Source organism: Mycobacterium szulgai, assembly GCF_002116635.1.
Classification (GTDB): Bacteria; Actinomycetota; Actinomycetes; order Mycobacteriales; family Mycobacteriaceae; genus Mycobacterium; species Mycobacterium szulgai.
Genome location: NZ_LQPW01000008.1, coordinates 1 through 50,315 on the forward strand (window position 1 = coordinate 1; position 50,315 = coordinate 50,315).

Genomic DNA, 50,315 nt, shown 5'->3' on the forward strand with positions numbered 1-50,315 from the left:
CAGGTGGACGGGGCGGGGCTGCGGGCCTGATCGGAACCGGCGGCGCCGGCGGCGCCGGCGGCGCGATAACGAGCAGCGGCACCGCGACCGCCGGGGCGGGCGGCGCCGGTGGGGCCGGCGGCTGGCTCTGGGGCAACGGCGGGACCGGCGGGTCCGGGGGCACCGCAATGGGCGTCGGCGGCTTGAACGCGGTGACCGGCGGAGCAGGAGGGGTCGGCGGAGCCGGCGGACTGTTCGGAGCCGGCGGCGCTGGCGGGCAAGGCGGTTATGGGGTGAGCAGCACCGTCTCGGTCGGTGGAGTAGGGGGCGCTGGCGGGACCGGCGGGGCGCTGGGTGGGTTGGTCGGCGCGGGCGGCGGCCACGGCGGCGCAGGTGGGACCGGCGCTACGGCTGGGGTCGGCGGAAGCGGTGGCAATGGCGGCCTGGTTGGTGGCTCCGGTGGTGCCGGTGGCACCGGTGGGGCCGGAGGATTCGACGGTGCTGACGGCGGCGCTGGTGGTAAGGCGGGACTGCTGTTCGGGGCTGGCGGGACCGGTGGCGACGGCGGTGTCGGACTCTTCGGCGACGGCGGGGTGGGCGGCAGGGGTGGAGACGCCGGGCTGTTCGCCTCCAACGGCGGTATAGGGGGAACAGGCGGTTACGGTGGCGCCGGCAACGGCGGTGCCGGTGGCGCCGGCGGTACGGGTGGCTTGCTGATCTCCAACGGTGGCGCGGGCGGTGCCGGGGGATTGGGTGGTTTCGGCGGCGGGGGCGTTGGCGGCACTGGAGGCAATGGGGCCCAGTGGCTGGGCAACGGCGGTGCCGGCGGCGCCGGTGGATCGAGCGTCGACGGCGTGGGCGGGGTCGGCGGTAGCGGTGGGAATGGCGTCGGGATCGGTAACGGCGGCAATGCAGCAAGGGGCGGGCTCGGCCCCCTCGGCACAGGTGCGACGGGGATCGGCGGCACCAGCGGAATGCTGTTGGGAGCGGACGGCTTCAACGCCCCGGTGAGCACCTCGCCCCTGCATACGCTGCAGCAGCAAGTAGTCAGCGCGATCAATGCGCCTGCTGAGGCGCTACTGAAGCGTCCCTTGATCGGCAACGGTCTGCCGGCTGATGCGGGTAGCGGGGGCGCCGGCACGGCCGGTGGGATTTTGTTGGGTGACGGCGGGGCCGGCGGCTCCGGTACGGGGGGAGCCAATGGTGGAGCCGGCGGGGCAGCAGGGCTCCTCGGCACCGGCGGCGCCGGTGGTGCCGGCGGCAGTACGATCAGCGGCCAGGCCGGAGCTGGCGGCGCTGGTGGGGCCGGCGGCTGGCTATTCGGCGACGGTGGAGTCGGCGGTTTCGGCGGCACTCTCGCGACGGGCGGCGTTGGCGTTGTCGGCGGTGCTGGCGGTTACGGCGGAGCCGGCGGGTTGTTCGGTGCCGGTGGTAACGGCGGCGCCGGCGGAGATGCTGCCGCCGGCGGAGCCGGAGGCAGTGGCGGACTGCTCGGCGGATTCGTCGGTGCTGGCGGAGGTAACGGCGGTACCGGCGGGGTCGCCGGTGGTACCGGTGGCTTCGGTGGTGCCGGCGGCTTGGTTGCGGGTGCCGGTGGTGCTGGCGGCGACGGCGGGTTTGCTCTTGTCACCCCAGGAGGAGCGGGCGGGCACGGCGGCAGCAGCGGGCTCTTGTTCGGCTCTGGCGGGATGGGGGGTACCGGCGGATTCGGCTTGGTTGGCGGGACCGGCGGCGACGGCGGCAACGCCGGCTGGCTGTTCTCCGGCGGCGGAGCCGGTGGGGCCGGCGGAACGGGTACTGATGGCGGCGCCGGCGGGTCGGGTGGTCACGCGTCCCTGCTTGGCAATGGTGGCGCCGGCGGGGTCGGCGGCGCCGGCAGTGACACCGGGGCGGGTGGCGCCGGCGGCAACGGCGGCAAGGCCGGCCAGCTACTGGGCAACGGTGGCGACGGCGGGGAAGGCGGGGAAGGCTCGACAACCGGAGGCGCGGGCGGCAACGGCGGCGGCGCCGTCGGGATCGGCAACGGCGGCAACGGGGGCAATGGCGGAGCTGACCCGACACCACCGATCAACCATGGCAGCCCCGGTGTCGGCGGTGCGGGCGGATTGCTTGGCAGCAACGGACTCAACGGTTGGCAGATGCCGATTGCCAGCGGGGCGTTCTAGGACCGTTCAGCTGCGGCGCGCGCGGCTTGCGCGGCGTGGGCCGCGTCGGCGGCTGCGGCAGCCATTCCCATCGCCGCCAGCTCCTCGGCCACTGAGCCCAAAACCGCAGCATCGCCGTCGGCCAGCGCGCGGGCATGCCTGAGGACCAGAGTGCCCATCGCACAATCGATTTCGGTGGCCAATTGGGTCACCGGGCCGACCGCGCGGACGTCGCCCAATCGCACCGCATCATGCCAAGCACGCAGCGCCACCGCCGACTGCCCGGCGCGCTCGGCCGTTCGGGCCGCCTCCCGGGCCGCGGTGAGCGCGCCCGTCTTGTCCCGGGCGGTCGCCCTGGTCCAGGCGCGCGCCAGCCCCAGCTCCGGTGCGAACAACGCCGACTTGGTTCCGTGCCGAGTCTCGGCTCGCCGCAATGCTCTTGCCGAACCGGGTATGTCACCCTGCTGCGCAATCGCGGTCGTCAACAACATCAGCGAAAGCGGTCCCCAGGAATAGCCGCTGCGTTCGAGTTCGGCGCTGGCCGGCTCTAAAAGCGCTGCAGCAGCGGCGAATTCACCCTTGATCAGCAGCACCTGCGCCAGCAAGACTTCACCGATGGACCGGCCGGGTTGCTGCAGCTCGGCGAAGTCGGTGAAGCGCTGGGCCAGTGCTTGGGCCGCTGCGACCTCGCCGGCCATCAGCAGCGCCGTGATCTGGCCAAGGCCGACGGTGAACCGCAACACCCCGGGGTGCTCGGCCGCCGAGGCCCGCTCGGCCAGCGGCTCCACATCGCCCAACCGGCCCATCCGCGCCGAGGACAGCACGGCGGCGCTGCCTGCCCAGGCTACGGCCATGTCGCTGACAGATGGCCGGGACAACACATCGGTGGCCAGCGTGATGGCCCGCTGCAGGTTTCCGGAGTTCATCGCGAACGTGGCGGTAAGGGCGTCCAGCGTGGTGCGCGCGGTCGGCTCGGTAACCCGATTGCGGGTGGTCTGCAGAAACGCGGTAGCCCGCTCTGGCTCGCTGAGCATCCAGAACTGATTGGCCGCCCGCGGCAGCGCCCAGGCCATCAGTTCGGTCTCCGTCAGCTCCGCGGCATCCACCGCGGCCAGCACCGCGCTCGCTTCGCGACCGCGGCCCTGCCAGCTCAGCGCCTGGGCCAAGATCAGCCGGGCTTCCAGCCCGCCTGAGCGATCCACTGCCGAGCGGCCCAGTCGCTCGGCAAGCTTGAGGTCTCCCAGCCGCAACGCCTGATGCGCGGCTTCGGCGACCTCGGCCACCGGCTGGGGCGCGTCGCTGTCCACCGCCAGCGATGCCAGCCGCAAGCGGTCGCTGAGGTGTTCGCACGGCCGCTGGGACAGCTGCGTAACCAACTCGGTGCGGCGGCGTCGCACGCCGTCGCGGCCCAGCGCCGCGAGCGCGCGTTCGGCGAACAGCGGGTGCGCGGTGTACACCATCGGCTCGTCGTCGCTGCGCACCCGGGTTTCGGCCGCGCCCAATTCTTCGGCCTGCTGCACTGCCCCATCGCCGGCGAGCACGGTGAGATCGGCCAGCGACAGTGGCTCCTCAACGGCCAGATAGTCCATTACCGAGCGCGCCGCCGTCGGCAACTCGGCGAGGAATTCGTCGATATCGGCGGGTTCGGATTCCTTGTTCGCCCCGCCCGGCGGGGCGACGTCGATCCGGTCCAGCAGACCGTCGGTCCACAGCGCGGCGATCGCCTCCGGTGCCGCATCAGCGCGGGCGGTGACGATCATCCGCGTCGTGCCCGCCCGCGCCAGTTGGTACACCAGCGTGGCCGACAGGATGTCCAGGTCGTGCGCCTCGTCGATGACGAGCAACAGATCGCTCTCCTGGGCAGCGCGGACCAGCGACGAACGGGCTGCTCGCAATAGCGCGGCCGGTTTGCCGAGATCGGTGATGTCCACCAGATGACCGAAAGCGCCGAAGGGCACGACGCGTTCGGTCGGCGTGCCGATCACCCAGCGGGTGACGGTCGACGGGTGCCGCGCGCAGTACTGCTCGGCGGCCAATCGGGCCAAGGTGGATTTGCCGACTCCGTCGGGTCCCAACACCGCGGCGCCAGGGTGCGCGGTGTCGCTCAAGGCAACGTCGAGCTGTTGTAAAGCGGCCGCGTGCTGAGGGACGTTCCATCGAATCGGCACTGCCGAATTTTATGGCTCTCTATGTACTTGGCGGGGGATGGCCCCAAATTTGCCCGGCGCCCACGCTATTTGGTCTACCTTTCGGTATATGTCCCCGAAAAGCGATGTGCCTGGTGAGTGGACGGTAGCCGTGTACTGTGCGGCCGGACCTACCCAGCCAGAGCTGCTGGAGCTTGCCGCCACACTGGGCGAGGGGATTGCCGGGCGGGGCTGGACCTTGGTCTGGGGCGGTGGACACGTCTCGGCCATGGGGGCCGTTGCGTCCGCGGCGCGGGCCCGCGGCGGCTTCACCATCGGTGTGATTCCCAAGATGCTGGTGTATCGGGAACTGGCTGACCACGACGCCGACGAGCTGATCGTCACCGACACCATGTGGGAGCGCAAGCTGATCATGGAAGATCACGCCGACGCTTTCATCGCGTTGCCAGGCGGTGTCGGCACGATGGACGAGCTGCTGAACACCTGGACCGAGGGATACCTCGGGGTGCATGACAAGCCGATCGTCATGCTCGACCCGTGGGGCCATTACGACGGCCTGCGCGCCTGGATGTACGGCTTGGTCGACAGTGGATACATCTCCCAGCTTGCGCTGGACCGGCTGGTGGTGGTCGACGAGGTGGACGCGGCGCTGCAGGCGTGCGCGCCTGCGTGAACGGGTAGCTTCGCTTAAGTGTCGGACAACGACGGTAGCGCGCGCGCAACGATCAAGTTCACTGATATCGCATCCCGCATCCCGGGGCTGCTAGCCGACGCGCCGTCGATTGCGCGCGGACTACGCACCGGTCTGCTTGCCCGCCCGACCTCGAGGAGCTCGATCGGTACGGTGTTCCAGGACCGGGCCGCTCGCTACGGCAACCGAGTCTTTTTGCGGTTCGGCGAGCAGGAGCTGACCTACCGCGAGGCGAATGCCGTCGCCAACCGGTATGCCGCGGTGCTTGCCGCCCGGGGTGTCGGCCCTGGCGATGTCGTCGGCGTCATGTTGCGCAACTCACCGAACGCGGTGCTGACCATGCTGGCAGTGGTCAAGTGCGGTGCGATTGCCGGCATGCTCAATTACCACCAGCGTGGCGACGTCCTGGCGCACAGCCTGGGTCTGCTCGACGCCAAGGTGCTGGTCGCCGAGTCCGACCTGGTCAGCGCGGTCACCGACGCCGGGGGATCGGCTGGTGAGGTGCTGACCATCGAGGACGTGGACCGATTCTCCAAAACGGCCCCGGCCACCAACCCCGCCTCCGCGTCGGCCGTGCGGGCCAAAGACACCGCGTTCTACATCTTCACCTCCGGCACCACCGGCTATCCCAAGGCGAGCGTGATGACGCACTATCGGTGGCTGAAGGCGCTGGGGGCGTTCGGCGGCCTCGGGCTGCGCCTGAGGAGTTCCGACACGCTGTACAGCTGCCTGCCGCTGTATCACAACAACGCGCTGACCGTCGCGGTGTCAGCGACGATCAATTCCGGGGCCACGCTGGCGCTGGGCAAGTCGTTCTCGGCGTCGCGGTTCTGGGACGAGGTGATCGCCAACCGCGCCACGGCGTTCATCTACATCGGTGAGGTGTGCCGATATCTGCTCAACCAGCCGCCCAAGCCCACCGACCGCGCCCACCACGTCCGGGTCATCGCGGGCAACGGGTTGCGCCCGGACATCTGGAACGAGTTCACGCAGCGGTTCGGCATCGAGCGGGTATGTGAGTTCTACGCGGCCAGTGAAGGCACCACTGCCTTCATCAACATCTTCAACATGCCCGGCAGCACCGGCATCTCGCCGATGCCGCTGGCTTACGTGGAGTACGACCCGGACACCGGCGACCCGGTGCGCGACGAGTCCGGCCGGGTCCGCCGGGTGCCCGACGGCCAGCCTGGCCTGTTGCTCAGCCCGGTCAACCGTCTCCAGCCGTTCGACGGCTACACCGATAAGGCGGCCAGTGAAAAGAAGCTGGTGCGCGACGCCTTCAAGAATGGCGACTGCTGGTTCAACACGGGCGACGTGATGAGCCCGCAGGGCATGTTCCACGCCGCCTTCGTCGACCGGCTCGGTGACACCTTCCGCTGGAAGGGTGAAAACGTGGCCACCACTGAGGTCGAAGCGGCGTTGGCATCCGATCACGCCATCGAGGAGGTCACCGTCTACGGCGTCGAGGTACCGAATACCGGGGGACGGGCCGGGATGGCCGCGGTCAAGCTGCGCGACGGCGCCGAATTCGACGGACAGTCCCTGGCGCGCGCGGTGTATACGCGGCTGCCCTCGTATGCACTTCCGCTCTTCGTGCGGGTGGTCGAGTCGATGGAGCACACCACGACGTTCAAGAGCCGCAAGGTGGACCTGCGCAACCAGGCATACGGCTCCGGTATCGAGGACCCGCTGTACGTACTGGCCGGCCGCAAGGAGGGCTACGTGCCCTTCTATCCCGAGTACGCCGAGGAAGTGGCGGCCGGCAAGCGCCCGCAGGGGTGATGCCGCGGCGGCGGCCAACACCGGCGACATCCGTCACACCAGCCCCGGAGAGAGTCGGCACGCCCCTTTTGAAGCGCGATATGTAGCCGGCGCTATCACGGTTGGGGTCGGGGTGAGGGCCTTTGCGGCGGTGCCACTATGGAGGGCGTGCGTTCGACACTCTGCGGTCGCCCGGTGGCGGGGGATCGCCCGCTGATCATGGCGATCGTCAACCGCACCCCGGATTCGTTCTTCGACAAGGGTGCGACGTTCACCGACGCGGCGGCTCGAGAAGCCGTCCACCAGGCAATTGCCGAGGGTGCTGACGTCATCGACGTCGGCGGCGTCAAGGCCGGGCCCGGTGAGAACGTCGACGCCGACACCGAGATCGCCCGGCTGGTGCCCTTCATCGAGTGGCTCCGCGGCACCTACCCTGACCAGCTGATCAGCGTCGACACCTGGCGCTCGGAGGTGGCCAGGCTGGCCTGCGCCGCGGGGGCTGACCTGATCAACGACACCTGGGGCGGCATCGATCCCGGGATCGCCGAGGTGGCGGCCGAATTCGGCGCCGGACTCGTATGCGCGCACACCGGTGGCGCGCTGCCCCGCACCCGGCCGTTCCGGGTGAGTTACGGTACGACTACCCGCGGCGTGGTGGACGACGTGATTCGCCAGGTCACCGCCGCTGCCGAGCGGGCGGTCGCGGCCGGCGTAGCCCGCGATCGGGTGCTGATCGACCCGGCCCACGATTTCGGCAAGAACACTTTCCACGGGCTGCTGCTGTTGCGGCACGTGGACGATCTTGTTAAGACCGGGTGGCCTGTGCTTATGGCGTTGAGCAATAAGGACGTAGTCGGGGAGACTCTTGGCGTGGACTTGACCCAACGGCTCGAGGGGACGCTGGCTGCCACCGCGCTGGCGGCGGCCGCCGGCGCGCGGATGTTCCGCGTGCACCAGGTCACGGCCACCCGTCGGGTGCTGGAGATGGTGGCGTCAATCCAGGGGACGCGAGCGCCGGCGCGCACGGTAAGGGGGCTGGCATGACGGCGTCGGAGCTGATCGTTGACGGTGCCCTGGTCGCGCTGCCCGGGGACACCTGGCTGGCCAAGCGCAGCTGGAACCGTCCGCGCTGGACGGTCAGCGAGCTGGTGGCGGCCAAGGCCGGGCGCACGATCTCGGTGGTGCTGCCCGCCCTCAACGAGGAAGAAACCATCGAATCGGTGATCGACAGCATCTCACCGCTGGTTGATGGGCTGGTCGACGAACTGGTCGTGCTCGACTCCGGCTCCACCGACGACACCGAGATCCGTGCCATCGCCGCCGGGGCCCGCGTGGTCAGCCGCGAACAGGCGTTGCCCGAACTTCCGGCGCGCCCGGGCAAGGGTGAGGCATTGTGGCGCTCCCTGGCGGCCACTTGCGGCGACATCGTGGTTTTCGTCGACTCCGACCTGGTCAACCCGCATCCGATGTTCGTCCCGTGGCTGGTCGGCCCGCTGCTTACCGGCGAGAACATCCACCTGGTCAAGAGCTTTTACCGGCGGCCGCTGTCGGTCAGCGATGCGAGCGGGCGTGCCGGGGCGACCGGGGGTGGGCGGGTCACCGAGCTGGTGGCGCGTCCCCTGCTGGCGGCGCTACGCCCCGAGCTGGGCTGCGTGCTGCAGCCGCTGGGCGGGGAGTACGCGGCCAGCCGCGAGTTGCTGTCCTCGCTGCCGTTCGCCCCGGGCTACGGCGTGGAGATCGGATTGCTGGTCGATACCTTCGACCGGCTGGGCCTGGACGCGATCGCACAGGTCAACCTCGGCGTGCGGGCGCACCGCAACCGGCCGCTGGAGGAGTTGGGCGCGATGAGCCGTCAGGTGATCGCGACCCTGCTGTCGCGGTGCGGAATCCCCGACTCCGGAGTGGGACTGACCCAGTTCTTCCCCGTCGGTGACGGCTACAGCCAGCACACCTTGCCGGTGTCGCTGGCTGACCGCCCGCCGATGAACGTGGTGCGACCCCGCTGATTGTCAGTGGCCCGGTTTTTTTAATAAGGCAAGATCGACGACGTGGCGTTGTTGTTGCTCTATCTAGTGGTATTGGTCCTGGTCGCGGTCGTGTTGTTCGGTGCGGCAAGCCTGCTGTTCGGCCGTGGCGAACAGCTGCCGCCCCTGCCGCGGGCGACGACGGCAACAGTGCTGCCGGCGTTCGGCGTCACCGGCGCCGACGTCGATGCGGTGAAGTTCACCCAGGTGCTGCGCGGCTATAAGACCAGCGAGGTGGACTGGGTGCTGGCCCGGCTCGCTCGTGAATTGGAGGTGCTGCGGGGTCAGTTGGCCGCGGTCCAGGCCGGCCAGAGCGACGCCGGGGACGTTGAGGACACCGAGGACGCTGAGGACCACCAGGACGCCACATGACCGATGACGCCCTGGTTCGGTGCGGGTGGGCGCAGGTTCGTCCCGGACCCGATTTCGAGCTGTACCGCGACTATCACGACCAGGAGTGGGGCCGTCCGGTGCGCAGCGGGCAGGCGCTTTTCGAACGGATGAGCCTCGAGGCGTTCCAAAGCGGGTTGTCGTGGCTGATCATATTGCGCAAGCGGGAGAACTTCCGGCGCGCATTCTCCGGGTTCGACATCGACGAGGTGGCCCGTTACACCGACGCCGATGTGCAACGCTTGCTGGCCGACGAGGGAATCGTTCGCAACCGGGCCAAGATCGAGGCGACGATCGCCAACGCCCGCGCCGCGGCCGAGCTGGGGTCGCCGCAAGAGCTGTCCGAGCTGCTATGGTCGTTCGCGCCGCCGGCCCGGCCGCGGTTCGCCGATCTATCTGAAATCCCTTCGGCCAGTGCGGAATCCAAGGCAATGGCGCGGGAACTGAAACGGCGGGGGTTTCGTTTCGTCGGGCCGACGACCGCGTACGCGCTGATGCAGGCGACCGGAATGGTCGACGATCACATCCGCGACTGTTGGGTGGCTCCGACAACTCACTGATACCCCGTTAAGACCCGAGAAAGCGGGTCTTGTGCACCTGATGACCCGGATAGGGAACAATAGAGGGGTGATTTGGCAGTTCAATGTCGGGTATGGCTGGAAATTCACCGGCGGGGCATGCTCGGCGCCGACCAGGTCCGTGACAGCGGGCCAGCTCGAATCTGGAGGGAGCACTCGATGGCGGCGATGAAGCCCCGGACCGGCGACGGTCCTCTGGAAGCAACCAAGGAGGGGCGCGGCATCGTGATGCGGGTACCACTTGAGGGCGGTGGCCGCCTCGTCGTCGAGCTGACGCCCGACGAAGCCGCCGCACTGGGTGACGAGCTCAAGGGCGTGACCAGCTAGGTCTGGGTTACGTGCACACCTTCCGGTAGATGTCCAGGGTCTGCTCGGCGACGTGTGCCCAGGAAAATTCTTCGATGCAGCGCTGGCGTCCGGCGTGGCCGTAGCGCTGGGCGCGGGCTGGGTCGGCAAGTAGGGCATTGACGGCATCGGCCAGTCTGGCTTGGTAACCGGCCGGGTCCGCGGGGTCGTAGTGGACCAGTGAGCCGGTGATCCCGTCGGCGACCACTTCGGGTATGCCGCCGACATCTGAGGCCACCACGGCGGTAGCGCAGGCCATTGCTTCCAGGTTCACGATGCCCAACGGCTCGTAGATCGATGGGCATACGAAAATTGTTGCCGCAGAGAGTATTTCACGTAGTTTGCCGATGGGCAGCATGTCTTTGATCCAGAACACGCCGGTGCGGTTGCGGGCCAGCCTGGTCACCGCGGACCGCACTTCATCGGCCATCTGGGGAGTGTCGGGTGCCCCGGCGCACAGCACCACCTGGGCCTCCGGGCTGAATCGGTGGGCGGCCGCAACGAGGTGCGCGACGCCTTTCTGGCGGGTGATCCGCCCGACGAACGCCACGATCGGCCGGTCCGGATCGACTCCGAGCTCGGCCAGCACCGAGCCGGTGCGTACCGGTCCGGCCGGGAACCACACCTCGGTGTCGATCCCGTTGCGGATCACGTGCACCACGCTGGGATCCAGCGTCGGGTAGACCCGCAGCATGTCGTCGCGCATGCCGGTGCTGACGGCGATGATCGCGTCGGCACCCAGCACCGCCGTCTTTTCCACCCACGTCGACACCTGGTAGCCGCCCCCAAGCTGCTCGGCCTTCCAGGGCCGCATCGGTTCGAGCGAATGGGCGGTCAGCACATGCGGGACGTCGTGGAGCAGTTTGGCCAGATGGCCGGCCAGGCCGGTGTACCAGGTGTGGGAGTGCACGACGGTGGCTGCGTTGGCGGCGTTGGCCATCAGCAGGTCAGACGACAGCGTCGTGAGTGCGGCATTGGCGTTATGCAGCCGTGGATCGGGCTGATGAGCGAAGGCACCGGGGCGGGGAGCGCCCATGCAATGGACGTCGACCGCGCACAAGCGCCGCAGTTGGGAGACCAGTTCGGTGACGTGGACCCCCGCTCCGCCATAGACCTCAGGTGGGTACTCCCGAGTCATCATCGCCACCCGCATAGTGAGCAAAGTAGTTCGGCGACGATGCGGGCCGCAGGGCGGGCTGTTGTGGGGGTCCCCCCGCTTGCGCCGGAGAGCCGGACAATCACGGCCCGATGGTCACGTTCAGTGGGCTTACGCCGGGCTCTATTGGGCTGCACTGGGCTTTACAGGGCCAAATACCTTGACGGACAGCCCGTCAGGAGAACTTGATCGAAGGGTTCCCCCTGGCAGCGGTTCGCCCTGGCCGATAGGTTTGAGGCCATGAGGGAATTGCCACACGTGCTGGGCGTTGTCTTGGCCGGTGGTGAGGGCAAACGGCTATATCCGTTGACAGCGGACCGGGCCAAACCCGCGGTTCCCTTCGGTGGCGCTTACCGGCTGATCGACTTCGTGCTCTCCAATCTGGTCAATGCCCGGTACTTGAGGATCTGCGTTCTCACCCAATACAAGTCGCATTCGCTGGACCGCCATATTTCGCAGAATTGGCGGTTGTCGGGTCTGGCCGGTGAATACATCACCCCGGTGCCGGCTCAGCAGCGCCTGGGGCCGCGCTGGTACACCGGCTCGGCTGACGCGATCTATCAATCTCTCAACCTGATCTACGACGAAGATCCGGACTACATAGTTGTTTTCGGTGCCGACCACGTGTATCGCATGGATCCTGAGCAGATGGTCCGGTTCCACATCGACAGCGGCGCCGGGGCCACGGTGGCCGGCATCCGGGTTCCGCGCACCGACGCCAGTGCGTTCGGCTGCATCGACGCCGACGAGTCGGGCCGGATCCGCAACTTCGTCGAGAAGCCGCTGGACCCGCCCGGCACCCCCGACGACCCCAACACCACGTTCGTCTCGATGGGCAATTACATCTTCACCACCAAGGTGCTCATCGATGCGATTCGCGCCGACGCCGACGACGATCATTCCGACCACGACATGGGCGGCGACATCATCCCGCGATTGGTCGAGGACGGGATGGCCGCGGTGTACGACTTCAACGACAACGAGGTGCCCGGCGCCACCGACCGCGACCGTGCCTATTGGCGCGACGTCGGGACACTCGACGCGTTCTACGACGCGCACATGGACCTGGTGTCCGTGCACCCGGTGTTCAACCTGTACAACAAGCGCTGGCCGATCCGTGGCGAGTCGGAGAACCTGGCGCCGGCGAAGTTTGTTAACGGCGGCTCCGCCCAGGAGTCGGTGGTGGGCGCCGGCAGCATCATTTCGGCGGCCTCGGTGCGCAATTCGGTGCTGTCGTCCAATGTCGTCGTCGACGACGGCGCGATCGTGGAGGGCAGCGTGATCATGCCGGGCGCTCGGGTCGGTCGCGGCGCGGTGGTACGCCACGCCATCCTGGACAAGAACGTGGTGGTCGGGCCCGGTGAGATGGTCGGGGTGGACCTCGAGCGCGACCGGGAACGCTTCGCCCTCAGCGCCGGCGGTGTGGTGGCGGTGGGCAAGGGCGTCTGGATTTAGTCGTCGCCCCGCGCGCCGATCTGCGGGATCAGCAGGTGGGCGTCGTAGCGGGGACCCCAGCGCAGCGTCACCAGCCCGCGCGGCGGATTGGGATAGGCGGCGGGGAACTGGCCGGTGAGCGGGTTGCGGGGACTCAACCACCGCCCGGCGACCACCAGCCGCAATTGCTCGCCGGCACGGAACAACGTAGCCGACGGACCCAGTGCGACATCTACGGCGACCACCTCGCCCGGAATCAGCGGATTGGTGCGCGCCAATGTGGGCACCGGATCCCAGGGCTGGGAGAGCTCGGCGTCCAGCTCGCGTAGCAAGACGCGCTGCCAGCCGGTGGCGACGCGGTCACGGCCATAGCCGTATGACCCTTCGAAGCCGACGAACTTCCCGTCGCGCCACTTCTCCACACCGACGAACAGGTTCGCGTCCCCGCACCCGTCCAGCTGAACCCACAGCCGGGCGGCCATGGGGCCGGTCAGCTCTATGTCCTCGGGCACCGTCCAACTGAATGCCGCTGCGCGAGAACGAGTTTCGAACGTGATACTGCCCGCCGTGCGTGGCGGCCCGGTTGCCAGCAGGCCGCCCCGGACGAGATACAAAGGCCGCCAAAAGGTTCCGTCCAGCGGCCACTGAGTCTCTTCACGCACTGCGGCGACGGTATCGCGATCCTCACGTACTTCCAGCCGGACCGTGCGGGCAGTGGCGTCGTTGCCGTCCAGCACGCTGCGGAAGAACGCCAGCTGCTCGGCCTGTGCGGCCTCGGAATAGAAGGTCTCCCACTTTCCACCGCGGTGCGTGTAGAGCCTGGCATGGCTGGATCGGGATCGGGTGAATGCCCGGATCGAGCCGCGGCTGTGCAGGTTGTTGTCCGAGAAGCTGCCGCACACCAGCATCGGCACCTTGATCGCCGACAAGTCGGGTACCACCGAACGCCAGAAGTCGTCGCGCAGCGGATGCTCGTCCTGCATCTGTTCCAGGTCGTAGGTCTGGCGGGTGGAACGCCGCAAAATGCGAGACCACATCCGGGTGAAGCCGGATTCCCGGATTCCGCCCGGAAAGGTTAAGTCGCGGTAGGCGTCGGTGAAGCCTTCCCACGGGCAGATCGCCCGAAGCGCAGGCGGTTGCAGGGCTGCGACGGCGTACTGGCTGATGGCTAAGTAGGAGACTCCGAGCATGACCACCCGCCCGTCGGTCCATCGTTGGCCGGCCAGCCACTGCACCAAGTCGTAGGTGTCCTCTGCTTCCTGTTGCGACAGCAGGTTTCCGGTGCCGTCGGAGTGTCCGCAGCCGCGTGAGTCGGCGTTGACCACGCTGAAGCCCTGGGCGGTCCACCACACCGGGTCGGGCGCCTCCCAACCGGTGAGCGCCGAGAAGGCCACCGGCTTGGGTTGGCGTAGTGCGCGGTATTGCGGCGAGAAAGTCCACCTATTGCGCCGCCGCTTCGGCAGATCGTCTTTGCCGTAGGGATGGATGCTGAGGACCACCGGTCCGGGCCCGGCACCTTGTTCTCGAAAGACGTTGATCCGCAACACCGTGCCATCGCGGGTGGGTACCTCGACGTCGCGTTCGATGATCAGGTCAGCCGGTGCATCGGTAACCGTGATAGGTGGTTTGGCGATGCCGCTGATTCGGGCTCTGGCATACCGTAAAGCGCCGGGACGTCGCCATGGCCGGTCCAGGGCGGGTGCGGGGTCTCGCGCCACCTCGTTACCTTAAAACGTACCGGCGACTACCACACGTAAGGCAGCAACCGATAACGCACGCGGCGGGTGTAGTCGCGATATCCGTCCAGCTCCTGGGTGAGTGCCTGCTCTTCGTCGAGGATGCGGAACACCAGGACCAGCAGGCCGGGCAGGAAAATCACCAGTCCCCAGTACGAGCCCAGCGCCAGCGGTATGCCCAGCATGAGAAACACATTGCCGAAGTACATCGGGTGCCGCACGAAGCCGTAGAGCCCGGTGGAGACCACCTGCTGGCCCGCCTCCACCGTGATGGTCGCTGCCGCGTAGCTGTTCTGGACGATCACCAGCATGGCCATGCCGAGTCCGAACACGACCAGCGCGTCGCCGAGGACCGCGACCGCAGTGGGCACCGACGACCAGCCGAACCGATGGTCCAGAGCGCTCACCACCATCATTGCGAAGATGCTCAGAAAGGCGCCGGTGATGATGAACCTCTGGACGGTTCGGGTTTCGGCTCGCGGTCCGGCATGCATGCGCCGGCGCAGCGCGTCGGGGTTGGTCCGGGCCAAGTAGATGCTCGGCACGATTGTTGCAACCGCGAAGACCGCGATGAAAACCCAAGCCTGCCAATAGTGAAACGTACCGGCCGGATAGAACAATACAAACCCGAATACGATAAGTCCGCTCAGTCCTGAAACGAGCGCTCTGACACCGGTTTTCATGATCGCAGGTCCCTTCGCCGAAAAGCGGTGGCAGCCAAGGTAATCAGTACGGTGTCGACGGCCAGCAGCCAGAGCACCGGTGCGACGGTGAAGTCGCTGCCGACTCGCGGGGTGTGCGCGAACGGCTCCAGGTCGAGCAGCCACTGCGGGGATCCCGACAGCGAGCCCAGCAGGTATACGGCGATGAACGCGACCAGCACGCCCCAGGCCACCGGCGTGAAGCGCGGCGCCACTGCGAACAGCCCGACGGTCACCGCCGACAGCAGCCAGACGGCGGGTATCTGCACGGCCGCGGTGCCGACAACGGTGGGCAGCTTCCCGGCTATGTCGCCGGCGGCCATGCCGTAGGCCAGCCCGGCCGCCAACCCGGAGATCAGGATCGCCGCCGCGGATCCGGCTAATGCGATCACCAAATGGCTTGCCAGCCAACGAGTCCGGGAGACCGCTCCGGCGAGTAGGGTTTCGGCTCGCTGTGTGGTCTCCTCCTGGTGCAGGCGCAGCGTCAGCGAGACCGCGAAGGCCGCTGCGACCATACCCAGCATGCTGAAGCCCACCGCGATGAAGGCCTGCTCCAGAACGCCGGTGCCACCGAGGCGGGCCACGATGTCGCGGGCCGCCGTGCCGCCGCCCAGTTCGTCACCGATGCCGTGCACCACACTGCCGATCAATAAACCGTAGAGGCCGAGGCCCACCGTCCACACCAGCAGCGTGCCACGGTCCAGCCGCCAGGCCAGCCCGAAGGCATTGCCCAGCGAGGCTGCGGCGGCGCCCCGTCCGGCGCGTTCGGCGATCAGTCCGGCGCCGACGTCGCGGCCGGCCAGCAGTCGGTACGCCACCGCGGTGAGGACAGCTGCGGTGACCAGATGCAGTGACAGTACCCAAAAATGGTCGCCCGCATAGGGTCTCACTTGCAGTGACCAGCCCAGCGGCGAGAACCAGGACAGCGCGCCGGTGCCGGCATCGCCGACCGCGCGCAGCGTGAATGCGGTGCCCAGCGCCGCGAACGCGAACCCGCGCGCGACCCGGGCGCTGGGCGACAGCTGCGCCGCTACGGCGGCCACCGCGGTGAAGACCAGTCCCGAGGCGGCCAGGGCCGCGCCGAAGGCCAGCGATCCGGCCGGCGGGACGCTGGTGGTGAGTAGCCCGGCCGCGCCGATCACCCCGGTAGCGATCGACGCCCCGAATGACAGCAGTAAGGCTGCGGTGAGGCTGGCGTACCTGCCGACCGCGGTCGAGTCGATCAGCTCGGCCCGGCCGGTCTCCTCGTCCGCCCGGGTGTGCCGAATGACGGTGAGGATGACCGCCACCGCGATGAGCACGTGAAACATCCCGGCTTTCCAGATGCCGACCGCGCCGAGGCTGTCGTTGTAGACCTGGCCGTAGAGCGCGCGCTGGGCGGGGCTGGCCATGATCGAGGCCGCGAAGCCCGCGCGGTCGGCCTCGGTGGGGTACACCTTTTCGATGCTGCCGATGTAGACCGAAGCCAGCGGCACCGATAGCAGAAACACCCAAAGTGGCAACACGACCCGGTCCCGGCGCAAGTACAGGCGTAGCAACCCGATCGTGCCAGTGAAGTTCGAACCACGTTGCGGCCCAAGGGGTTGCGCGTGGTTACGGCGGTCCAGAATTGCGGTGCTCATAGCGCTGGCACCTGCTGCTGGCCGTTGCTGCTGTAGTGCCGCAGGAACAGCTCCTCGAGCGACGGCGGTTGGCTGACCAGGCTGCGCACCCCGGCATCGCCGAGCACCCTGATCAGTTCGCCGAGGCTCTCGCTGTCGACCTGCGCCCGCAGCGTCGAGCCGTCGACGCTGACGTCTGCCACACCCTTGATCCGGGTGATATCGCCAGGGTCGCCGATCAACTCGGCCTTGATGGAGGTACGGCTGAGATGCCGCATGGATTCCAGCGATCCGCTCTCGACGGTCTTGCCGGCCTGGATTATGGTCACCCGCTCGCACAGCGCCTCGGTCTCGGCCAGAATGTGGCTGGACAGCAGGACGGTGACGCCGCGGTCGCGCGCCTCGGCGACGCATTGCTGAAAGACGTTCTCCATCAACGGGTCCAGGCCGCTGCTCGGTTCGTCCAGCAGCAGCAGCCGGGCGCGCGACGAGAAGGCCGATACCAATGACACCTTCTGGCGGTTGCCCTTCGAGTAGGTCCGCACCTTCTTGTGCGGATCGAGTTCGAACCGCTCGATCAGCTCAGCCCGGCGATTCTGGTCGAGGCCGCCCCGCATGCGGGCCAGCAGGTCGATGGTCTCACCGCCGGTGAGCGACGGCCATAACGTGACATCGCCTGGTACATAGGCAATCTGGCGATGCAGTTCGACGGCGTCGGCCCACGGGTCGCCGCCCAGTAGCCGCACGCTGCCGCTGTCGGCTTTGACGACACCCAGCAGGATGCGAATCGTGGTCGACTTGCCGGCCCCATTCGGGCCGAGGAAGCCGTGCACTTCGCCTTCGCGCACGGACAGATCGAGGCCGTCGAGTGCTCGCACCGCGCCGAAGTGCTTGGTAAGACCGTGGATATCGATCGGTGCGTTGTCAACTGACATGTGGGTCTCCTAGATCACTTGAGGAATCTTGGGCCAGAAACGCCTCGTACATGGTGCGATCGGTCAGCAGGCCCTCGGTATAGACCTCGAGGGCGGGCAGCACCATGTCGCGGGCGTAGTCGCGCAGGACCGCGCGCAAATCTGTTGGCGTTTCATGCATTTGCAGATAGAGCAGGAAACCGCCGCCGCCGGTGATGGCCAGATATTTGGCCCTGGCATGCGGATCGCGGCTGGGCTTCACGGTGCCCGCCCGCACGCCTTCCTGCATGTACTCCTCTGTGTTGTCGATCATTCGCTGCCACAACAGCGTTGCCAGCTCGCCACCGGATTGCATGCTGCGTACCAGGTAGGTCATCAACGGTGCGTACGACTCGATCTCGCTCATCGCGCCCAGCCAGGTGGCCGGGTCGTTGGACTGGATCGTGGCGGACTTGTCGCTACGGATTTCTTCGGCGACGTAGTCGTCGCAGGCCTTGCGCAGGCCGTCCTTGGAGCCGAAGTGGTGGATGACCAGCGCTGCGCTCACCCCGGCTGCTTCGGCGATGGAACGCAAGCCCACTCCGAAGCCGTGCTGACCGAACTGCTCGATGGCCGCGTCGCGGATTCGAGCGGTGGCGGTCAGGTCGGCTGAACGCATGTTCAGTACATTAAACGCACGTTCAGCACAACGTCAAGAGGGGTCGGTCAGACTTGCCCCGGGGCGCCGTTGGGGCCGTTGCCCCCGTCGTTGCCTGCGTCGCCGCCGATGACGGCGCAGCCGCGGTTGACGATCTACAGGCCCTGTCGTTGTCGGTCGCACACGTCGAAGGGGACATCTACCGCGCCAGCTGCAAGGCCGGAATCGCTACTCGCGCCGAACTGGCGAACGTGGTTGCGCAGTTCGATCGCTAGTCGCGAACGGCGGCCAGCACGCCGTCGCCCAGCGGAATCAGCGCCGGTGTGAGCCGTTCGTCCTCGGCGATCAGGCGCGCCGCCTCCCGGACCGCGGTCACCTCGGCGTCCCGCGCGGCGGGGTCACCGGCGCGCCCGCCAAGCGCGGCGCGATGCACGACGATGATGCCGCCGGGCCGCAGCAGCCGAACGCCCTGGACGACATATTCGGGCTGGTCGATCGGGTCTGCGTCGATGAACACCAGGTCATACGATTCGTCGGCGAGACGAGTCAGCACCTCTTGGGCCCGGCCGCTGATCAGCCGGGTACGCGACGGTCCGATGCCGGCCTCGGAGAACGCCTGTTTGGCCAGCCGCAGGTATTCCGGCTCGATGTCGATGGTGGTAAGAACGCCGTCGTCGCTCATGCCCGAGAGCAACCACAGGCCGCTGACGCCGGCTCCGCTACCCACTTCGGCGACCGCCTTGCCGCCGCTGAGCTTGGTCAGCAAGCTCAGCAGCGCGCCCACGGCCGGGGTCACCGCTCCGGCGCCTATCTCCACCGCCCGCTCGCGAGCGCCGGCCACGATCGCGTCTTCGGATATCGACTCTTCTGCGTGCGCCGAGAGTGCCTCTGCGCGACTGGGCGCCCTAGTCGGGGCCTCCTGGCCGGGGGTTTTGTCGTCGGTGCTGGCCATGTCCGCAGCGTATGTCGAATTCGCGACGCAGCAGGGCAGGCGCGCGAGACACGCCCGGGAGCAGCGGCGCGGCCAAGATAACTTTGAACTTCATAACTGCTGGATAACGTGGGTAACAGTATGGTTTCTCAGCTAAACCTCAGATTGCTCCTATGTCGCCCATACGCCGGTACGCGACGGTATCGGTATGGAACGCGGCGGACGCTGGACCGGGAATACGGATTGGCAACTCCGTGTTTCGGCGGATGAAGAAATGCCAACCCTTGATCGCAAGGGAAATGCGGAGGAACCAATTATCACTACCTTGAGCCCGACCACCATGTCTCATCCTCAACAGATCCGTGACGATGAGTGGGTCGAGCCGTCTGACACACTCCACGGCACCGCCGTCTTCGACGCGACCGGGGATAAAGCCACCATGCCGTCGTGGGACGAGCTGGTGCGCCAGCACGCCGACCGGGTGTACCGGCTGGCGTATCGGCTCTCGGGCAACCAGCAGGACGCCGAGGACCTGACGCAGGAAACCTTCATCAGGGTGTTCCGCTCGGTGCAGAACTACCAGCCCGGCACCTTCGAGGGCTGGCTGCACCGGATCACCACGAACCTGTTCCTGGACATGGTCCGCCGGCGGGCGCGTATCCGGATGGAGGCCCTGCCCGAGGATTACGACCGGGTGCCCGCCGACGAACCCAACCCCGAGCAGATCTACCACGACTCGCGGCTGGGGCCGGACCTGCAGGCCGCGCTGGACTCGCTGCCGCCGGAATTTCGTGCCGCAGTGGTGCTCTGCGACATCGAGGGTCTGTCCTACGAGGAGATCGGCGCGACGCTAGGCGTGAAGCTGGGCACGGTGCGCAGCCGGATCCACCGCGGCCGTCAGGCCCTGCGCGATTACCTGGCCGCCCATCATGAGCGCGGTGAGCTGTACCCCTCGGCCAGCTAAGCGAACCGCTTAGCCGCCGAGTTCATCTGTTTGGCCACTGGATGGTTGCCAACTGGTCGCAAATCCTGGGGTTTTAGCCGCTGATGATGGTTATCAAGCACCGCGCCGCGCTACATTCGAGTTACCGACGGCTCGAACATGTAGGAAGGGAGCGGGAGGATGGCCGGCCCTGAAAACATGGGACATGTATTTCGGCGCGCGTTCTCCTGGCTCCCGGCGCAATTCGCCTCCCAAAGTGATGCGCCCGTGGGCGCCCGCCGGTTCCGTTCCACCGAGCACCTGTCCATTGAGGCCATTGCGGCGTTCGTCGACGGTGAGTTGCGGATGAACGCGCATCTACGCGCCGCGCACCACCTCTCGCTGTGCCCGCAGTGCGCGGCCGAGGTGGACGACCACAGCCGCGCGCGTGCCGCGCTGCGCGACTCGCATCCGATCCGGATTCCCAGCACGCTGCTCGGACTACTGTCCCAGATTCCGCATCACCCGGTCGACGACCCAGCGCCGCTATCCGACAGCTGCACCGACGGCCTTGCGGACCGCGAGGCGCGCGACCAGCGGAAGCCCCGCTAGTAGGGTGGACACGAACAAACGCCGTGCCCGCACGGCGGATGTAAGCCCTGTCTAGACCGCATCAGACGCTCAGAACGTTCAGAAGAGGATGCATGACCTCCGACCAAGGCAATAACGGTGGCCAAGACGGCGGCTCCCGCCTAGCGCCGCGCCCCATCTCCCGGCCACCGGTGGACCCGGCATCCCGTCAGGCGTTCGGGCGCCCGTCCGGGCAGCAGGGATCGTTTGTGGCAGAACGGGTCCGCCCCCCGAAGTATCGGGATCAGGGTGAATTCCGGCCCCACGATCAGCCGGCCGACCCGGTGCTGGAGGAGGCGTTCAGCCGTCCGTTCGGCGGCACCGACTCGCTGCAGCGCCATCCGATCGACGCCGGGGCGCTGGCCGCCGAAAAGGACGGCACCGATTCTGACGAACCCGACGATCCGTGGCGTGATCCGTCGGCCGCGGCGGCACTGGGCACCCCGGCCGTACCACCGCCGGCGCCACCGGGCTCGCTGGGCTACACCGGCAAGCTCGGTGTGCGCGACGTGCTGTTCGGCGGCAAGGTTTCCTACCTAGCGCTGGCCGTCCTGCTGCTGATCGCGCTGGTCATCGGCGTGATCGGTGGGGTAGTCGGCCGTAAGACCGCCGAAGTCGTCGAGGCGTTCACCACCTCGAAGGTGACGCTGTCCACCAATGGCAACGCCCAAGAGCCGGCCGGCCGGTTCACCAAGGTCGCGGCCGCCATCGCCGACGCCGTGGTGACCATCGAGTCCAAGAGCGACCAGGAGGGCATGCAGGGTTCCGGCGTCATCATCGACGGCCGCGGCTACATCGTCACCAACAACCACGTGATCTCCGAGGCCGCTAACAACCCCAGCCGATTCAAGACCACCGTGGTGTTCAACGACGGCAAGGAAGTCCCAGCCAACCTGGTGGGCCGCGACCCCAAGACCGACCTGGCCGTTCTCAAGGTCGACAACGTCGACAACCTGACGGTGGCCAGACTCGGTGATTCGGACAAGGTGCGCGTCGGCGACGAGGTCCTCGCCGCAGGCGCGCCGTTGGGGCTGCGCAGCACGGTTACGCACGGGATCATCAGCGCGCTGCACCGGCCGGTGCCGTTGTCGGGGGAGGGCTCTGACACCGACACCGTCATCGACGCCCTGCAGACCGACGCCTCGATCAACCACGGCAACTCCGGTGGTCCGCTGATCGACATGGATTCGCAGGTGATCGGGATCAATACCGCCGGTAAGTCGTTGTCGGACAGCGCCAGCGGGCTGGGCTTTGCCATTCCGGTCAACGAGATGAAATTCGTTGCGCAAACGCTGATCAAAGACGGCAAGATCGTGCACCCGACGCTGGGTATCAGCACCCGGTCGGTAAGCAACGCAATCGCATCGGGTGCCCAGGTGGCCAACGTTAAGGCCGGCAGCCCCGCGCAGAAGGGCGGAATCCTGGAAAACGACGTGATCGTCAAGATCGGCAACCGCAAGGTGGCCGACTCCGACGAAGCCGTGGTGGCGGTACGGCAGCTGATGATCGGTCAGGACGCACCGATCGAGGTGGTCCGCGACGGTCGCCACGTGACGCTGACGGTCAAACCCGACGCCGATACGAGCTCGTGATGATCGCAAGCGCGGCGCAACCGGGCCCAGCGGGTCATCACCGTCCGACCTGATGTTCGCCAACATCGGCTGGGGGGAGATGCTCGTCCTCGTGGTGGTCGGGCTGGTGGTGCTTGGCCCGGAACGGCTGCCGGGTGCCATCCGGTGGTCGGCGAGCGCGCTGCGGCAGGCGCGCGACTACCTCAGCGGCGTGACCAACCAGCTGCGCGAGGACATGGGGCCCGAATTCGACGACATCCGTGGGCATCTCGGCGAACTGCAGAAGCTGCGGGGGATGACGCCGCGGGCGGCTTTGACCAAGCATCTCCTCGACGGCGACGACTCCATCTTCACCGGCAACTTCGACAAGCCGACTGAGGCGCCGCCTACGCCGTCTGCGCCGCAACAGCCTGCGGCAGATCCGGAGCGCACCCCGTTCGACCCCGACGCGACGTAGTCGCGTAGGTGCTCGAACGTGCGCAGGTGTACCCCTATTGCGGCGTGTCGTTGTGCAGACACGCACACTCGCGGGTTTAACGCCGGGTGGGGTCGAGCCCGAGCGACATACCGGCCAGACCGCGCCGGCGAGTCGACAGGCGGTCGGCGATGCTGCTCAGTTCCTTGCCCACCGCCGAATCCGGTGCGCTCAATACCAGCGGGACCCCCTCGTCGCCGGAGGCCACCAGCGCGGGGTCCAGCGGGATCTGGCCCAGCAGCGGCACCTCGGCTCCGACCGCGCGCGACAGCCGCTCGGCGACCTGCTGGCCACCGCCTGAACCGAACACCTGCATTGTGCTGCCGTCCGGCAACACCAGCCCGGACATGTTCTCCACCACTCCCACCACGCGCTGGCGGGTCTGCAAGGCGATGCTGCCGGCTCGTTCGGCCACCTCGGCCGCGGCCAGCTGGGGAGTGGTCACCACCAGGATCTCGGCGTTCGGGATCAGCTGGGCCACCGAGATGGCGATGTCCCCGGTCCCGGGCGGCAGGTCGAGCAGCAGCACGTCCAGATCACCCCAGTAGACGTCGGCCAGGAACTGCTGCAATGCCCGGTGCAGCATCGGCCCGCGCCACACCACAGGTGTGTTGTCCCGGGTGAACTGGGCGATCGAGATGACCTTCACCTCGTGGGCGATGGGCGGCAGGATCATCGACTCGACCTGGGTAGGCCGGTCGGTGGTGCCCATCATGCGAGGAATGGAGTGGCCGTGGATGTCGGCATCCAGCACACCCACCGACAGGCCGCGGGCGGCCATGGCGGCGGCCAGGTTGACCGTGACGGTGGACTTGCCCACCCCGCCCTTGCCGGACGCGACCGCGTACACCCGGGTCAGCGAGCTGGGCTGGGCGAACGGAATGACGGGTTCAGCGGCGTCACCGCGCAGCTGCTTGCGCAGCTCGGTGCGCTGCTCGTCGCTCATCACATCGAGGCTGACCTTGACGGCTCCGGTGCCCGGGACGTCGCTGACCGCCTGAGTGACGCGCTCGCTGATCTCGGTCTTCTTGGGACAGGCGGCGGTGGTCAGGTAGATCTCGACATGCACGCTGCTGTCGGCGTTGATGTCGACGCCCTTGACCATCCCGAGTTCGGTGATGGGACGGCGAAGTTCGGGGTCTATGACTTTGGCCAGCGCGTTGCGAATCGCCCCGACGAGGTCGGTGGCGTCATCTCGGGTTCCGGACATCACCGCCGAGTGTAGGCGGCTGCAGGCTGCGGCGGATCAGCTGACCGGCGTGAGTGCCGGCTCACCCGGTGCCGGGGGGCTGGGCTTGGGGCTCTGCGGCGTAGCCGGCTTAGGCGATGGCGCCGGGTTGGCCGGGGCCGGCGGCGGTGCGATCGGTGGCGGGGCCAGCGGATCTGGCAGCGCAGGAGCCTGGGGCGGCGCCGGCGGTGGACCCTGCGGCGCCAGCACGATCCCACCATTGGGGATGGGCGGGCCGGCGGGTGCCGGGTCCTGCGCGCCAATGCAGATCAAGGTGCAGCCAGGAACGTTCGTCGGCAGCGGCGCCTGCGCCGGGGCGGTCGGCTGTAGCCAAGGCCACATGGGCTGCTGCGGCATCGGCCACATCGGTGCCTGAGTGAGGATCTGCGGCGGTCCGAAGTCGATCAGCGGCATGTGCGAGCTCATCGGGTCGTTGACGCCGAGGCCGTTGACGTTCATCGGCAGGTTGGGCCCCAGTCCCTCCGGGTGCTCGAGGTGCGCGTCGCCGATCGGCGGGGGCGGCCCGGTGATCGGCGGCAGGTCGACGGGCACCACGCCGGTGGCGTAGGCCGCCGCCCAGCCCAGCACGTTCTGGGCGTAGGACATCGAGTTGTTGTAGCGCAGGATCGCGGCCATGACCTGACCCGGATCGCGCAGGTTGAGCCCGCCGCTGCACAGGTACCGGGCGGCGGCCATGGTTGAGTCGAAGATGTTCTGCGGGTCCGGCACGCCGTCGCCGTCGCCGTCGATGGCGTAGCGCGCCCAGGTGCCGGGCAGGAACTGCATGGGGCCCATCGCGCGTGCGTAGGTGACGCGATTACCGACCTGGCTCTGGATGATGACCTCGTTGCCGGGCAGCGTGCCGTCCAGCGCCGGGCCGTAGATCGGGTTGACGGCGGTGCCGCGCGCGTCGACGGCACCGCCGTTGGCGTGCATCGACTCGATGCGCCCGATGCCGGCCAGCAGGTTCCAGCTGATGCCGCAGGCCGGCTCCGCGGCGGCCATCTTCGTCTCGGCGTTGCGGTAGGCGGTCAGCGCCATGAGTGGAATGCCCAGGGCGCCAGGGGAATTCACGATCATCGGGGGCGGCGGTGCGGAGATGGTGGCGGCGGCGACGTGGAACTTGGTCGGCCGGCGCTGCAGGGAGATGACGACCGGGCCGGATAGGTCGATGCGCGGCGACGGCGCGACGGCGGCCACCGGAGTGATGGCGGCGCGCATGGGCGGCTTCTTGCCGGGATAGGTGGGGGCCGTTCCGCTGACCGCCCCGGCGAAGACCAGGGGCGTGATCACGGCCATACCGAGTGCCGGGCGCGTCAGGCGAGATGCCCGCTGCCGCACCGTGGCGAGGGCCGGGTGTGCACCCCAGCGTCCCCCTATGCGCACTCGACCGTCCTCAGGATGAGCCGTCGGGAAACTGTCTTTTCTTAGCTTCGTGAACTAGATCACCATACATAACTCTTGTTACTGGAGTTGCGCAATGGCGGAGTTGGTTCTCAGCTGGATTTTTTAGCACGCCGATCGTCGGCCAGTCGCGCCGGCCCCGGTTCCGTTCTGGGCGTCTGCATTTCCGTCAGCAGGGTGCGCAGGCTATCGAGTTCGTGGCGCAGGTAGTCGCGGGTGGCGACTTCGCCGATGGCCAGCCGCAGCGCGGCAAGCTCGCGGGCCAGGTACTCGGTGTCGGCCTTGGTCTGTGCGGCGCGCCGGCGATCCTCCTCCAGCGCGACCCGGTCGCGGTTCTCCTGACGGTTCTGCGCCAGCAGGATCAGCGGCGCGGCGTAGGCGGCCTGGGTGGAGAAGGCCAGGTTCAGCAGGATGAAGGGGTATGGATCCCAGCGCCAGTGCACGGCGAACAGGTTCAACAGAATCCAGGTGATCACCAGGATGGTCTGCAGCAGCAGGTAGCGGCCGGTGCCGAAGAACCGCGCGATGGATTCGGTGATCTGCCCGACGGCCTCGGGATCGAGCCGCGGGGTGTACCTGCGCGAGGTGCGCGGGGTGTACAGCCCGCGCGGTGCTGCCAGCTTGCTCATTGATGCCCTCCAGATCGGGCGGGCCGGCCGGCGGGGTCGAGTTGCTGCACGTCGACGCGCCAGTCGTGCGGCAGCAAGTGATCGAGCAGGTCGTCTACTGTGACGGCGCCCAACAGGTGGTTTTCGTCGTCGACGACGGGGCCGCAGACCAGGTTGTAGGCGGCGAAGTAGCGGGTGACCGCACCCAGCGGGGTCTCCGGTGTCAGGGTGAGCAGGTCGGTGTCGACGATTCCGCCGACCAGCGCGGCCGGCGGGTCGCGCAGCAGCTGCTGAAGAGGCACGCAGCCAAGGTAGTGGCCGGTCGGAGTGGCAGTCGGCGGGCGCGTCACGAACACCATCGACGACAGGGCCGGGGTCAGGTCAGGGTCGCGAACCCGGGCCAGCGCCTCGGCCACCGAGGTATCGGGCGTCAGCACCACCGGATCTGACGTCATCAAGCCGCCCGCGGTGTCCGGCGAGTGCTTGAGCAGCCGGCGCACCGGGTCGGAGTCGTCGGGATCCATGCGAGTCAGCAGCATCTCGGCATCGTTGGGATTCAGCACGCCGAGCAGGTCGGCGGCGTCGTCGGGATCCATCTCTTCCAGCACGTCGGCCGCCCGTTCGGTGCCCAGTTGCGAGAGCACCTCGGCCTGATCCAGCTCGGGGAGCTCCTGCAGGATGTCGGCCAGCCGGTCGTCGTCCAGCGCCTTGAACACCTCATAACGGCGTTTGCTGGGCAACCCGCGAATGGCGTCGGCGACGTCGACGGCCCGTCGCCCCTCGAACTGATCCAGCAGCTGGGCCACCGCCTGTCCCGGCATGGCCAGGGCCGACGGCGTCAGCCCGTGCACGTTCTGCCAGTCCACGACATGAACCGGCCCGCGTCGCCCCAGCCGCCGGTGGGTGCGCACTGCCACCCGGGTGACCAGCCAGTCGCGGGTCCGGGTCTGCTCGATGGCCAGGTCGGTGATCACGATGTCGGCGTTGGCCAGCTCCGGCAAGTCCGGGTCGGTGACCTTCACCGGGGTGTCGAGCACCTGGCCCAGCGCCAGCACCTCACCGGGGCGCTGCTCGAAGTGGCGCAGCGAGACGTTGCCGGTGTTGAGGGTGACCGCCTTGGGCTCGATCGCGGCGACGCGCAGCATCGGGATGAAGATGCTGCGGCGAGTTGCCAGATCGACGACCAGCCCGAGCACACGCGGTTGTTGGCGCACGATGCTGATGCTGATCACCACGTCGCGCACGCGGCCGAAGTTTTCGCCCATGGGGCCCAGCACCATCATCCGCGAGAGTCGCGCCACGTAGACCCGGTCGACTGATCCCATGGTTGAGAGCGTAGGCAGTCGCCGCCGGCGCGGCCGCGCGGCTAGCGCGAAGGGATGCTGAACAGGAAGACGATCAGGGCGACCACCAGCGTCGCGACGCCGATCACGATCCCGGCCACCGCCAGGCCGTAGCCCTCTTCCCGGGTCTGCTTGATCTGGTTGAGCGCGATCGTGCCCAGCACGATGCCCACGATCGAGCTGATGCCGCAGCAAAGCACGCCGGCAATCGACGTCACCAGTGAGGCGATTGCCAAAGTGTTCGTCCCGGCCCGCAATGCTCCGTAGCCGCCGCCCAGGTACTCCGATCCGGGGTATCCGGGGTAGTAGCCGCCGTGATACTGATACGGGTCTGGATAGGACGGTGGTCCGTAGCCGCCGGGTGCGGAACCATAAGGCGGCGGCATGGGCGGGTACGGCTGGTAACCCGGAGGCGGCTGGTAGCTCGGCGGCTGGTAGGCCGACGACGGATAGTCGACGGTCCCAGACGATGCCGGTGAGGCCCACGGAACGTGGTGAACCGGCTGCTCAGAGGGCTGCGTCGGGGGGTGCTCGCTGGCGGGTGGGCCGTCGGGTGCACTCTCGCCGGAGGGGCCGCCGGGAGCTGTCATGGTGATCAACCTAGCCTATGTGCCCGACCCGGGTACGGTCCCGAATCGGGCTTGCGGCCAGGGGATATGGGTGATCTGCAGGTACCGGACTTGACCTGGACATGAAACGATGGCCAAGGCAGAGGACAATGAGGAGCGATGACTAGCCCATTCCAGCCTGGACAGGTCCCTGGCGCTACGCCCGGCGGGGCGGGTGCGGGTCGCCGCGCCGTGCCCGGGTTACCGACTCCGCCCAAGGGCTGGCCGGTCGGCTCATATCCCACTTACGCCGAGGCGCAACGCGCCGTCGATTACCTGTCCGAACAGCAATTCCCGGTCCAGCAGGTCACCATTGTCGGCGTCGACCTGATGCAGGTGGAGCGGGTGACCGGCAGGCTGACCTGGACCAAAGTGCTTGGCGGTGGCGTGCTCAGCGGCGCCTGGCTTGGTCTGTTCATCGGGCTGGTGCTCGGCTTCTTCAGTCCTAACCCGTGGGGTGCACTGATCACCGGTCTGGTCGCCGGGGTGTTCTTCGGGTTGATCACGTCTGCCGTCCCGTATGCGATGGCGCGCGGCACCAGGGACTTCAGCTCCACCATGCAACTGGTGGCCGGCCGCTACGACGTGCTCTGCGACCCGCAAAACGCAGAGAAGGCGCGGGATCTGCTGGCGCGCCTGGCGATCTGACGTCGCCGCGGGGACAAGTGTGTTGTTGAGTCGTGGGCGCATCCGGCGTGCAGCAGCCGCGGTGCTGGGTGCGCTCATGACCGCGCCGGTGGTTTCGGGGTGTGGATCGGCCGGGAGCGGATTGGTGATCAGCTTCTATACGCCGGCCACCGACGGGGCGACCTTCACCGCCATCGCGCAACGCTGCACACAGCAGGCCGGTGGCCGCTACGTCATCCGGCACGTCAGTCTGCCCAGGTCCCCCGACGAGCAGCGGTTGCAGCTGGCCCGGCGGCTCACCGGCAACGACCACACCCTCGACGTGATGGGCATGGACGTGGTGTGGACCGCCGAGTTCGCCGAAGCGGGTTGGTCGGTGCCGCTGTCCGAGGACCCGGCCGGACTGGCCGAGGCCGACGCCACCGCCGACACCCTGGCGGGACCGCTCAAGACGGCGACCTGGAAACATCGGCTGTATGCCGAGCCCGTCATTACCAACACTCAATTGCTTTGGTACCGGCCCGATTTGGTGTCCCAACCGCCGGCCGACTGGAACGGCATGGTGGCCGAGGCGGCCCGGTTGCGCGCCTCCGGTCAGCCGAGCTGGATCGCCGCGCAGGCCAACCAGGGCGAGGGCTTGGTGGTGTGGTTCAACACCGTGCTGACCAGCGTCGGGGGACAGGTACTCGACGAAGACGGCAAGCGGGTCACCCTGACCGACACCCCCGAGCACCGGGCCGCCACCGTCGCCGCCCTGCGGGTGCTGAAGTCGGTGGCCACCGCGCCCGGAGCCGACCCGTCGATCAGCCGTGCCGAAGAAGGCACCGCCCGGCTGGCTTTCGAGCAGGGCAAGGCCGCGCTGGAGGTCAACTGGCCGTACGTGTTCGCTTCGATGCTGGAAAACGCAGTGAAAGGCGGAGTGCCGTTCCTGCCCCTCAACCGGATCCCGGAGCTGGCCGGCAGCGTCAACAACGTCGGGACGTTCGTGCCCACCGACGAACAGTTCCGCGTCGCCTACGCGGCCAGCCGGCAGGTGTTCGGTTTCGCGCCCTATCCCGGGGTGGTGCCCGGTCAGCCGGCCAAGGTGACGATCGGCGGGCTGAACCTGGCGGTTGCCAGAACAAGCCGGCACCGGGCCGAAGCATTCGAGGCCGTCAGGTGCCTGCGCGATCTGCCGAACCAGAAGTACGTGTCGATCGAGGGCGGCCTGCCGGCCGTGCGCACCTCGCTGTACTCCGATCCGCGCTTCCAGGCGAAATATCCGATGTATGAGATCATTCGCCGGCAGCTCACCGACGCCGCCGTGCGGCCCGCCACCCCGGCCTACCAGGCGCTGTCCATCCGGTTGGCGACTGCGCTGAGCCCGGTTACCCGGATTGACCCGGAGCGCACGGCCGACGAGCTCACCGTCCAGGCGCAGAAGGCCATCGACGGTAAAGGCCTGCTGCCGTGACGCGTCTTGACGGCGAGCGGCGGCTGGCGTTGCTGTTGGTGGCGCCCGCGGCGATCGTGATGCTGGCGGTGACGGCCTACCCGATCGGGTACGCGGTGTGGCTGAGCCTGCAGCGCAACAACCTGGCCACTCCGCAAGACACCGCGTTCGTCGGCCTGGGCAACTACCAGACGATCCTGACCGATCGGTACTGGTGGACGGCCCTGGTGGTGACGCTGGGCATCACGGTGGTTTCGGTGACGTTCGAGTTCCTGCTGGGTTTGGCGCTGGCGCTGGTGATGCACCGCACCGTGGTGGCCAAGAGCCTGGTGCGCACCGCCGTGCTGATCCCGTACGGCATCGTAACGGTGGCCGCGTCGTACAGCTGGTATTACGCGTGGACGCCGGGTACCGGGTATCTGGCCAACCTGTTGCCGCACGGCAGCGCGCCACTGACCCAGCAGATCCCGTCGCTGGGGGTGGTGATCGTTGCCGAAGTGTGGAAGACGACGCCGTTCATGTCGCTGCTGTTGCTGGCCGGATTGGCTTTGGTGCCAGAGGATTTGCTGAGTGCCGCCCAGGTTGACGGCGCCGGCGCGTGGCGCCGCCTGACCAGGGTCATCTTGCCGATCATGAAACCTGCTCTGGTGGTGGCGTTGCTGTTCCGGACCCTGGACGCGTTCCGGATTTTCGACAACATCTACGTGCTGACCGCCGGCGAGAACAACACCGGTTCGGTGTCAATCCTGGGCTACGACAACCTGTTCAAGGGTTTCAACGTGGGCCTGGGTTCGGCTATCAGCGTGCTGATCTTCTTGTGTGTGGCGTTGATCGCGTTCATCTTCATCAAGCTGTTCGGTGCCCATCAAGCTGAGGGCGCTCCGGGAGCTGGCGCCCGTGGCTGAATCTCTGGGCGCGCGGCGCTTGACGTTCTGGGTCGTTGTCGACGTTCTCGTGGTCGGGTACGCGTTGCTGCCCGTATTGTGGATCCTCAGTCTGTCACTCAAGCCGACGTCAATGGTCAAGGACGGCAAGCTGATTCCGGCGTCGATCACGCTGGACAATTACCGCGGCATCTTCCGCGGCGACTTCTTCAGCTCGGCGCTGATCAACTCGATTGGAATCGGCTTGATCACCACCGTGATCGCGGTGTTGCTGGGAGCGATGGCGGCGTATGCGATTGCCCGGCTGGACTTTCCGGGCAAGCGGCTGTTGATCGGAATGACGCTGCTGATCACCATGTTTCCGGCGATCTCGTTGGTGACGCCGTTGTTCAACATCGAACGCGCCGTGGGATTGTTCGATACCTGGCCCGGGCTGATCCTGCCCTACATCACTTTCGCGTTGCCGCTTGCCATCTACACGCTGTCGGCGTTTTTCCGGGAGATCCCATGGGATCTGGAGAAGGCGGCCAAGATGGACGGCGCGACGCCAGGGCAGGCTTTCCGCAGAGTGATTGTGCCGCTGGCGGCTCCGGGCCTGGTGACGGCGGCCATCCTGGTGTTCATCTTCGCCTGGAACGACCTGCTGTTGGCGTTGTCGTTGACGGCCACCCAAGCCGCCATCACCGCTCCGGTGGCGATCGCCAATTTCACCGGCAGCTCACAATTCGAGGAGCCGACGGGATCGATTGCGGCCGGCGCGGTGCTGATCACGATCCCGATCATCGTGTTCGTTCTCATTTTCCAACGACGCATCGTCGCCGGGTTGACCTCCGGTGCTGTGAAGGGATAGCGCGATGGCAGAAATTGTGCTCGAGCATGTCAACAAGAGTTATTCCGACGGTCATGTCGCGGTGCGCGACCTAAGCCTCACCATCGCCGACGGAGAATTCCTGATTCTGGTCGGCCCGTCCGGCTGTGGTAAGACCACAACGCTGAATATGATTGCCGGACTTGAGGATATCTCGTCGGGCGAACTGCGCATCGGTGGCCAGCGGGTGAACGAGAAAGCGCCCAAGGACCGCGATATCGCCATGGTCTTCCAGTCGTATGCGCTGTATCCGCACATGAGCGTGCGGCAGAACATCGCGTTTCCGCTGACCTTGGCCAAGCTGAAGAAGGCCGATATCGCGGCCAAAGTCGAAGAGACGGCCAAAATCCTCGATCTGAGCGGGCTGTTGGATCGAAAACCTTCGCAATTGTCGGGTGGGCAGCGGCAGCGGGTCGCGATGGGCCGGGCAATCGTGCGCCACCCCAAGGCATTTCTGATGGACGAGCCGCTGTCAAACCTGGACGCCAAACTGCGGGTGCAGATGCGCGGTGAGATCGCCCGGCTACAAAAGCGGCTGGGCACCACCACCGTCTACGTCACCCACGACCAGACCGAGGCGATGACGCTGGGCGACCGGGTGGTGGTGATGCACGGCGGAGTGGCGCAGCAGATCGGCACCCCCACGGAGCTTTACGAGCGGCCGGCCAACCTGTTCGTCGCGGGCTTCATCGGCTCGCCGGCGATGAACTTCTTTCCCGCCACGCTTACCCCGATCGGTCTGACGCTGCCGTTTGGTGAGGTGACGCTGGCACCGGAGGTGCGCGAGGTCATCGCGCAGCATCAGCGGCCGGCAAACGTCATCGTCGGGATACGGCCCGAGCACATCGCCGATGCCGCGCTGATCGACGGCTACCAGCGCATCAGGGCACTGACCTTCGAGGTGACCGTCGACCTGGTCGAGTCGCTGGGTTCGGACAAATACGTGTACTTCAGCAATGCCGGCTACGACGTGCATTCGGCCCAGCTGGCCGATCTCGCCGCCGAGTCCGAGGCGCGCGAAAACGAGTTCGTGGCACGGGTTCCCACCGAATCCAAGGCTGCGATCGGACAACCCATCGAATTGGCATTCGACACCGCCAAGCTCGCCGTGTTCGACGGGGACTCGGGGGCTAATCTGACGATCCCGGTGTCCGCGGCGCCGTGATACTGGACCAGGTACGCACGCATCTGCGCAGCCACTTCGACGCCGAGCCGGACTCGGCGAGTGTGACCTTTCTGGGTACTGATCCCGTCGAGGTGCTGCGCTTTCGTTCGGCGACAAGCGAATTGGTGCACTACGTGTCGCTGGGCTGCTCGCGACACCCGATGGTCGATCCGGCTGAGGTGCTGGTCGACCAGTCTGATGGGCCGCGCGCCGAGGTGGTGCTGTGTCTGCGTCGGGCCGAGCCGGCGGCCGGGCTGGTGCGCAGCATCGCGCTGCTGGCTGCGACCCCGGCCGTCGAGGGCGTGGTACTGGTCGCCGACGCGCTGATCGACCTCGGGTCGCCGCTGTGGGCCGGGGCTGCGTTTACCGCGATATTGTTGGGCCACAGTGATATTCCCGACTTGCCGGTAGCGCCCGACCCGGTGCGTTTCCTGTCCGCGACGCCGATCACCGCGACCGAGGCGGCATGGGTGCGGCTCAAGGGTGCCGAGGCGATGCGACAGGCCTGGCGGCACGACGGTGTGGACGTGCTGGATCCGAATCGTCCTGCCGCACAACCGCGTTGACTGTGTACCCAGGGCGGCCGCGCGGCGGAAATTCCGCCCTGGTTGCACGCTCGAAGCCAAGGACGCACATTCGACTTGCGTCGTTAGAGCCAGTCTCGCTTGCGGAAGCTGATGTAGAGCAACACGCAGATCATCACCATCGCGCTGACCACTACCGGGTAGCCCCACTGCTCGTTGAGCTCAGGCATGAACTTGAAGTTCATCCCATAGATGCCGGCGACCATGGTGGGCACCGCGACGATACCGGCCCACGCCGAGATCTTGCGCATGTCCATGTTCTGCTGCATGCCGACGCGGGCCAGCGCGGCCTGCACCAGCGAGTTCAGCATGTCGTCGTAGGCCACGATCTGCTCGGCGGCCTCCGTCTGATGGTCGGCCACGTCACGCAGATAGCGCCGGACTTCCTTGGAGATGACGTCCTTGTTCTCGGTCTGCATGCGCTGGAACGCCCCCGACAGCGGGGCCACACACCGGCGCAGCTCGACCACTTCGCGCTTGAGCAGGTAGATCGGTTCGACGTCGATTTTGCGGCCGGGAGCGAATGCGACCACCTCGATGCTGTCGATGTCGTCTTCCATCAAGGTGGTCACGCCGAGGTAGTGGTCCACCACATAGTCGGAAATGGCGTGCATCACCGCATAAGGCCCCAGCCGCAGGTGCTCGGGGTCGCAATCCATCTTCTTACGCACCTCGTGCAGTCCGCCGTGCTCGCCGTGGCGGACCGTGACGACGAAGTCCTTGCCGACGAAGATCATGATCTCGCCGGTTTCGACGATCTCGCGCGCCAGTACCACCGATTCGTGCGGCACGTAGTTGACCGTCTTGAGCACGAAGAACAGCGTGTCGTCGTATCGCTCCAGTTTGGGCCGCTGATGGGCGTGCACGGCGTCTTCGACGGCCAATGGGTGCAGCCCGAAAACGTCTGCCACTTCCTGCATTTGGGCCTCGTCGGGTTCGTGCAGGCCAATCCAGACGAATGCGCACGGCTCTGTCTGCTCGGAATGGCCGCCGCCGGCGCGCGCGACTTCGCGCACCTTGGCCAGCGCCTCGGTGTAGGGATACTTGCCGGGCAAGCGGTGGCCGTCGACGTAGACACCGCAGTCGACCAGGGCTTCGGCCCGGCCGCCAATGGGATGCTCGTGCGGTTCGTGCACCTTGGGCCGCGCGACGGGTCTTAGAGCTTCAGGCAATGCGTCGAATCCTGGGAACACGTCAACCCTCCGATCGCAGCTCAGCTCTGGCCGGGCGGTGGTCCATGGTACGCGTCTTCGCGTAACGGAGCGCGACGAAGCGCGCTGGGTAGCGGACCGGAGATTTGCGCAGCGACGTGGTGCGCTAGTTTCGACGCGAACCCCATCCGCATGACCTCCATAGGAGCAAACCGACGTGAGCGCTAGTCCGCTAAAGGTCGCCGTCACCGGTGCCGCCGGTCAGATCGGCTACAGCCTGTTGTTCCGTCTGGCCAGCGGCTCGCTGCTGGGCCCCGACCGCCCGATCGAGCTGCGCCTGCTCGAGATCGAACCCGCGCTCAAGGCGCTCGAGGGTGTCGTGATGGAGCTCGACGACTGCGCGTTTCCGCTGCTGTCCGGGGTGCAGATCGGCGCGGACGCGAACAAGATCTTCGACGGGGTGAACCTCGCGCTGCTGGTGGGTGCCCGTCCGCGTGGGCCGGGCATGGAGCGCGGCGATCTGCTCGAGGCCAACGGCGCGATCTTCACCGCGCAGGGCAAGGCGCTGAACTCCGTGGCCGCCGACGACGTCCGCATCGGCGTGACAGGCAACCCGGCCAACACCAACGCGCTGATCGCGTTGAGCAACGCCCCCGACATCCCCAAGGAGCGGTTCTCTGCGCTCACCCGGCTGGACCACAACCGGGCGATCTCGCAGCTGGCCAAGAAGACCGGCGCCGCGGTCACCGACATCAAGAAGGTCACCATCTGGGGCAACCACTCGGCCACCCAGTACCCGGACATCTTCCACGCCGAGGTGGGCGGCAAGAACGCCGCCGAGGTGGTCAACGACCAGGCGTGGATCGAGAACGACTTCATCCCCACCGTCGCCAAGCGCGGCGCGGCGATCATCGATGCACGGGGCGCCTCCTCGGCCGCCTCGGCCGCGTCGGCGACCGTGGACGCCGCCCGCTCCTGGCTGCTGGGCAGCCCGGACGGTGACTGGGTCTCGATGGCCGTCTACTCGGACGGCTCCTACGGCGTGCCGGAGGGCATCGTCTCGTCGTTCCCGGTGACCACCAAGGACGGCAACTGGTCGATCGTGCAGGGTCTGGAGATCGACGAGTTCTCCCGCGGCCGCATCGACAAGTCCACCGCTGAGCTGGTCGACGAGCGCAACGCGGTCACCGAGCTGAAGCTGATCTAGCGGCGTCGGCGAGCGCAAGCGCCGGCTGCGGCGTGATGGGGCGGCGCCTCAGCCGTCTTGGCCATGCTGGCCATTGGCGCCAGTAGCCCCCTGAGCGCCGGGGCCACCCGGGGTGCCCTGGTTCAAGCCTGCTCCGGCGGCGCCGCCGGTGCCGCCGGAGCCGCCGCTACCGCCGAAACCACCGACAGCACCGGTGCCGGCGGTACCGGCCTGGCCGAACAGTCCGCCCGCACCGGCCGCGCCACCGTTTCCGCCCGCGCCACCGGCCCCGCCGTCACCGCCGGCGCCGCCGTCGCCGCCGTCGCCGCCGTCGCCGCTGTTATAGGGTCCGCCGCTACCCGACGCGATCCCGCCGTCGTTGCCTTTGCCGCCTGCGCCGCCGTGCGCACCGATGCCGCCGTCGCCGCCGATGCCGCCCATGCCGCCGTCGCCGCCCATGCCGGTCAGTAGGCCGCCGCGACCGCCGGCTCCCCCGAAGCCGCCTGCTCCACCAGCGCCGGCCGAGGCGCCGACACCGCCCGTACCTCCGTCGCCGCCGTTGCCGCCGATGCCTTTACCAAAATCCGACTGGGCGTTACCGCCTTTGCCGCCGTCGCCGCCGGCACCTCCGATACCGCCGGTTCCACCGGCACCACCAGCGCCGCCCGTAGCGTCGCCAGAGCCGGCGGCCTTGCCGAGGCCTCCGACGCCGCCGGCACCGCCCGCGCCGCCCGCGCCGCCAGCACCACCGGCACCGCCAATGCCTCCAGTGGCGTTGGCGTCCAGAGCCGGGGTGCTTTGGCCTACGCCACCGGCACCGCCGTCGCCCCCGTTCGCGAAGCTGCCGCCACTGCCGCCCGCCCCGCCGGCGCCTCCGAAGACTGGGGTGTTGCTGCTGACGGCCAGCCCGTCACCTCCTATGCCGCCGGCGCCGCCACCGATGCCAGGGTTGACGCCGTTGCTGCCGGGTCCGGCGTTACCGCCGTTGCCGGCCAAGTTGTCCAGCCCGTCGGGGCCTTTGGACGCCTGTTGTACCTGGTTGGGCACCGGATTCACCGCGTTTGCGCCGGTTGTGCCGGCTCCGCCCGCCCCGCCGGCCCCGCCGTTGCCCCACAGCCCGGCGCTGCCGCCGGCTCCGCCGTTACCGCCGCTGCCGCCGACCACCGTCGCGTCCCCACCAGCGCCACCGGCCCCACCGGTGCCGAACAACCATCCGCCATTGCCGCCGGCGCCGCCGTTTGCGCCGGGCCCGCCGGTTCCGCCGGCCCCGCCAATGCCGATCAGTCCGGCAGCGCCACCGCGACCGCCGGCCTGGCCAGGGGTGGTCGTCGAACCACCAGCGCCGCCATTGCCGTACAGCAACCCGCCGTCCCCGCCGTTTTGTCCTGGTCCGCCATTGGCGCCGTCGCCGATCAGCGGGCGACCCAATAGCAGCTGGGTAGGCGCATTGACGACGTCCAGCGCCTGTTGCAGCGGCGAGACGCTGGCCGCCTCGGCGGCGGTGTACGACCAGGCGCCGGTGGTCAACGCCCGCATGAACTGTGCATGGAACGCGCTGAACTTGCTGCTGACCGCCTGATATTCCTGTGCATGTCCGGCGAATAACGCCGTAACCGCCGCTGATATGTCGTCCGCGCCGGCGGTCAGCATAGTCGTGGTGGGAAGGGCCGCCGCCGCGTTGACCGCACTCAACCGTGACCCAAGGTCGTCCAATTCCGTTGCCGCTGAAGTTAATAGCTCTGGCACTACCGCCACATACGACATCGCTGTGCTCCCCGATTGAGTCACTATCGAATAGTCGGCCGGGCCACACCTTATAGCAGCGCCTCGCCAAAAAATCCACGATTTGGTCAAATGCATAGACGATGCATTTCTTTGACAACCGTCGGCCCGCGCGCCAACCCGTCGGTTTCGACGGGATCGGGCCACGTACCCTCGAACCCGTGCCAAGAATCGACCCGCCGACACAAATCGCCATCGGAAACGACGAGATCTTCGACGCCCACGTAGGCGGCAAGCTTTCGGTAGGGCTGAACGCACCGCTGGACACCAAACGCGCGCTGTCGATCGCCTACACCCCGGGCGTAGCCCAGGTGAGCCGCGCGATCGCCGCCGATCGCACCCTGGCTGCCCGCTACACCTGGGCGAACCGGCTGGTGGCCGTCGTCAGCGACGGCAGCGCGGTACTAGGCCTCGGCGACATCGGGCCGGCGGCGTCGCTGCCGGTGATGGAAGGCAAGTGTGCCCTGTTCAAGCAGTTCGCCGGCCTGGACGCGATCCCGATTGTGCTGGACACCAAGGATCCCGACGAGATCGTCGAGACGCTGATACGCCTGCGGCCGACGTTCGGCGCGCTCAACCTCGAGGACATCTCAGCACCGCGTTGCTTTGAAATCGAACGACGGGTCATCGAGGCGCTGGACTGCCCGGTGATGCACGACGACCAGCACGGCACCGCGATCGTGGTGCTCGCCGCGCTGATGGGTGCCACCAAATTGCTCGGCCGGGACATGTCCTCGGTGCGGGTGGTGGTTTCAGGGGCCGGGGCGGCCGGTGTCGCATGCACGAATCTCCTTATGGCTATGGGAGTTTCGGACATCACCGTGCTCGATTCGCGCGGTATCCTGCAGGCTGGGCGCACCGACATGAACAGTGTGAAGGCCGATCTGGCGCAACGCACCAATCCCGACGGTCGCACCGGCGGGCTGATTCAAGCGCTCGACGGAGCCGACGTGTTCCTCGGGCTGTCGGGCGGTGTGGTTCCCGAAGAATGCATTGCCACCATGGCGCCGGACGGAATCGTGTTCGCGCTGTCCAACCCCGACCCCGAAATCCATCCCGACATCGCGGCCAAGTACGCGGCGGTGGTGGCCACCGGCCGCAGCGATTTCTGCAACCAGATCAACAATGTGCTGGCCTTCCCCGGAGTGTTCCGGGGGGCGCTGGACGCCGGAGCGCACCAAATCACCGAAAAGATGATGGTGGCGGCCGCCGAGGCGATTTACTCAGTCGCCAGCGACGACCTCGCGCTGGACCGGATCGTCCCGAGCCCCCTGGATCTGCGGGTGGTGGAAGCCGTCGCGGCCGCGGTGGCCTTTGCCTCAGACACCGCGGGGTGAGAATTCTCAGGCTGGCGGCCCCGTTGCTGGCCCTGCTCGTCGCGGTGGCCGGTTGTGCAGGTCAAAGCCGCGACCAGCGCCCCGAGTTGGTGGTTGGATCCGGGCCGGACGCCCAGTCGAAATTGCTGGCCGCCATCTACGTCGCTGCGCTGCGCTCATATGGGTTTGCTGCTCGTCCCGAGTCCGCGGCCGACCCGATGGCGAAATTGGACTCCGGGGTGTTCACCGTCGTGCCGGCCTTCACCGGTCAGGTATTGGTGAGTTTGCAGCCGGGCGCCTCGGCTCTGTCTGACAAGCAGGTCTACCAAGCGATGAACTCCGCGCTGCCCGAAGGTGTGGCCGCCGGCGACTACACCACCGCCGCCGAGGACAAGCCCGCGCTGGTGGTAACCGCGGCCACCGCCCAGGCCTGGGGCGGCAGCGACGTGAACCTGCTGGCGCGCCACTGTGACGGGCTAGTTGTCGGCAGCATCAGTGGCGCCGGCCCGCCATCGGGAGTGGGCCCTTGCCGGTTACCCGCGCCGCGTGAATTCCCTGACGACACAAACTTGTTCGCCGCACTGCGGGCCGGTGAACTGACTGCGGCGTGGACCACCACCGCCGACCCGGCCATCCCCCCGGAACTGGTGGTGCTGGCCGACGGGAAGGACGCGCTGATCCGCGCGGAGAACGTGGTCCCGCTCTATCGGCGCAACGCCCTGACCGACCGGCAATTGTTGGCGATCAACGAAGTCGCCGGCGTGCTGGACACCGCGGCGCTGACCGACATGCGCCGCAAGGTGGGCGCCGGCGCCGACCCGCAGGCGGTGGCCGGCGCGTGGCTGGCGGAGCACCCGCTGGGGCGTTGAGGACCGGCCGTCGAGCCTGCGTCCACGGCGCCGGGTCTCAGCGGTGCGCAGCGGGTACCAAGCGGCCCAGCACCGGCATGAACAGCCGCTGATATCCCGAACCGGTCAACCGCACGACGATGTCGAGCACCTTGGCGTCCGGGCCGACCAGGACGCGCGCCTTGTTCTTTCGCACCGCGGCCAGAATGATCTTCGCCGCCCGCTCCGGGCTGGTGTGGGCCACCCGCTTGTCGAACAGTTTGGCCAGTTCCTCAGCGTCCAGGCCTTCGGCGGCGGTCGCGTTGCGGGCGATCGACGTCTTGATGCCGCCGGGATGCACGGTGGTCACGCCGACTGGATGGCCGGCCAGGATCATCTCCTGGCGCAGCGCCTCGGTGAAGCCGCGGACGGCGAACTTCGCCGCGTTGTAAGCCGCCTGCCCCGAGCAGGAGAACAGGCCGAAAACGCTGGAAACATTGATGACATGCCCGTCCCCGGAGGCGATCAGGTACGGCAGGAACGCCTTTGTGCCATTGAGTACGCCGCCCCAGTCGACGTCCATCACGCGGTCTATGTCTTTGAATTGGCAGACCTCGACGTCGCCGGTGTGGCCGATGCCGGCATTGTTGTATATCTGGTTCACCTTGCCGAAGTGCTCGTTGACGGCGTCGGCGTAGGCGAGGAACGCCTCGCGTTCGGTGACATCGAGCCGGTCGGCCTTGACCGGCGCGCCGATCGCCTTCAGCATTTTCTCGGTTTCGGCTAGTCCTTCGGTATCGACGTCGCTGATCGCCAGCTTGGCGCCGGAGCGGCCGAGCTCCAGGGCCAGCGCCCGTCCGATGCCTGAGCCGGCGCCGGTGACGACGGCGACCTTTCCGGCGAACCCCTCCATGAACAGCCTCCCTATTCCGTTGCGATCGAGGTTAGCCGGTACCGGTGGTTCCGCTTACCACGGGGCCGAACAACGAGCGTTAGCCGTGCTGACCGGAGTTGCCGTTGACACCCGCGATGCCATCGATGCCCGGGGCACCGGACTTCGTCGACCCAGAGCCCCCGACACCGAGGTCCCCGAATGCACCGCCGCCTCCTCCGGACCCGCCGATACCACCCTGACCGCCGTTGCCGCTGGCGCCCGACTGGCCGAAGAACCCGCCGGAGCCCCCGACTCCGCTGCCGCCGCTGGCGCCGCCGTTGCCACCGGTGCCGCCGGCGCCGCCGTTGCCGCCGTCGCCGCCCGCGCCGCCGTCGCTATTGCCGGTTGTGGCCGTGCCCTGCCCGCCGCTGCCCGCGTCACCCCCGCCGGCCCCGTCGCCACCCACGCCGCCCATACCGCCGATACCGGCATTGCCACCATTACCGCCGTTACCGAAGAGTCCGCCTGCGCCGCCGGCTCCGCCGGTACCGCCCGCGCCTCCGTTGCCGCCGTTGCCGCCGTTGCCGCCGTTGCCGCCGTCGCCGCCCGCACCGCCGGTCGCGGACACGGTGTCGGCGTCGGCCTCCCCGCCATTGCCACCAAGGGCGCCCTGGCCGCCGATCGCGCCGGCACCTCCGGTGCCGCCGGTGCCGCCGGACCCGCCGGCACCACCGTTGCCGATCAGCAGACCGCCGCGGCCACCGTTTCCGCCGGCGCCGCCGACGCCACCCACGCCACCAGACGCGCCCGTTCCACCGTCACCGCCAAGGCCGCCGTCACCCCCGAACGATGGACCGCCTAGAGACGAAGTGGCTTTCCCGCCGTCACCGCCGGCGCCACCGGCACCGCCAAAGGCGATCCCCACGGTCCCGTCGCCGCCGGAACCCGCTGTGGCAGTACCCGCCTTGCTGACCGCACCACCACCATCACCACCGGCCCCGCCGATACCGCCGACACCGCCGTTGCCGCCGTTGCCGGCGGTAGCATTCCCGCCGGTCGAGTCGGCCGAGCCGCCCAGACCGCCACTGCCGCCGACGGCGGCGAAGGCGCCGTCGGCGCCGCCTTGACCGCTGGTGGCGATGGCATCGCCGGCGCTGTTGACATCGATGCCCTTGGTCCCGGTGGCCGCTTGGCCGTTGATGGGGAGGTTTACACCGTCGGCGCCGGTGAGTCCGGTTCCGCCGTGTCCGCCGGCACCGCCGTTGCCGAACAGCAAGGCATTGCCGCCGCTGCCGCCGGCAGCGCCGGTCCCGCCCGCCCCGCCGGCGCCGCCATTGCCGTACAGCAACCCGCCGCTGCCTCCGTTGCCGCCCCCCGCGCCGGCTCCACCGGCCCCGCCATTGCCGCCACTGCCGAGCAGCCCGGCGCTACCGCCGTTGCCGCCTGCCTGGCCGGCCACCCCATTCCCGCCATTGCCGCCATTGCCGAACAACACGCCGCCGGCCCCACCGGGCTGCCCGGGGCCCCCGTTGGCTCCGTTGCCGATCAGCGGACGGCCCAGCAGCGTTTCGGTGGGCGCGTTCACCACTCCCAGCACACCCTGCTCGAGAGCCTGCAACGCCGACGTGTTGGCGGCTTCGGCGCTCGCGTAGCTACCGCTTGCTTGGCTCAAGAGCTGGGCGGATTGCGCCTGGATGGCCAACACCTGCCTGCTCAGCGCCTGATAGGTCTGTCCATGCTGGGAAAACACCGCCGCGATCGCGCGCGACACTTCGTCGGCACCGGCGGTCAGCACCCGGGTGGTGGGCGCCGCCGCGAAATTCGCCGCAGTGAGGCGCGCCAGAATATGGTCCAAATCCCTTGCCGCGGAATCTAACAGCCCGGGGACCACCATCGTGTATGACATCAACACTCCCAGTTGTGTTGGCCGACGCGACGGGAACGATACCCAAGCCCGCGAGCAGTGGGAGCGCGTTAGGCGAAAGCGGTATCCAGGATTTCCTGCTGCTCGACGGCGTGCACCTTCGACGAGCCCGACGACGGCGCCGACATGGCCCGGCGAGAAATCCGCTTGATGCCGCTGAGCTTTTCGGGCAGTACCTCCGGCAGGGTGAGCCCCAGCGACGGCCATGCGCCCTGGTTGGCCGGCTCCTCCTGCACCCAGAAGTACTCGTTGACGTTTTCGTAGCGGTCCAGCGTCTCGCCGAGCCGCCGCCGCGGCAGCGGCGCAAGCTGTTCCAGCCGAACGATCGCAATGTCGTCGCGCTTGTCCTTGGCCTTTCGCGCCGCCAGCTCGTAGTAGAGCTTTCCGCAGGTCAACAGGATGCGGGTGACCTTGCTGCGGTCGCCGATGCCGTCCTCGTAGGTCGGTTCCTCCAGCACCGAGCGGAACTTGATCTCGGTGAAGTCCCGGACATCGCTGACCGCGGCCTTGTTGCGCAGCATCGACTTGGGGGTGAACACGATCAGCGGACGCATCACCCCGTCCAGGGCGTGGCGGCGCAACAAGTGGAAGTAGTTCGACGGCGTCGAGGGCACCGCGATCGTCATCGAACCCTCGGCCCACAGCTGCAGGAAGCGTTCGATCCGGCCCGAAGTGTGGTCGGGTCCCTGGCCCTCGTGGCCGTGCGGCAGCAGCAACACCACCGTCGACAATTGGCCCCACTTGGCCTCACCGGAACTGATGAACTCGTCGATGATGGACTGCGCGCCGTTGACGAAGTCGCCGAACTGCGCTTCCCACAACACCACGGCCTCCGGGTTACCCACGGTGTAGCCGTACTCGAAGCCCACCGCGGCGTACTCCGACAGCGGTGAGTCGTAGACCAGGAACTTGCCGCCGGTCGGGGTGCCGTCCTTGCTGGTCGCAAGCAGTTGCAACGGGGTGAACTCGACACCGGTGTGGCGATCGATGATCACCGAATGCCGCTGGGAGAAGGTGCCGCGCTTGGTGTCCTGTCCCGACAGCCGCACCAGCTTGCCTTCGGCCACCAGTGACCCCAGCGCCAGCAGTTCGCCGAACGCCCAGTCGATCTTGCCTTCATAGGCCATCTCCCGGCGCTTCTCCAGCACCGGCTGCACGCGTGGGTGTGCGGTGAACCCGTCGGGCAGCGCCAGGAAAGCGTCGCCGATGCGGGCCAGCAGCGACTTGTCCACGGCGGTGGATAGCCCGGCCGGAAGCATCTGGTCGGCCTCGACCGACTCGCTGGGCTGCGCGCCGTGCTTTTCCAGCTCGCGGACCTCGTTGAACACGCGCTCCAGCTGGCCCTGGTAGTCGCGCAGTGCGTCCTCGGCTTCCTTGATGGAGATGTCGCCACGGCCGATCAGGGCTTCGGTGTAGCTCTTGCGGACCCCGCGCTTGTTGTCGACGACGTCGTACATGGACGGGTTGGTCATCGACGGGTCGTCGCCCTCGTTGTGGCCACGCCGGCGGTAGCACAGCATGTCGATGACGACGTCCTTCTTGAACCGCTGCCGGAAGTCCACCGCCAGGCGCGCCACCCACTCGCAGGCTTCCGGGTCGTCGCCGTTGACGTGGAAGATCGGTGCCCCGATCATCTTGGCGACGTCGGTGCAGTACTCGCTGGACCGGGAATACTCCGGCGCGGTGGTGAATCCGATCTGGTTGTTGACGATGATGTGGATGGTCCCGCCGACCCGGTAGCCCGGCAGGTTCGTCAGGTTCAGCGTCTCGGCGACCACACCCTGGCCGGCGAAGGCGGCGTCACCGTGCAGCATCATCGGCACCACCGAGAAGCGCTCTTCGCCGCCGCCGTCGATCAGATCCTGCTTGGCCCGAACCAGGCCCTCCAGCACCGGGTCCACGGCTTCCAGGTGCGACGGGTTGGCGGTCAGCGAGACCTGAATGTCGTTGTCGCCGAACATCTGTAGATAGATGCCGGTGGCGCCCAGGTGGTATTTGACGTCGCCGGAGCCGTGCGCCTGGGACGGGTTGAGGTTGCCCTCGAACTCGCTGAAGATCTGCGAGTAGGGTTTGCCGACGATGTTGGCCAGCACATTGAGCCTGCCACGGTGCGGCATCCCGATGACCACTTCGTCGAGGCCATGTTCGGCGCACTGGTCGATCGCCGCGTCCATCATCGGGATCACGCTTTCGGCGCCTTCGAGCGAGAATCGCTTCTGCCCAACGTATTTGGTCTGCAGGAAGGTTTCGAAGGCTTCCGCAGCGTTGAGCTTGCTCAGAATGTACTTCTGTTGTGCCACAGTCGGTTTGACGTGCTTGGTCTCGACCCGCTCCTCGAGCCATTCCTGCTGTTCGGGGTCGAGGATGTGGGTGTACTCCACGCCGATGTGGCGGCAGTAGGCGTCGCGCAGCAGGCCGAGGATGTCGCGCAGCTTCTTGTACTGCGCGCCGGCGAAGCCGTTGACTTTGAACACCCGGTCGAGGTCCCACAGCGTCAGGCCGTGGGTGAGCACCTCGAGGTCAGGGTGACTGCGGAATCGGGTGGTGTCCAACCGCAGCGGGTCGATGTCGGCCATCAGGTGACCGCGATTGCGATATGCCGCAATCAATTCCATGACGCGGGCGTTCTTGTCGACGATCGAGTCGGGGTTGTCGGTGCTCCACCGGATCGGCAGGTACGGAATGCTCAGTTCGCGGAAGATCTCGTCCCAGAAGGCATCCGAGAGCAGCATCTCGTGGATGGCGCGCAGGAAGTCGCCGGACTCTGCGCCCTGAATGATGCGATGGTCGTAGGTCGAGGTCAGGGTGATCAGCTTGCCGATACCCAGTTCGGCGATGCGCTCCTCGCTGGCGCCCTGAAACTCCGCCGGGTACTCCATGGCCCCGACGCCGATGATGGCGCCCTGGCCGGCCATCAGCCGCGGCACCGAGTGCACGGTGCCGATGGTGCCGGGGTTGGTCAGCGAAATGGTCACTCCGGCAAAGTCTTCGGCGGTCAGCTTGCCGTCGCGCGCGCGCCGGACGATGTCTTCGTAGGCGGTGACGAACTGCGCGAAGCGCAGGGTTTCGCAATCCTTGATGCCGGCCACCACCAGGGAGCGCTTGCCGTCCTTGCCCTGCAGGTCGATCGCCAGGCCCAGATTGGTATGCGCCGGTGTGACGGCGTTCGGCTTGCCGTCGACCTCGGCGTAGTGCCGGTTCATGTTCGGGAACTTCTTGACCGCCTGCACCAGCGCGTAACCCAGCAGGTGGGTGAAGGAGATCTTGCCGCCGCGGGTGCGCTTGAGCTGGTTGTTGATCACGATCCGGTTGTCGATCAACAGCTTGGCCGGGACGGCGCGCACGCTGGTTGCGGTCGGGACCTCCAGCGATGCGGACATGTTCTTTACGACGGCTGCCGCGGCGCCGCGCAGTACCTGCACCTCGTCGCCCTCGGCGGGCGGGGGAGTGGCGGCCTTAGCCGCCGGAGCTGCCGGAGCGGCCGGAGCCGCCCCAGCAGGCGCAGCCTTGGCAGGTGGAGCGGCTGGCGCCGCCTTGACGGTCGGGGTTCCGTTACCGGCAGGAGCGGCAGCGGGGACCTTGGCTGGGGCAGGTTCGGGGACCGCGTCGGTCGTCGATTCGGGGTTGTAGTCAACCAGGAACTCGTGCCAGCTCGGGTCGACCGAAGAGGGGTCGTCGCGGAACTTGCGATACATCTCCTCGACCAGCCACTCGTTTTGCCCGAATGGTGAACTTATGTTGGCCACGGCCGCTGTTCGCCTCGATTCTTTTGTCCTGCGACTGCTTGCATCCCGGTTGGCTGGGCACGTCACACCCGACGCGGTGACCCATAAAGGCTATCGCTTCGCTCGGGATCCGCCAGAGAGACCGGGTAACCGCGCGCTAGCTGGCGTCCCGAACCGGCGGCAGTACGCGCAAAGTGACCGGCCAGCGTGCCGGCGGGGCGCCGAACGCGGATCGCGCATTGCGCACGATCTTTCGGCCCACCAGGCGGTTCCCGATCGCACCCACGATCGCGCCGATGCCCATCGGCAACAGTTTGCCGAACATCAGCGCGCCACGCTTCAGCGCGAACCGCTTGACGAAGTACTTGAGCATTTTCGAATTCAGCTTCGATATCGCCGGCAGCGGCAGCGAGGCCATGCTTTCCGACACCCAGCCGCCGGTGGTGCGGCCGGAACCGATCACCTCGGCCACGGCATTCTTGCCGCTGTCGCCCACCAGCACCGCCAGCATCAAGGCCCGGCGCCGCTCGCGGTGGTCGAGCGGTATCCCGTATACCGAGGCCAGCGCCAGCACCAGCAGCGCGGTGGCTTCGAGGAACACCGCGGTTTCGCCGGCGGCCGCAGACAATGCCGCGATGGTGCCGATCCCGGGGAACGTCGCCGCGGCACCGACGGCGGCGCCGCTGGCCGTCACCACCGACACGAACCGCTTCTCCAGCTTGGTGACGATCTCGGCAGGACTGGCACCGGGGTGGGTGCGGCGCAAACGGTCGACGTAGGCCTCGGCGGCCGGGCTCTGGATCCGCGAACTACGTTCGATGACCTGCGCCAGGGCCCGCGTGGAGGTCTTGGCCCGGCCGGTGGTGGCGGCCAGCTCCGGTTCCAGCTCAGACTTGCGCTCAGACCTGCTCGAGGTCCGACTCCAAGATGGGCTTCGTCGAAGGCTCATATTCTCTCCTGCTAATGGCGTCCCTTTAGGCTAACGCCCGGTTGACGAATAGCCGGAATAATGCAGGCTGGACAACGGCCGGCGACGATGCGAGGTGTGTTTATGACCACGGCGACGAGCGGCGCAGCCGGGGACAGCAACGCCTGGCATGCGCTGTGGGCGATGATGATCGGCTTCTTCATGATCATGCTCGACTCGACCGTCGTCGCCATCGCTAACCCGACGATCATGGCCCAGCTGCACATCGATTACGACACAGTGGTCTGGATGACCAGCGCCTATCTGCTGGGCTATGCGGTGTTGCTGCTGGTGGCCGGCCGACTCGGCGATCGGTTCGGCACCAAATACCTGTACTTGATCGGCCTGGCGGTGTTCACCGTGTCGTCGTTGTGGTGCGGGTTGTCGGGCAGTGCCGGCATGCTGATCGCCGCCCGGGTGGTGCAAGGGATGGGCGCGGGGCTACTGACTCCGCAGACCCTGTCGACGATCACGCAGATCTTTCCCGCCCAGCGCCGCGGTCTGGCGATGAGCGTGTGGGGTGCCATCGCCGGCGTAGCAAGCCTGGTAGGGCCGCTGGCCGGCGGGCTGCTGCTGGACAGCCTGGGCTGGGAATGGATCTTCTTCGTCAACGTGCCGATCGGCATCGTCGGCCTGGTGTTGGCGTTCTGGCTGCTACCGGTGCTGCCCACCCAGGTGCGCGGTTTCGACTGGCTTGGGGTGGCGTTGTCGGGGGCCGGCATATTTTTGATCGTCTTCGGACTGCAACAGGGCCAGTCCGCCCATTGGGAGCCGTGGATCTGGGCGGTGATCGTCGCCGGCGTGGGCTTCATGTCGGTGTTCATCTATTGGCAGGCGCTCAACCGGCGCGAGCCGCTGATCCCGTTGCGCATCTTCCGCGACCGCAACTTCACGCTGTCCAATGCCGGCGTGGTCGTTATCGGGTTCGCCCTGACGGCAGGAATGCTGCCGCTCACCTTCTACATGCAGTCGGTGTGTGGGTTGTCAGCAACTCGCTCGGCCTTGCTGATGGCGCCGATGGCGATCAGCAGCGGGCTCATGGCGCCGGTTGTGGGCATGCTCGTGGACCGGGTGCATCCACTGCCGTTGCTCGGATTCGGTTTTTCGTTGCTGGCGATTGGGCTGACCTGGCTGGCCTTTGAGATGGACCCGGCAACGCCCATCTGGCGAGTGGTGTTGCCGTACTGCGTGATCGGCGTGTCGATGGCGTTCGTCTGGACGCCGCTGGCCACCACCGCGACCCGCAACCTGTCGTTCGATGTGGCTGGCGCGAGTTCGGGCGTTTACAACGCCACCCGGCAGCTGGGCGCGGTGCTCGGCAGCGCGGGCATGGCCGCGTTCATGACGTCGCGGATCGCCGCCGAGGTGCCTGGAGCCGGGACCGACGGTGGATCACCCGTCCGGGACAGCACCGCGGTGCAGTTGCCCGAGTTCCTGCGCCAGCCGTTCTCTGATGCGATGGCGCAATCGACGCTGCTGCCCGCGTTCGTCTCGTTGTTCGGGATCGTTGCGGCGCTTTTCCTGGTCGGCTTCACCGGTTCGGCGCGCGCCGGCGGGTCTCGCGCTGCTGACGCCTTCGGCGACTTTGACGACTTTGACGACTATGGCGATTACGACGATGCCTACGACGACGACGAGTACGTCGAATTCATCGTTCGTCGCGAGAGTTCCCCGTACGAACAGGTCCACAACGGTTCGCACGTCGAGGACGCCTTGTTTGATCGCCCGGTCGGCGGTGGTGCGCTGCCGCCGGCCGCGCACTGATCCACGTCGCCGGGCTCGAATACGTCCATTGCAAACTTTTTCGTGCGGCAAATTGTGGTAAGCGTTTGTGCATGATGTCGAAAATGCCACGGGGCAACGGTCCGGCGTTCCGAAAAGAATAACTGCGCCGGCGCGGTATCCGGTGCCATAGTGGGCCGTCGTGTTCGAGTCGCGACGCCAGTGGCGACTTCTCAAGTGCGCCAGTGAATTTCCCACTGCGCGGGCGATGCCGATCAGCGGACTGGATGGCCGCCGGCGGGAGCTGCTGACCAGGCCGGTTCCGGCCGGCTGAGGGTCTTCGGGGTGCGGGCGGGACTGGGCACTTTGTCCATGTCGCGGGCCAATCGTGACCGTCCGCATCACGGGGTATGCCCGCGATGCCGCACCACCCCGGTGTAGCCGAAATTGGGTACGCCTCGCGGGAAAATGAATTGAAAATGAAATTGGGCATTTTAATTTCTAATAACCGTGGATTTTCTTTGCGAGCTGCGCGAATACTGTCCGAAGGCCAAATCGGGTCCGGGTGATGGGAGCCGCAGATGTCGTCATACGTGATCGTCGCACCGGATGCTATGGCGGCAGCGTCGCAGCAATTGACCGGGCTCGGGTCGGCGATCCAGGCTGCCAACTCCGCGGTGGCGGCCTCCACCACCCAAGTGCTGGCCGCGGGTGGCGATGAGGTGTCGGCGGTTATCGCCCGGCTGTTCGGCAGCTACGGACAGGACTATCAGGCCTTCAGCGCGCAGACGGCGGCCTTTCATGAGCAGTTCGTCCGGGCGCTGACGGTTGGCAACAACGCCTACGCGACGGCCGAAGCCCTCAATGCGTCACCGCTGCAAACCATCGAGCAGCTCATCCTCGACGTCATCAATGCGCCCACCAATATCTTGCTCGGGCGCCCTCTGCTCGGCAACGGCACCGACGCCGCGCCCGGCAGCGGTGGACGCGGCGGAGACGGCGGGATATTGATCGGCAATGGCGGCAGTGGTGGATCCGGGGCGACGGGTCAAGCGGGCGGACGCGGCGGCAACGCCGGTTTGTTCGGTTGGGGGGGTGTCGGTGGGGCCGGCGGCACCGGCGCTCCGGGCATGGCAGGCGCTCCCGGCGGCAACGGCGGCGCCGGCGGCTTTCTCGGCGGTAACGGGGGCGCCGGCGGAGTAGGCGGCGCTGGCGGGGCGGGCAGCATCGGCATGAACGGCGGCTTTGGCGGCCCTGGGGGCAATGGTGGAGCGAATCTGGCGTTGCTGGGTTGGGCCGGCGGGGCGGGAGGCGCCGGCGGGG

The 50,315-nt window shown here is 67.5% G+C and carries 44 protein-coding genes; 25 read left to right on the plus strand and 19 right to left on the minus strand.

Going from position 1 to position 50,315, the window contains the following annotated elements; all coding sequences use genetic code 11:
* On the plus strand, nt 1-2,144 hold a 2,144-nt coding region (locus tag AWC27_RS30770), incomplete at its 5' end, for a PE family protein (RefSeq protein ID WP_169726690.1).
* Here the strand turns inward: AWC27_RS30770 and AWC27_RS01840 are convergent.
* Nucleotides 2,141-4,291, minus strand: a complete 2,151-nt coding sequence (locus AWC27_RS01840) for an ATP-binding protein (RefSeq protein WP_085668926.1) — start codon at nt 4,289-4,291, stop codon at nt 2,141-2,143. The two genes, AWC27_RS30770 and AWC27_RS01840, sit on opposite strands and share 4 nt — an antisense overlap.
* A gap of 88 nt (nt 4,292-4,379) precedes the next feature.
* On the opposite strand from AWC27_RS01840, the gene AWC27_RS01845 reads away from it, so the two are divergent.
* The 7 genes from AWC27_RS01845 (at nt 4,380) to AWC27_RS01875 (ending at nt 10,041) form a co-directional block, all read left to right on the plus strand.
* A complete protein-coding gene (locus AWC27_RS01845) occupies nt 4,380-4,943 on the plus strand; it encodes a TIGR00730 family Rossman fold protein (RefSeq protein WP_085668927.1) in 564 nt (187 codons plus the stop codon).
* Between the two features lie 18 nt (nt 4,944-4,961).
* Nucleotides 4,962-6,743, plus strand: coding sequence for a long-chain-acyl-CoA synthetase FadD6 (fadD6, locus tag AWC27_RS01850; protein ID WP_085668928.1), 1,782 nt, complete (start codon nt 4,962-4,964; stop codon nt 6,741-6,743).
* Nucleotides 6,744-6,881: 138 nt separating this feature from the next.
* Nucleotides 6,882-7,766 (plus strand): dihydropteroate synthase, encoded by an 885-nt coding sequence (folP, locus tag AWC27_RS01855; RefSeq protein ID WP_245846777.1) that lies wholly within the window; start codon nt 6,882-6,884, stop codon nt 7,764-7,766.
* On the plus strand, nt 7,763-8,728 hold the full coding sequence (locus AWC27_RS01860; RefSeq protein WP_085668929.1) for a glucosyl-3-phosphoglycerate synthase: 966 nt from the start codon (nt 7,763-7,765) through the stop codon (nt 8,726-8,728). The genes folP and AWC27_RS01860 overlap by 4 nt, the downstream gene beginning before the upstream one ends.
* 42 nt (nt 8,729-8,770) lie before the next feature.
* Entirely contained in the window at nt 8,771-9,118 is a 348-nt protein-coding gene (locus tag AWC27_RS01865; protein WP_085668930.1) for a DivIVA domain-containing protein, read from the plus strand.
* Entirely contained in the window at nt 9,115-9,696 is a 582-nt protein-coding gene (locus AWC27_RS01870) for a DNA-3-methyladenine glycosylase I (protein ID WP_085668931.1), read from the plus strand. The genes AWC27_RS01865 and AWC27_RS01870 overlap by 4 nt, the downstream gene beginning before the upstream one ends.
* 177 nt (nt 9,697-9,873) lie before the next feature.
* Nucleotides 9,874-10,041, plus strand: coding sequence for a DUF3117 domain-containing protein (locus tag AWC27_RS01875; RefSeq protein ID WP_003406247.1), 168 nt, complete (start codon nt 9,874-9,876; stop codon nt 10,039-10,041).
* A gap of 7 nt (nt 10,042-10,048) precedes the next feature.
* Here AWC27_RS01875 and glgA read toward each other — a convergent pair whose 3' ends face one another.
* Nucleotides 10,049-11,212 (minus strand): glycogen synthase, encoded by a 1,164-nt coding sequence (gene glgA / locus AWC27_RS01880; protein WP_085668932.1) that lies wholly within the window; start codon nt 11,210-11,212, stop codon nt 10,049-10,051.
* A gap of 243 nt (nt 11,213-11,455) precedes the next feature.
* Here glgA and glgC point away from each other — a divergent pair, with 243 nt between their 5' ends.
* A complete protein-coding gene (glgC, locus tag AWC27_RS01885; protein ID WP_083114645.1) occupies nt 11,456-12,670 on the plus strand; it encodes a glucose-1-phosphate adenylyltransferase in 1,215 nt (404 codons plus the stop codon).
* Here glgC and AWC27_RS01890 read toward each other — a convergent pair.
* From AWC27_RS01890 to AWC27_RS01910, 5 genes are read right to left on the minus strand one after another with little or no spacing between them, the layout of a single operon-like run.
* The gene (locus AWC27_RS01890; protein WP_085668933.1) at nt 12,667-14,367 is read right to left on the minus strand and encodes a CocE/NonD family hydrolase; all 1,701 of its coding nucleotides are present in this window, start codon (nt 14,365-14,367) and stop codon (nt 12,667-12,669) included. The two genes, glgC and AWC27_RS01890, sit on opposite strands and share 4 nt — an antisense overlap.
* A gap of 26 nt (nt 14,368-14,393) precedes the next feature.
* Complete coding sequence (locus AWC27_RS01895) at nt 14,394-15,068, minus strand: methyltransferase family protein (protein WP_085668934.1); 675 nt, start codon at nt 15,066-15,068, stop codon at nt 14,394-14,396.
* Nucleotides 15,065-16,708: an ABC transporter permease gene (locus AWC27_RS01900; RefSeq protein WP_139836706.1), complete on the minus strand. Its 1,644-nt coding sequence runs from the start codon at nt 16,706-16,708 to the stop codon at nt 15,065-15,067. Before AWC27_RS01900 ends, AWC27_RS01895 begins: the two co-directional genes overlap by 4 nt.
* A complete protein-coding gene (locus tag AWC27_RS01905) occupies nt 16,705-17,622 on the minus strand; it encodes an ABC transporter ATP-binding protein (protein ID WP_085668935.1) in 918 nt (305 codons plus the stop codon). The genes AWC27_RS01900 and AWC27_RS01905 overlap by 4 nt, the downstream gene beginning before the upstream one ends.
* Complete coding sequence (locus AWC27_RS01910) at nt 17,612-18,259, minus strand: TetR/AcrR family transcriptional regulator (RefSeq protein WP_085668936.1); 648 nt, start codon at nt 18,257-18,259, stop codon at nt 17,612-17,614. Before AWC27_RS01910 ends, AWC27_RS01905 begins: the two co-directional genes overlap by 11 nt.
* A 53-nt stretch (nt 18,260-18,312) precedes the next feature.
* On the opposite strand from AWC27_RS01910, the gene AWC27_RS01915 reads away from it, so the two are divergent.
* Complete coding sequence (locus tag AWC27_RS01915) at nt 18,313-18,513, plus strand: hypothetical protein (protein ID WP_085668937.1); 201 nt, start codon at nt 18,313-18,315, stop codon at nt 18,511-18,513.
* Here the strand turns inward: AWC27_RS01915 and AWC27_RS01920 are convergent.
* Complete coding sequence (locus AWC27_RS01920; protein ID WP_085668938.1) at nt 18,510-19,190, minus strand: O-methyltransferase; 681 nt, start codon at nt 19,188-19,190, stop codon at nt 18,510-18,512. The genes AWC27_RS01915 and AWC27_RS01920 overlap by 4 nt on opposite strands.
* 187 nt (nt 19,191-19,377) lie before the next feature.
* On the opposite strand from AWC27_RS01920, the gene sigE reads away from it, so the two are divergent.
* The 4 genes from sigE (at nt 19,378) to tatB (ending at nt 22,749) form a co-directional block, all read left to right on the plus strand.
* The gene (gene sigE, locus AWC27_RS01925) at nt 19,378-20,133 is read left to right on the plus strand and encodes an RNA polymerase sigma factor SigE (RefSeq protein WP_085668939.1); all 756 of its coding nucleotides are present in this window, start codon (nt 19,378-19,380) and stop codon (nt 20,131-20,133) included.
* A 159-nt stretch (nt 20,134-20,292) separates the two neighbouring features.
* On the plus strand, nt 20,293-20,703 hold the full coding sequence (rseA, locus tag AWC27_RS01930) for an anti-sigma E factor RseA (protein ID WP_085668940.1): 411 nt from the start codon (nt 20,293-20,295) through the stop codon (nt 20,701-20,703).
* A gap of 92 nt (nt 20,704-20,795) precedes the next feature.
* Complete coding sequence (htrA, locus tag AWC27_RS01935) at nt 20,796-22,313, plus strand: serine protease HtrA (RefSeq protein WP_085668941.1); 1,518 nt, start codon at nt 20,796-20,798, stop codon at nt 22,311-22,313.
* Nucleotides 22,314-22,365: 52 nt separating this feature from the next.
* Nucleotides 22,366-22,749 carry a Sec-independent protein translocase protein TatB gene (gene tatB / locus AWC27_RS01940; RefSeq protein WP_085668942.1) on the plus strand — a complete coding sequence of 128 codons (384 nt, stop codon included), beginning with the start codon at nt 22,366-22,368 and terminating at the stop codon, nt 22,747-22,749.
* Nucleotides 22,750-22,825: 76 nt separating this feature from the next.
* On the opposite strand, the gene AWC27_RS01945 is transcribed toward tatB, so the two are convergent.
* The 5 genes from AWC27_RS01945 to AWC27_RS01965 all read right to left on the minus strand — a co-directional run bounded on the left by AWC27_RS01945 (nt 22,826) and on the right by AWC27_RS01965 (nt 27,940).
* Complete coding sequence (locus tag AWC27_RS01945) at nt 22,826-23,977, minus strand: Mrp/NBP35 family ATP-binding protein (protein ID WP_085668957.1); 1,152 nt, start codon at nt 23,975-23,977, stop codon at nt 22,826-22,828.
* Between the two features lie 36 nt (nt 23,978-24,013).
* The gene (locus AWC27_RS01950; protein WP_085668943.1) at nt 24,014-25,381 is read right to left on the minus strand and encodes a lytic transglycosylase domain-containing protein; all 1,368 of its coding nucleotides are present in this window, start codon (nt 25,379-25,381) and stop codon (nt 24,014-24,016) included.
* Nucleotides 25,382-25,491: 110 nt separating this feature from the next.
* Nucleotides 25,492-26,028 carry a DUF1003 domain-containing protein gene (locus AWC27_RS01955; RefSeq protein ID WP_085668944.1) on the minus strand — a complete coding sequence of 179 codons (537 nt, stop codon included), beginning with the start codon at nt 26,026-26,028 and terminating at the stop codon, nt 25,492-25,494.
* A complete protein-coding gene (locus AWC27_RS01960; RefSeq protein WP_085668945.1) occupies nt 26,025-27,332 on the minus strand; it encodes a magnesium transporter MgtE N-terminal domain-containing protein in 1,308 nt (435 codons plus the stop codon). Before AWC27_RS01960 ends, AWC27_RS01955 begins: the two co-directional genes overlap by 4 nt.
* Before the next feature lie 41 nt (nt 27,333-27,373).
* Nucleotides 27,374-27,940 carry a DUF4190 domain-containing protein gene (locus AWC27_RS01965; RefSeq protein WP_085668946.1) on the minus strand — a complete coding sequence of 189 codons (567 nt, stop codon included), beginning with the start codon at nt 27,938-27,940 and terminating at the stop codon, nt 27,374-27,376.
* A gap of 138 nt (nt 27,941-28,078) precedes the next feature.
* On the opposite strand from AWC27_RS01965, the gene AWC27_RS01970 reads away from it, so the two are divergent.
* The 6 genes from AWC27_RS01970 to AWC27_RS01995 are packed head-to-tail and all read left to right on the plus strand — an operon-like array spanning nt 28,079 to nt 33,500.
* Complete coding sequence (locus AWC27_RS01970; RefSeq protein WP_085668947.1) at nt 28,079-28,606, plus strand: YflT domain-containing protein; 528 nt, start codon at nt 28,079-28,081, stop codon at nt 28,604-28,606.
* Nucleotides 28,607-28,625: 19 nt separating this feature from the next.
* Nucleotides 28,626-30,038, plus strand: coding sequence for an extracellular solute-binding protein (locus tag AWC27_RS01975; protein WP_139836707.1), 1,413 nt, complete (start codon nt 28,626-28,628; stop codon nt 30,036-30,038).
* A complete protein-coding gene (locus tag AWC27_RS01980; protein WP_245846784.1) occupies nt 30,035-30,922 on the plus strand; it encodes a carbohydrate ABC transporter permease in 888 nt (295 codons plus the stop codon). Before AWC27_RS01975 ends, AWC27_RS01980 begins: the two co-directional genes overlap by 4 nt.
* 4 nt (nt 30,923-30,926) lie before the next feature.
* The gene (locus AWC27_RS01985) at nt 30,927-31,751 is read left to right on the plus strand and encodes a carbohydrate ABC transporter permease (RefSeq protein ID WP_085668960.1); all 825 of its coding nucleotides are present in this window, start codon (nt 30,927-30,929) and stop codon (nt 31,749-31,751) included.
* A 4-nt stretch (nt 31,752-31,755) separates the two neighbouring features.
* Nucleotides 31,756-32,934, plus strand: coding sequence for an ABC transporter ATP-binding protein (locus AWC27_RS01990; protein WP_085668948.1), 1,179 nt, complete (start codon nt 31,756-31,758; stop codon nt 32,932-32,934).
* Between the two features lie 2 nt (nt 32,935-32,936).
* The gene (locus tag AWC27_RS01995; RefSeq protein WP_085668961.1) at nt 32,937-33,500 is read left to right on the plus strand and encodes a suppressor of fused domain protein; all 564 of its coding nucleotides are present in this window, start codon (nt 32,937-32,939) and stop codon (nt 33,498-33,500) included.
* Between the two features lie 83 nt (nt 33,501-33,583).
* Here AWC27_RS01995 and corA read toward each other — a convergent pair whose 3' ends face one another.
* Nucleotides 33,584-34,711 carry a magnesium/cobalt transporter CorA gene (gene corA / locus AWC27_RS02000; RefSeq protein ID WP_085668949.1) on the minus strand — a complete coding sequence of 376 codons (1,128 nt, stop codon included), beginning with the start codon at nt 34,709-34,711 and terminating at the stop codon, nt 33,584-33,586.
* A 175-nt stretch (nt 34,712-34,886) separates the two neighbouring features.
* Here corA and AWC27_RS02005 point away from each other — a divergent pair, with 175 nt between their 5' ends.
* The gene (locus AWC27_RS02005) at nt 34,887-35,876 is read left to right on the plus strand and encodes a malate dehydrogenase (protein WP_083114624.1); all 990 of its coding nucleotides are present in this window, start codon (nt 34,887-34,889) and stop codon (nt 35,874-35,876) included.
* A 48-nt stretch (nt 35,877-35,924) separates the two neighbouring features.
* Here AWC27_RS02005 and AWC27_RS02010 read toward each other — a convergent pair whose 3' ends face one another.
* Nucleotides 35,925-37,619 (minus strand): PE family protein, encoded by a 1,695-nt coding sequence (locus AWC27_RS02010; protein ID WP_085668950.1) that lies wholly within the window; start codon nt 37,617-37,619, stop codon nt 35,925-35,927.
* Between the two features lie 179 nt (nt 37,620-37,798).
* Here AWC27_RS02010 and AWC27_RS02015 point away from each other — a divergent pair, with 179 nt between their 5' ends.
* A complete protein-coding gene (locus tag AWC27_RS02015) occupies nt 37,799-38,974 on the plus strand; it encodes an NAD(P)-dependent malic enzyme (RefSeq protein ID WP_245846786.1) in 1,176 nt (391 codons plus the stop codon).
* Nucleotides 38,971-39,822, plus strand: a complete 852-nt coding sequence (locus AWC27_RS02020) for a glycine betaine ABC transporter substrate-binding protein (protein WP_085668952.1) — start codon at nt 38,971-38,973, stop codon at nt 39,820-39,822. Before AWC27_RS02015 ends, AWC27_RS02020 begins: the two co-directional genes overlap by 4 nt.
* Nucleotides 39,823-39,859: 37 nt before the next feature.
* Here AWC27_RS02020 and AWC27_RS02025 read toward each other — a convergent pair whose 3' ends face one another.
* The 4 genes from AWC27_RS02025 to AWC27_RS02040 all read right to left on the minus strand — a co-directional run bounded on the left by AWC27_RS02025 (nt 39,860) and on the right by AWC27_RS02040 (nt 47,252).
* Nucleotides 39,860-40,693, minus strand: a complete 834-nt coding sequence (locus AWC27_RS02025) for an SDR family NAD(P)-dependent oxidoreductase (RefSeq protein ID WP_083114617.1) — start codon at nt 40,691-40,693, stop codon at nt 39,860-39,862.
* Between the two features lie 79 nt (nt 40,694-40,772).
* Nucleotides 40,773-42,560: a PE family protein gene (locus AWC27_RS02030; protein WP_085668962.1), complete on the minus strand. Its 1,788-nt coding sequence runs from the start codon at nt 42,558-42,560 to the stop codon at nt 40,773-40,775.
* 68 nt (nt 42,561-42,628) lie between these two features.
* On the minus strand, nt 42,629-46,324 hold the full coding sequence (locus AWC27_RS02035) for a multifunctional oxoglutarate decarboxylase/oxoglutarate dehydrogenase thiamine pyrophosphate-binding subunit/dihydrolipoyllysine-residue succinyltransferase subunit (protein ID WP_085668953.1): 3,696 nt from the start codon (nt 46,322-46,324) through the stop codon (nt 42,629-42,631).
* Nucleotides 46,325-46,460: 136 nt separating this feature from the next.
* Nucleotides 46,461-47,252 carry a hypothetical protein gene (locus AWC27_RS02040; protein WP_085668954.1) on the minus strand — a complete coding sequence of 264 codons (792 nt, stop codon included), beginning with the start codon at nt 47,250-47,252 and terminating at the stop codon, nt 46,461-46,463.
* 102 nt (nt 47,253-47,354) lie between these two features.
* Here AWC27_RS02040 and AWC27_RS02045 point away from each other — a divergent pair, with 102 nt between their 5' ends.
* Nucleotides 47,355-49,034 carry a DHA2 family efflux MFS transporter permease subunit gene (locus tag AWC27_RS02045; RefSeq protein WP_085668963.1) on the plus strand — a complete coding sequence of 560 codons (1,680 nt, stop codon included), beginning with the start codon at nt 47,355-47,357 and terminating at the stop codon, nt 49,032-49,034.
* Between the two features lie 539 nt (nt 49,035-49,573).
* Nucleotides 49,574-50,315, plus strand: a 742-nt coding sequence (locus tag AWC27_RS02050; RefSeq protein ID WP_139836708.1) for a PE family protein, incomplete at its 3' end; no start/stop codon positions are given.

Bases quoted from the DNA above. Each gene is read 5' to 3' on its own strand.
- AWC27_RS01845 (WP_085668927.1), top strand. From the start codon at position 4,380: ATGTCCCCGAAAAGCGATGTGCCTGGTGAGTGGACGGTAGCCGTGTAC.
- folP (WP_245846777.1), top strand. From the start codon at position 6,882: ATGGAGGGCGTGCGTTCGACACTCTGCGGTCGCCCGGTGGCGGGGGAT.
- AWC27_RS01860 (WP_085668929.1), top strand. From the start codon at position 7,763: ATGACGGCGTCGGAGCTGATCGTTGACGGTGCCCTGGTCGCGCTGCCC.
- AWC27_RS01870 (WP_085668931.1), top strand. From the start codon at position 9,115: ATGACCGATGACGCCCTGGTTCGGTGCGGGTGGGCGCAGGTTCGTCCC.
- AWC27_RS01875 (WP_003406247.1), top strand. From the start codon at position 9,874: ATGGCGGCGATGAAGCCCCGGACCGGCGACGGTCCTCTGGAAGCAACC.
- glgA (WP_085668932.1), bottom strand. From the start codon at position 11,212: ATGCGGGTGGCGATGATGACTCGGGAGTACCCACCTGAGGTCTATGGC.
- glgC (WP_083114645.1), top strand. From the start codon at position 11,456: ATGAGGGAATTGCCACACGTGCTGGGCGTTGTCTTGGCCGGTGGTGAG.
- AWC27_RS01895 (WP_085668934.1), bottom strand. From the start codon at position 15,068: ATGAAAACCGGTGTCAGAGCGCTCGTTTCAGGACTGAGCGGACTTATC.
- AWC27_RS01900 (WP_139836706.1), bottom strand. From the start codon at position 16,708: ATGAGCACCGCAATTCTGGACCGCCGTAACCACGCGCAACCCCTTGGG.
- AWC27_RS01905 (WP_085668935.1), bottom strand. From the start codon at position 17,622: ATGTCAGTTGACAACGCACCGATCGATATCCACGGTCTTACCAAGCAC.
- AWC27_RS01910 (WP_085668936.1), bottom strand. From the start codon at position 18,259: ATGCGTTCAGCCGACCTGACCGCCACCGCTCGAATCCGCGACGCGGCC.
- AWC27_RS01920 (WP_085668938.1), bottom strand. From the start codon at position 19,190: ATGGCCAGCACCGACGACAAAACCCCCGGCCAGGAGGCCCCGACTAGG.
- sigE (WP_085668939.1), top strand. From the start codon at position 19,378: ATGGAACGCGGCGGACGCTGGACCGGGAATACGGATTGGCAACTCCGT.
- rseA (WP_085668940.1), top strand. From the start codon at position 20,293: ATGGCCGGCCCTGAAAACATGGGACATGTATTTCGGCGCGCGTTCTCC.
- htrA (WP_085668941.1), top strand. From the start codon at position 20,796: ATGACCTCCGACCAAGGCAATAACGGTGGCCAAGACGGCGGCTCCCGC.
- tatB (WP_085668942.1), top strand. From the start codon at position 22,366: ATGTTCGCCAACATCGGCTGGGGGGAGATGCTCGTCCTCGTGGTGGTC.
- AWC27_RS01945 (WP_085668957.1), bottom strand. From the start codon at position 23,977: ATGTCCGGAACCCGAGATGACGCCACCGACCTCGTCGGGGCGATTCGC.
- AWC27_RS01955 (WP_085668944.1), bottom strand. From the start codon at position 26,028: ATGAGCAAGCTGGCAGCACCGCGCGGGCTGTACACCCCGCGCACCTCG.
- AWC27_RS01960 (WP_085668945.1), bottom strand. From the start codon at position 27,332: ATGGGATCAGTCGACCGGGTCTACGTGGCGCGACTCTCGCGGATGATG.
- AWC27_RS01965 (WP_085668946.1), bottom strand. From the start codon at position 27,940: ATGACAGCTCCCGGCGGCCCCTCCGGCGAGAGTGCACCCGACGGCCCA.
- AWC27_RS01970 (WP_085668947.1), top strand. From the start codon at position 28,079: ATGACTAGCCCATTCCAGCCTGGACAGGTCCCTGGCGCTACGCCCGGC.
- AWC27_RS01990 (WP_085668948.1), top strand. From the start codon at position 31,756: ATGGCAGAAATTGTGCTCGAGCATGTCAACAAGAGTTATTCCGACGGT.
- AWC27_RS02010 (WP_085668950.1), bottom strand. From the start codon at position 37,619: ATGTCGTATGTGGCGGTAGTGCCAGAGCTATTAACTTCAGCGGCAACG.
- AWC27_RS02025 (WP_083114617.1), bottom strand. From the start codon at position 40,693: ATGGAGGGGTTCGCCGGAAAGGTCGCCGTCGTCACCGGCGCCGGCTCA.
- AWC27_RS02030 (WP_085668962.1), bottom strand. From the start codon at position 42,560: ATGTCATACACGATGGTGGTCCCCGGGCTGTTAGATTCCGCGGCAAGG.
- AWC27_RS02040 (WP_085668954.1), bottom strand. From the start codon at position 47,252: ATGAGCCTTCGACGAAGCCCATCTTGGAGTCGGACCTCGAGCAGGTCT.
- AWC27_RS02045 (WP_085668963.1), top strand. From the start codon at position 47,355: ATGACCACGGCGACGAGCGGCGCAGCCGGGGACAGCAACGCCTGGCAT.